The organism is Actinacidiphila glaucinigra, assembly GCF_035918135.1.
In the GTDB taxonomy this organism is placed as follows: Bacteria; Actinomycetota; Actinomycetes; order Streptomycetales; family Streptomycetaceae; genus Actinacidiphila; species Actinacidiphila glaucinigra.
The window spans coordinates 5,331,211-5,387,291 of record NZ_CP109144.1 but is presented as its reverse complement, the minus strand read 5'-3'; the positions used below and the strand labels follow the sequence as shown (position 1 = coordinate 5,387,291).

Below are 56,081 nucleotides of genomic sequence, written 5' to 3'. Positions count from 1 at the left end.
GTGCAGATGCCCGCCGGTGTCCCGGTCGCCACGGTCTCGGTGGCCGGCGCGCGCAACGCGGGCCTGCTGGCGGTGCGCATGCTCGCCGCGCACGACACGGAACTGCTGGAGCGCATGCGGCACTTCCAGGACGAGCTGAACCAGCAGGCCACCGAGAAGGGCAAGCGCCTGCGTGCCAAGGTGGAGGGGTCGGCCGGCTTCGGTTTCGGAGGGAAGAAGTAGTCCATGGACCTGCTCGCACGCGCACAGGAACTGCTCACCGCCCACCCCGTGGTGGACGGCCACAACGACCTCCCGTGGCGCTTGCGCGAGCAGGTCCGCTACGACCTCGAGCAACGTGACATCGCCACCGACCAGTCCGCCCATCTGCACACCGACATCCCCCGGCTGCGGGCGGGCGGCGTCGGGGCGCAGTTCTGGTCGGTGTACGTCCGCAGCGACCTCACCGGGGGCGACGCGGTCGTCGCCGTCCTGGAGCAGATCGACTGCGTGCTGCGCCTGGTCGGCCGTCACCCGGACGCCCTGCGCCTCGCGGTGACGGCGGACGACATGGAGGCCGCCCGCGCGGAGGGCCGCATCGCCTCCCTCATGGGCGCCGAGGGCGGCCACAGCATCGCCAACTCCCTGGGTGTGCTGCGGATGCTGTACACGCTGGGCGTGCGCTACATGACGCTCACCCACAACGACACCATCGACTGGGCGGACTCGGCCACGGACGAGGCGCGGCACGGCGGCCTGACCGCCTTCGGCGAGGAGGTCGTCCGCGAGATGAACCGCCTCGGCATGCTGGTCGACCTCTCCCACGTCTCCCCCGGCACGATGCGGGCGGCGCTGCGGGTCAGCGAGGCCCCGGTGCTGTTCTCGCACTCCTCCTCGCGCGCCGTCTGCGACCACGTCCGCAACATCCCGGACGACGTCCTGGAGCAGCTCCCCCGCAACGGGGGCGTCGCGATGGCCACCTTCGTGCCGCAGTTCATCCTGCCGGCGGCCGCCGAGTGGATCCTCGGCGCGAACGAGAACATGAAGGTCCACGGCCTGCACCCGCTCGACCAGTCCCCGGAGGCACAGGCCGTCCAGGAGGCCTACTCGGCCGAACACCCCCGGCCGCTCGCGGACATCGGCACCGTCGCGGACCACCTCGACCACATGCGCGAGGTCGCCGGCGTCGACCACCTCGGCCTCGGCGGCGACTACGACGGCGTCGTCCACCTCCCCGAGGGCCTCGGCGACGTCTCGGGCTACCCGCGGCTGTTCGCCGAACTCCTGCGCCGCGGCTGGTCCGACGACGACCTCGCGAAGCTGGCGTGGCGGAACGCGGTCCGGGTGCTGCGCGACGCCGGGTCGGTGGCCGCGGGGCTCGCGGGCAAGCGCGGACCGTCCAACGCCTTGATCGAGGAGCTGGACGGCAAAGTCTAGGAGCCGGGGCCGCCCGCCCGCCGCTCCTCGGACTCGAGAAGCCGCCAGCGGAAGGGGAAGAGCTCCCGTTCCCACCCGGGTGTCCGGGCGTGCCCGGCCACGGCGGCCGGTTCGCGCAGGAGGCAGCGGTGGCGCAGCAGTTCACGGCGCTCGGCCGGCGTCAGCGGCGGGCAGGGGTCGCCGGGGGCGTCGGGCTCGTCGATGTCGCCGCGCGCCGCCGCGTTCAGGCGCCGGGAGTCCGGGGTGCGGTAGTCGAGGCGGAAGTCCGTTCTCCACTGGGAGTTGTGGCCCCAGCCCTGCGAGAGGTCGACCGTGGGACGGTGGCGGCGCAGGTACGTCCAGTACAGCGGGGAGCGGTCGGCGATGCCGCGCCGGGCGTGCCCGGCCCCGGCGCGGACGCGCACCCCGGCGCGGCCGAAGAGCAGCCGGCCGAGCATCAGACCGGGCCACACGACCCCGGTGACCTCGATCGGCGCCCGCGGATCGGTCGTCTGCTCCACCTCGACGATCTCGTGGAGGAAGGAGTCGAAGGCGGTGCCGCCGCCGAACGGTGTCATGCCCAGCCCGGTGAACAGCTCCAGGTACTGGGACCGGGATATCCGGGCCCAGCCGGCCGCCCGGTCCGGCCGGTCGTCGGGGACGGGCTGGAAGGCCAGCAGCAGTGCGTCGCTGACCCGGCTGAGGGCGTACAACTCCTTCAGGGGGTCCCACCACCCGCCGACCGGCCCTTCGCCCTCCCACCACGGTTCGTCGCGGGACACGACGCCGAACAGCGGGCGGTAGTCGTCCCGGACCCGTTCGAGCCAGGGGACGACCACCGCCGTGTGGGCGTCCGGTCCCTCGTGGTCGCGCAGCGCCTCGAAGAGCCGTCTGGCGTCGGGCCGTCCGGCGTCGGTGTCCTCCCCGTCCATGCGCGCAGCGTAGCGGGGTCAGCGCCGCAGGCGGCTCCACGGGGTGAAGGTGAAGACCGCACCGCCGAGGAGGAGCACCGTCCCGGCGACGAGGGCGAGGGCGTGCAGGGAGGCCCGGTCGGAGGCACCGGTGTCGGCGAGGCCGCCGGAGGTGGTGGCCGTGCCGCCGGACGTGCCCGACGACCCGCCGGAACCGCCGGTGATGCCGCCCTCCTGCCCGGTGACGTCCAGGGTCAGGGAGACCCCGGGGTCCTCGGTGGGGGTGCAGGTCGTGGTGGTGCCGAGGGCCTCGACTGTCAGGACGCCCGGGGTGAGGGTGGCCCGCCCGTCGTGGGCGGGTGTGTAGGTGCCGGTGAGGTCGGGGATCTCGATGGGGTCGCCGGCCTTGATGGGGTCCTTGTTGGTGGGGCCCTCGACGGCGACCTCGCCCCGGTCCGCGCCGCCGACCTTGACCTTCATGGAGGGTTTGACGGAGTCGGCGGGTATGTCGGCCGGGCTGTCCATCACGGACGTGCCGAAGTGGACGACGAGGTCGTAGGCTCCGCCCTTCTCCTCGGCGTTGATCTGCACCGGCGAGACCGCGCTCTTGTCGCCGATCGGCGTCTTGCAGGCGTAGGAGACGTCGACCTCCTCGCCGGTGTGGGAGGTTCCGCCCGTGGCGGTGCCGCTGGGCGTGGTGGTCGGGGTCGTGGTGGGTGTGGTGCTCGGCGTGGTGGTGGGGGTCGTGGTCGGGGTGGTCGTCGGGGTGCCGGAGCCGCCGCCGTCCTCGGTCACCTTGATCGTCACGGCGACCGGGACGTCCTCGGTGGGTACGCAGGTGGTGTCCGTGGAGAAGGCGTTGATCGCGTAGCCGCCGGGGGCGAGCGTCACGTCGCCGGGTGCCGTGAGCCTGAGCGTCCCCTTCATGTCGGAGAGCTTCATCTCGCTGTTCTTGGGGATCGCCGGGTTCTCGCGCGGTCCCTCGACGGCGAGGGTGCCGCTCTGGGCGCCGGCGAGGGTGATCTCGCCGGACGGCTTGACGCTGTTCTCGGGGAGGTCGATGAGGTCCGGGTTCTTGGAGGCGGCCTGGGTGAACTTCCAGACCACCTCGATCTCGTCGCCCACCGCGGCCGTGGCGGGCGCGGTGACGTCGGCCTTGGTGGTGCCGTCGACCTTCGGCAGGCCGGACGCCGCGGGCGGGGTGCACTCGGTGGCGTAGGCGACCTCGGCGGCCGCCGCCGGGAGGGCCGCGGCGAGGACGCCCGCACCGCTGAGCATCAGGGCGAGGCCGACGGCGGTGGCGGCCCGGGATCGTCGGTTGGTCACGTGCGGTTCCTTTCGTGGTGCTGGGCGGTGCCGTCCGCCCAGGAGGTGCCCTCAGCGGTGCGGTGCTGCGGCTGGTGGTCGTGGCTGAACCACGGCAGTACGGGCGCCGGGCCGGGACGCGGCCCGGGGTGCGGTCCCGCCGGGCGGCGGGCACGCGGGCGGACCCGGTTGACGACGGCCATGCCGAGCCGGAAGAGCGCGGCGGGCACGACGACGCAGAGCAGGAGCCAGAAGAGGGTGACGCCCCAGGGGCGCGGGACGTCCCAGGGCTCGGTGGCCAGGACCTTGCCCCCGTGTTCCAGGGTCACGGTGTAGTCGCCGTGGGCGCCGGCCGCCAGCTCGACGGGCAGCTCGACTCGGGCCTTCCTGCCGGGCCGGACGGTTCCGCTCCAGGTGCGCTCCTCCCACTGGGGCCCGAAGAGCCCGTGCGAGGTGCCGACCCGGAAGACGGGGTCCTCCACCGGGCCCGAGCCCAGGTTCCCGACGGTGAGCACCAGACGCCGGCCGGGCGGGGCGCCGAACCAGGTGAGCAGGCCGCCCGAGCCGTCGAGCCGGGCGCTGAGCACGGTGAGTCGGCCGTCGCCGGTCCGCTCGGGCAGCGGGGCGGTCGGGTGGCCGGCGACGGTGAAGGGCGCGTCCACCACGGTGCGCTCGCCGGTGACAGTGGCGACGTGGACGACGCAGGGGCAGGGCTTGGGCGGCTCCGCGACCGGCATCGCGCGGCGGAAGGCGCCGCGGGCGTCGGTGGTGACGGCCCGGCCGTACGCGTTGGCGCAGGAGTTGGTGCCGCCGATCGCGTTCTGGCCGCAGATCAGCAGCGTGAGCAGGGTGTCCGGCCGCCAGCCGGTGCCTCGTACGGTGATGTCGCCGCCGACGCCGGCCTGCTCCGGACGGACGGTCACGGCCGGGCCGGGTGCCGCGGCGGCGGGGGCGGGACTCGGGAGGAGCAGCGCGAGGAGGCATAGGACCGCCGCGGGGATCCGGTGGGTGCGCCGTCGCATGGGCCTCACGCCGTCCTGCCGCCGACGGTCGCGCCGGTGGCACCGGGGTCGTCGGGTCCGCCGCCCGCGCGGGCCGCGAGGTCGGTGTCCCCGGCCCGGTACGGGTCCTCCTGCGCCGGCGGCTCCGTCTCGGCCGCCCGGCGCCGCGCGCGGATCCGCAGCAGGAGGACCAGGCCTCCGAGGAGGGCCAGGGCGAGGCCCACGGCCGCCCAGGGCACGGCGAGGAACGAGGCGCCGCCGGTCTCGTCGACGTCGCCCCGGACCGCGGTGACGCGCAGCCGCACGGTGACCCGGTCGAATTGGGGCGCGCCCGGCCAGGGCTCGGTGAGCTCGACGCGCTGGCCGGGCAGCAGTTCCAGGGGCAGGGTGCGCGCCGGGCGGTCCAGCAGGGTGCGGCCGAACAGGCCCCGCGCGGTGACGGCGAGCCGGGGGGTGATCGAGACGTTGCCCCGGTTCACGAGGGTGTAGCGGATCGTGGCGTGGCTGTCGCGGGTGCCGGGGATCAGCGGGCCGCCGTGGCCGACGCCGACGTTCTCCACGGTCAGGGCGGCGAGGCCGGGGCCGGCGACGCGCAGGTGGACGCGGGCCCCGACGGCCCTGCGGATGCCGACCCGTACGTCGCCCGAGGCGGTGCCGACGCGGGTGTCGAGGGCGACGATCGCGCCGGGGTGGTCGCCGGGCGAGGCGTCGGCGGGGACGGTGACGGTGAACGGGACGTCGGCGCGGGTGCGGGCGGGGACGGTGATGCTGCTCCGGGCCAGCCGCACCCAGGAGCCGACGTCGGTGTTCTTCTCGTCGGCACCGCGCACGGCGAAGCCGCCGTCGCGCGGGGTGTTGTAGGCGTCGGCGCCGTAGAGCCGGAAGGTCATCGGCTCGCCGGAGAGGTTGGAGACGGAGACCTTGTCCCGGAGCGTTGTGCCGGGGTCGGCCTCCAGGGTGAAGAAGGACCGTTCCTGGGCGGTGGGGCTGCGGTCCTTCGCACCGGCGGCCGGGGCCGGGAAGACCGACCAGCGGCCGTTGTCCGCGGCCAGGGCGGCGGGGGCGGACGCCGCGCCGAGGCCGAGGAGGGCGAACAGGACGCCGAGCACGGACAGGACGGTCGGGAGCGCGCCGGAAGGCCTGGCTCCGGCCCTGGCTCTGGTCATGGCGGCGCTCCCTCGCGGTCCGGGGGTGGACCGGCCGAGGCCGGCCCACCCGAGCTATCTGACTGTGCGTCAGGTAAGCGTGAGGGTCAAGACTCCGGAGTAGCTTCCCGTGGCGGAGTACGCGGGCACGTCCAGCGACAGCCCCGCGTCCACGGCGAACTCACCGCCGGTGAGGGTCGCGTCGGGCGCCGAGGCCAGCGTCGCTCCCGCGCTGCCCACGGTGCCGGCGGAGCCCGCCGCACAGGTGCTGGGGCTGCCGGACGCCGCGACGCACACGGGCTGCCAGCTGAGCCGGTCGGCGCCGATGAGCGCGCCGCCGGGCCCCTTGAAGTCGGTGACCTTGCCGGTGAGCGACCAGCCGGTGCTCCCGCCGCGGAAGTCCTTGACGGTCACGGTCCGCAGCGCGCCCGCGGAGGGGCCGCCCTCGCCGAAGTCGACGGGGGTCATCTCGACGGTGTCCCCGGCCTGGGTCATCGACAGGGTGCCCGCCTTCACCGAGGTGGTGAGCTTCTGACTGCCGGGCGGCGGCGGGGTGGTGTCGATGACGGTGTACGGCACCGGCCCGGCGGCGGTCGCCGGGTCGTAACCGCCGCCCTCGAACGCGACGATGCCGGTGGTGTCGAGGTCGCTCACGGCCAGCCTCGCGCTGAAGCCACCGGAGCCGTCGGCGGCGACGGAGGTGAACTCACCGGTGGCGGCGGCGCCCTGGACACCCGCGACGGTCACGGTGGCGCCGGCGGTGAAGCCGGCGCCCGCGACCGTGACGTCCGCCCCGATCGGCCCGGAGGTGGAACCGAGGGCGATGTGACGGCCGTTGGGCGCGGTGACGTCGATGGTCTCGGCGACGGGGGCGGGCGGGTTGAGCACGGTGCAGGGGGTGTCGGCCGAGATGCCGTAGTCGGAGTGGACGTTGTAGTCGCCCGGGGTCAGGGTGATCTGACCGGGCGCGGTGACCGTGAAAGTACCGGTGATGGTGAAGTTCGGGAACTGGGCACCGGCCGGGATGACCGGGTTGTCCTTGGGGCCGACGAGGGTGAGCTCCTGCGTCTGCGCGCCGCCGAGCTTCACCTTGACGGTCGGGGTGATCTGGTCCTCGGGGATGGGGAGGTTGAAGGAGCTGGTGTTGGCCATGGGGCCGTCCAGCACATAGGTGACGGTCACCGTGTCGCCGACCTGCGGGGTCGCGTCACTGACCGAGATGTCGGCGACGGTCGGCCCGTCGAACGGCGGGATGCCGGAGATCCCGGGCGGAATGCAGTGCACCTGGAAGGTGGAGGTCGCCGCGGCAACGGGCCCCGAGAGCAGGGTCCCGCCGCCCAGCACCAGGGCGAGCGCCCCGAGGCCGACGGCGGACCTCCGTCTCCATAAGGCGGCTTTTCGCGGAATGCCGATCATTTTGCACCTCTTGATCACTTTTCTGGCACAGAGTCCCTTTCTGTACCGACGACGGTCATTGACGTCCTGCGATCAAGAGAAGTCAATGCGAAAGCCTGACCGAATTTGACGGATCGTCAGATTCGGCGGGGCGGACGCCGGGTCAGCCACAGCACGCCGGCCGCGCCCAGGAGCAGGACGGTGCCGCCGAGGGTGCCGAGGGCGACGGCGCCGTCCTCGGGCCCGGTCTGCGGCAGGGACTCGCCGCCGGAGCCGCCGGAACCGCCCGACGCGGAGCCGCCCTTGGGCCCTGCCGCCGCGGTGACGTCGAGGGTCAGCGATGGCCCCGGGCTGTTCCCCGGGGTGCAGGTCGTCGTCGTGCCGAGGGCCTTGATGGTGAGCACCCCCGCGGTGAAGGTGACCTTGCCGCTGCCGCGCGGGACATAGGTGCCCGACAGGTCGTTGATCTTGATCGGGGTGTTGGCGGGCACGGTCTCGGCGTTCGCGGGGCCCGAGACCCTGAGCGACCCGCGGTCGGCGCCGCCGAGGGCGATCAGGGCGCTCGGGTTCATGGCGCCCTTCCCCAGGTCGACGGGACTGGAGGAGACGCCCTTCCGGAACGACATCACGATCCGGTAGCCCGACCCCGACCTGGTGGCGGTGATGTCGATGGGCGAGACGGCGCTCTTGTCGCCGATCGGCGTCTTGCAGTCGTACTTGACGTCCACGACCTTCGCGTACGCGGCCGGGGCGCCGCCGAGAACGGCCGCCGCCGCCATGACGGCGACGGCGGTCGACACCGCGGCCGCCTTGCGCTTGGGGAGTGACACCAGATGTCTCCCTTCCCCCAGAAGTTACTGACGATCCATCAGATGTGGCGCGACAGTACGCCCGTGAGGGAGAGAGGGGAAGAGATCCGGCTCAGGCGGGGGAGGCGACCTCGGCCCAGACCGTCTTGCCCGGCCGGCCGTCGGCGTGGCGCACGACCCCCCAGTCCAGGCAGAGCCGCTGCACTATGAACATCCCGTGCCCACCGGGGCGTCCGGCCCGGTGCGGGGTGCGCGGGGCGGGGCTGCCGGCGCCGCCGTCGGCGACCTCCAGGCGCAGGGCCTTGGCGTGCCGGAACAGCCGCAGCTCCTCGGGACCGCCCGCGTGCAGGCAGGCGTTGGTCACCAGTTCCGAGACCACCAGCAGGACGTCCTCGGCCGCCGCACGGCGGTCCGCGGTGTCGGCCGGCAGCCAGCCCCAGTCGTGGAGTGCGCGGCGGGTGAAGTCACGGGCGCTGGGCACCACGCCGGCCACGTCGGCAAGTGACAGCCGACGCGTCTCGCCGTCCTGACCGCGCGGCGGCACTCCCGCATCGCCCGGGTCCGGGCCGCGGTCGTCGGCCGCAGGTGGCCGGGTGGTGCTCATCAGCGCCTCCACTCACCGATGTCCGGCAGTGTCCGAAGTGATCCCGAGATCTCTCCTGCCCGGGCCGCTCGGGTGAACACCTCCGGGTGCGGACGAAACAGGGCGTGCCGTGGCGCCCCCCTTGGGGAGCCGCCACGGAGGGTCACTCCTTGAGTGCGTCGTCCAGGGTGTCGTGGACGGTGAACACGGCCTCGGCGCCGGTGATGGCGAACACCTTGGCCACGGCCGGCTTCATCCCGGCCAGATGGACCGCACCGCCCGCGGCCTCGGCCTTCAGCCGGGTGCCGAGCAGGACGTTGAGTCCGGTGGAGTCGCAGAACTCCAGCTGCGTGCAGTCCACCACGAGGGTGCCGAAGCCGTCCTCGATCAGGGTGTCGAGCGGCTCGCGCAGCAGGTCGGCGGTGTGGTGGTCCAGCTCACCGGCGGGCGCGACGACCGCCTTCGTGCCGTACCGCTGCACGGAAACGTGCAGCCGGTCACGCCCGGTCGTGTCGACCATCTCGCGGTCCATGCACACTCCTCCCGGACGACTCGGCGATCCGCTTCTCGCACCCTACGCGCTTCCTGACCTGGGTGGTAGTCGCTCCGGCGGCGTCCGGAGATCGATGTCCCCCGGGTTGCAATATCCGTGCCGAACGGGGTAGGCGTTGAGTGTGGGCTGAATTTCACGCTCCGCTTGCCCTGCCGCCGCACCCCGAGGGAGGAGAGCATGGCACCCCGTCTCGACGCGCACGACGCGTCGGCGACCACCGAGGCCGGCGTCCACGAGGAACACGGAACACCGGAGGGCCTGGAGGACCTCCCGGAGATCCCGCCCTTCGACGAAGTGGGTCCGGTCGACGCACGGGCCCTGTCCAAGACGCTCTTCCAGCGACTCGAGACGCTGGAGGAGGGCACCTATGAGTACAGCTATGTACGCAACACCCTGGTCGAGCTCAATCTCGCCCTGGTGAAGTTCGCCGCCTCCCGGTTCCGCTCCCGCAGCGAGCCGGTCGAGGACATCATCCAGGTGGGCACGATCGGGCTGATCAAGGCCATCGACCGCTTCGAGCTGAGCCGCGGGGTCGAGTTCCCCACGTTCGCGATGCCGACCATCATCGGCGAGATCAAGCGCTTCTTCCGGGACACCTCCTGGTCCGTGCGGGTGCCGAGGCGGCTGCAGGAGCTGCGGCTGGACCTGGCCAAGGCCGGTGACGAGCTCGCTCAGCAGCTGGACCGCGCGCCGACCGTCACCGAGCTGGCCGACCGGCTGCAGATCACCGAGGCCGAGGTCGTCGAGGGCATGAGCGCGAGCAACGCGTACACCGCGAGCTCGCTGGACGCCCAGCCCGAGGAGGACGACACCGAAGGGGCGCTCGCCGACCGCATCGGCTACGAGGACCACGGTCTGGAGGGGATCGAGTACGTGGAGTCCCTCAAGCCGCTGATCGCCGAGCTCCCGGCACGCGACCGGCAGATCCTCTCGTTGCGCTTCGTGGGCAACATGACGCAGTCCGAGATCGGCGTCGAGCTGGGCATCTCCCAGATGCATGTGTCGCGGCTGCTCAGCCGCACCCTCGGGCGTCTGCGGCGGGGGCTGCTCGTGGAGGAGTGACCCGCTCCCCCTCCCCTTTCCCCGGTACGGCGCGGTGGGCCCGGTGAGACTTCCCTCACCGGGCCCTCGGCGTTCTCAGGACCGGCCGGTGGCGCGGCGCCGGCGTTCGGCCGGGGCGGGCAGGCGGAGGAAGGCCATGCACTCGATGTCGGCCCCGCTGGTGATCGTCTCGGTCCCCAGCGGGGCCTCGACACCGAGGACGGCGCCTGCCGGAACGCCGGCGACGAGCTCCGCGGGATCCCGGTCGTGGGCGCGCCGGACGTCGGTCGGGTCCGCCCACGAGGTGCCGAGCGGGGTGTCCTCGTCGTACTTCATGTCGAGGTGGGCGCGGTCCGCGGGCGACAGGACCAGCCGGGTGCCCGCCCGGGCGGCCGCCGTGGCGAACGGGGCCGTGGCCGCCGCCGACAGCAGGGCGCCGGTCAGCACACCTCGACGTCTCATCACCGAACGTCCACCGCCGGGACGGCCGCACCCCGCCCGCGCCTGGCGCGGGTCAGATCGATTCGCGCACCCCGCGCCGCCATACGGCGGACACCAGCGGCACACCGGGCCGGTAGGCGAGGTGGACGTGCGACGGGGCGTCCAGCACGACCACGTCGGCCCGCGCGCCGGGCGCGAGCCGTCCGACGTCGTCCCGGCGCAGCGCCAGCGCCCCGCCGAGGGTCGCGGCCCGCACCGCCTCGTCGGGGGTCATCCGCATGTCCCGCACGGCGACGGCCACGCAGAAGGGCATGGAACTGGTGAAGGAGGAGCCGGGGTTGCAGTCCGTGGACAGCGCGACGGTGGCGCCCGCGTCGATCAGCCGCCGCGCGTCGGGGTAGACCGCGCGGGTGGAGAACTCGGCGCCGGGCAGCAGCGTCGCCACCGTGCGGCCGTTCGCGAGCGCGTCGACGTCGGCGTCGGTGAGGTGGGTGCAGTGGTCGGCGGAGGCCGCGTCCAGCTCCACGGCGAGCTGCACGCCCGGGCCGTGGCCGAGCTGGTTGGCGTGCACCCGGGGCACCAGGCCGCGGGCGGCGCCGGCGGTGAGGATCGCGCGGGCCTGGTCGCCGTCGAAGGCGCCGCGCTCGCAGAAGACGTCGACCCAACGGGCGTACGGGGCGCAGGCGTCGAGCATGGGGCCGGTCACCAGGTCGACGTAGCCGGCCGGGTCGTCGGCGTACTCGGGGGCGACGATGTGCGCGCCGAGGAAGGTGACCTCGTCGGCGTGGTCGCCCGCGATGCGCAGGGCGCGGGCCTCGTCGTGCGGGGTGAGGCCGTAGCCGGACTTGGTCTCGATGGTGGTGGTGCCCTGGCGCAGGGCCTCGGCGACGTAGCGGGCGACGTTGGCGTGCAGTTCCTCGTCGCTCGCCGCGCGGGTGGCGGCGACGGTGGTGCGGATGCCGCCCGCGGTGTACGCCTGACCGGACATGCGGGCGTTGAACTCGCGGGTGCGGTCGCCGGCGAAGACCAGGTGCGAGTGGGAGTCGACGAAGCCGGGGATGACGGCCCGTCCTGCCGCGTCGTACGACTCGTCCGCTGCGGGCGCCGCGGCGGAGGGGCCGACCCAGGCCACGTGCTCGCCGTCGATGACGACGGCCGCATCCTCCAGCAGCCCGAGCGGGCCCTCCCCGAGCGCCGGGTCGTTGGTGACCAGGCTGCCGATGTGGGTGATGACGCTGCTGCTCATGACGGGTTTCCTTCGGCGGCGGGGACGGCGGAGATCGCGGCGGCCAGGGCCGCGCCCACGTCGTGGACGAGCTGGTGCGCGCCGTCGCGGACGACGTGGCGGCCGCCGACCACCGTGTGGCGGACGTCGGCCCCGGTGGCCGCGAAGACGGCGGTCTCGGCGCCGAGCCGGGCCGGGGGGCCCGCGGTGCGCGCGCTGTCCAGCGCGATGGTGGTGAAGTCGGCGAACGCGCCCGCCTCCAGCCGCCCGGCGTCGGCCCAGCCGAGCGAGGCGTGGCCGTCGGCGGTGGCGGCGCGCAGCAGCCGGGCGGCGGTCCAGTGCCCGCGGGTGCGGGTGCGCAGCCGCTCGTCCAGCTCCATGGCCCGGGCCTCCTCGAACAGGTCGATCACGGCGTGGCTGTCGCTGCCGAGGCTGAGCGGGCTGCCCGCCTCCTGCAGCCGCTTCGCCGGGCCGATCCCGTCGGCGAGGTCCCGTTCGGTGGTGGGGCACATGCAGATCGTGGTGCCGGAGCCGCCGAGCAGCGCGATGTCCTCGTCCGTGAGGTGCGTGGCGTGCACGGCCGAGGTGCGCGGGCCGAGCACGCCGTGGTCGGCGAGGAGCCGGGTGGGGGTGACGCCGTGCGCCGCGTGGCAGGCCTCGTTCTCGGCGGGCTGCTCGGACAGGTGGACGTGCAGCGGCGCCTGGCGGTCCTCGGCCCAGCGCACGACGGTGGCCAGCTGGGCGGCGGGCACCGCGCGCACCGAGTGGACAGCCGCGCCGATCCGCGCGTGCGGCCGGTCGGCGAGGGCGGAGGCGCGTTCGGCCCACGCCTCGGCGTCGACGTCGCTGAAGCGCAGCTGGTGCGGTTCTGGGGCGGCGCCGAAGCCGGAGGAGAGGTAGGCGGTGTCGAGGAGGGTGATCCGGATGCCCGCCTCGGCGGCGGCGGCGATCAGCGCCTCGCCCATGGCGTTGGGCTCCTCGTAGGGCGCGCCGCCCGGCCGGTGGTGCACGTAGTGGAACTCGCCGACGCAGGTGATGCCCGCCAGGGCCATCTCCGCGTACGCGGCGCGGGCGAGGTCGAAGTACGTGTCGGGGGTGAGCGCGGCCGCCACCCGGTACATGGCCTCGCGCCAGGTCCAGAAGGTGCCGCTGCCCTGCTGCACGGTGCCGCGCAGGGCCCGGTGGAAGGCGTGGCTGTGTGCGTTGGCCAGGCCCGGCAGGGTGAGCCCGCGCAGCGTCACGGCCCCGACGGGCGGTGCGGCGGCCCCGGTGCGCACGGCGGCGATCCGGCCGTCGGCGGCGGTGTCGACGACCACGCCCCGTTCGACGCGGCCGCCCGTCCACGCGTACTCGGCCCAGTAGCTCTGCGGCGTCAGCGACACGCCAGGCCCTCCAGTACGTCGGCGAGTGCGGTCACCCCGGCCAGGCAGTCGTCCTCGGTGGCCGTCTCGGCCGGGGAGTGCGAGACCCCGGTGGGGTTCCGTACGAACAGCATGGCGGTCGGGACGGCCTCGGAGAGGATGCCGGCGTCGTGTCCCGCGCCGGTCGGCAGCACGGGCACGTCCCCCAGCAGCTTGACGAGCTCGTCGCGCAGGCCGTGCGCGAACTCCACGACCGGGGTGAAGGACTCCCGGGTGACCTCCACCCGGACGCCGTCGCGCTCGCCCCGCTCGACCGCGGCACGCTCGATCTCGCCGACGACCTCGGCCAGGGTGGCCTCGTCGGCGGCGCGCGAGTCCAGCCAGCCGCGCACGAGGGAGGCGATGGCGTTGACGCCGTTGGGCTCGACGCCGACCTTGCCGAAGGTGGCCAGCGCCCCGGCGAGCCGCGCCTTCTTGCGGGCCGCCAGCACGGTGTTGGCGTACGTCAGCATCGGGTCGCGGCGGTCCTCCAGGCGGGTGGTGCCCGCGTGGTTGGCCTCGCCGCGGAAGTCGAACCGCCAGCGGCCGTGCGGCCAGATGGCGGAGGCGACGCCCACGGCGTGCGGGGTGTCGGCCAGGGCGCGGCCCTGCTCCACGTGCAGTTCGACGAACGCGCCGATGCGGGCGAGGCGTTCGGGGTCGGGGCCGATCGCCTCGGGGTCGTGCCCGGCGCGTTCCATGGCCTGCGCGAGGGTGACCCCGTCGCCGTCGCGCAGCTCCCGGGCCTTCTCGGCGGACAGCTGCCCGGCGGTCAGCCGGGAGCCGACGCAGGCCAGCCCGAAGCGGGCGCCCTCCTCGTCGCCGAAGTTGACGATCGCCAGCGGCCTGACGGGGGCGGCGCCGCGGGCGCGCAGCTCGTCCAGCGCCGCGAAGGACGACACGACGCCGAGCGGGCCGTCGAAGGCGCCGCCGTCGGGCACCGAGTCCAGGTGCGAACCGGTGACGACGGCGTCCCCGGCGGTGGCATCGCCGAGCCAGGCCCACTGGTTGCCGTTGCGGTCCAGCTCGTACGCCAGACCGCGGCTCTCGGCCTGCGCCCGGAACCAGGCGCGGCAGTCGGTGTCCGCGCCGGTCCAGGCGTAGCGGCGGTAGCCCCCGGAGCCGGAGTCGCGGCCGATGGGCCGCAACTCCGTCCACATCCCGTGGAACGAGGAGGTCACGCCTCCCCGCCTTCGGCGCCCTCGCGCATCGGAACCCGCACACCGCGCTCGGCGGCGACCTCCTCGGCGCGCTCGTACCCGGCGTCGACGTGCCGGATGACACCCATGCCGGGGTCGTTGGTGAGCACGCGGCGGATCTTCTCGCCCGCCAGCTTGGTGCCGTCGGCGACGGTGACCTGGCCGGCGTGGATGGAGCGGCCGATGCCGACGCCGCCGCCGTGGTGGATGGAGACCCAGGAGGCGCCGGAGGCGACGTTGACCATGGCGTTGAGCAGCGGCCAGTCGGCGATGGCGTCCGAGCCGTCTAGCATGGCCTCGGTCTCGCGGTACGGGGAGGCCACGGAGCCCGCGTCGAGGTGGTCGCGGCCGATGACGACCGGGGCGGCCAGGGTGCCGTCGGCGACCATCTCGTTGAAGCGCTCGCCGGCCTTGTCGCGCTCGCCGTAGCCGAGCCAGCAGATGCGCGCGGGCAGGCCCTGGAAGTGGACGCGCTCACCGGCCATCTTGATCCAGCGGGCCAGCGACTCGTTCTCCGGGAAGAGCTCCAGGATCGCCTTGTCGGTCTTGGCGATGTCGGCCGGGTCGCCGGACAGCGCCGCCCAGCGGAAGGGGCCCTTGCCCTCGCAGAACAGCGGGCGGATGTAGGCCGGGACGAAGCCGGGGAAGGCGAACGCCCGCTCGTAGCCCGCGAGCTGGGCCTCGCCGCGGATGGAGTTGCCGTAGTCGAAGACCTCGGCGCCCGCGTCCATGAAGCCGACCATCGCCTCGACGTGCCTGGCCATCGCCTCGCGGGCCCGCTGGGTGAACTCGGCGGGCTTCTCAGCGGCGTACGAGGCCATGTCCTCGAAGTCGACGCCGATCGGCAGGTACGCCAGCGGGTCGTGGGCGGAGGTCTGGTCGGTGACGATGTCGATGGGCGCGTCCATGGCCAGCAGCTGCGGCACCAGCTCGGCGGCGTTGCCGAGGACGCCGATGCTCAGCGGCTTGCGCCGGTCGCGGGCCTCGGTGGCCAGCGCGAGGGCGTGCTCCAGGGAGTCGGCGCGCACGTCCAGGTAGCGGTGCTCGATGCGGCGCTCGATGGCGCGCGGGTCGACGTCGATGCAGATCGCGACGCCGCCGTTCATGGTGACGGCGAGCGGCTGGGCGCCGCCCATGCCGCCGAGTCCGGCGGTGAGGGTGATGGTGCCGGCCAGGCTGCCGCCGAACTTCTTCTCGGCGACGGCGGCGAAGGTCTCGTAGGTGCCCTGCAGGATGCCCTGGGTGCCGATGTAGATCCAGGAACCGGCGGTCATCTGGCCGTACATGGTCAGGCCCAGCGCCTCCAGGCGGCGGAACTCCTCCCAGTTGGCCCAGTCGCCCACGAGGTTGGAGTTGGCGATGAGCACGCGCGGCGCCCACTCGTGGGTCTGCATCACGCCGACCGGGCGGCCGGACTGGACGAGCATCGTCTCGTCCTGCTTGAGGCTCTGGAGGGTCCGCACCATGGCGTCGAAGGACCGCCAGTCGCGGGCGGCCTTGCCGGTGCCGCCGTAGACGACCAGCTTCTCGGGGTGCTCGGCGACCTCGGGGTCGAGGTTGTTCTGCAGCATGCGCAGTGCGGCTTCCTGCTGCCAGCCCTGCGTCGTGAGCGCGCTGCCGCGCGGTGCGCGTACGGTCCTCGGTCCGGCGCCGGTTCCGGTCATGCCCCTGCCTCCTCGCGACTGGATTGAGTCATTCACATCCTGGTCTGCTGAATAGCACTAGTCAACCGGGTCGCCGTGCCTCTCCTGGGCCTGCCGCGGGGACGTTCCCGGGTCATGTTCCCCCTCGGGCAGGTCGTACCCGCCCGGGGCCCGCCCCTCACGGGCCCGCCCCGGCCGGCCCGGGCCTGACACGATGGCCGTATGACCGAGGAACCTGCGGCACGACGGGAACGGGCACTGCGCGCGGCGGTCGAGCGGGGTCTGATCGGCCCGGACCGGCCCGTGGTCGGACTGCTCGACCTGGACGGGGTCCGGGCGGCCGCCGCCGATCTGCGGGCGGCCTTCGCCACCCCCGGGGTGGAGGTCACCCACACCTTCGCGGTCAAGGCGGCCTCGCTGGTGCCGGTGCTGCGGCTGCTGTCCGAGGAGGGCGTCGGCGCGGAGGTCGCCAGCCCCGGCGAGCTCGCCCTGGCCCGGGCGGCGGGCGTACCCCCCGGCAGGATCGTGCTGGACTCCCCCGCCAAGACCCCGGACGAACTCCGGGAGGCGCTGGCCCTCGGCATCGCGCTCAACGCCGACAACCCGCAGGAACTGGCGCGCCTGGACCGGCTGGTGCCGCCCGGCACCACCGCCGCCCCGCTGGGTCTGCGCGTCAACCCCCAGGTCGGCGCGGGCAGCATCGGGGCGATGAGCACGGCCACCGCCACGTCGAAGTTCGGCGTCGCCCTGCGCGACGAGGGCGCGGTGGACTGGGTGGTCCGCGCCTACCTCGACCGGCCCTGGCTGACCCGGCTGCACACCCACACCGGGTCGCAGGGCGTGCCCCTGGAACTGATGGCGGCCGGCGTCCGCGCGGCCTACGAGCTCGCCGAGCGGATCAACACGGCGGCGGGGCGGCGGCAGGTCACCACCCTCGACATCGGCGGCGGCCTGCCGGTCAACTTCGCCTCCGACGAGGTCCGGCCGGGCTTCCGCGCCTACGCCGACGCACTCCGCGCCGCCGTGCCCGGGCTCTTCGACGGGCGGTACGCGCTGGTGACGGAGTTCGGGCGGTCGCTGGTGGCCAAGCAGGGCACGATCCTGGCGCGGGTGGAGTACGCCAAGAGCGCCGGGGGCCGGGCGATCGCCGTGACGCACGCCGGCGCCCAGGTCGCCACGCGTACGGTCTTCGCGCCCGGCGCCTGGCCGCTGCGGGTACTGGCGCTGGACCCGAAGGGGCGGCCCAAGGACGGCGAGCCGGTCGTCCAGGACGTCGCCGGGCCGTGCTGCTTCGCGGGCGACCTCGTCGCGACGGCGCGCGAGCTGCCGCTGCTCGCCGAGGGCGACCTCGTGGCGCTGCCCGACACGGGGGCGTACTACTTCTCGACGCACTTCTCGTACAACTCGCTGCCCCGCCCCGCCGTCCACGGCTACTCCGGGCCCGGCCCGGCCTTCCGCACCCTGCGCCGCGCGCAGACCCTCGAGGACCTCGTACGGGAGAGCGGCGGCTGAACCGGCGCCGCCGTCACCCGGACGGCTCAGCCGGCCGCCGCGACGCGGCGGCGGGGTGAGCCGCCGGGACCGGCGTCGCCGGCCACCGGCCCGGTGGCCTCGTAACCGGGGACGGACCGGGCGGCGGGACCGCGTCCCGCGTGCTCGGGCCGGACCCACAGCAGCGTGTCGTGCGCCCGCTCCCAGCGCCCCAGGCGCACCGCCTTCGCCCACAGCCCCGCCCCGGCGCCCGCGAGCAGCATCCCCGCCGCCGCCGGCGCCGCGACGCCGGACGCGAGGGCCGCCGCGAACGCCCCGAGCAGCCACCACCGGCGGGCCCGGACCCAGGCGCGGGCGGTCACCCGGCGGTCCTGCAGGAAGACGCTCCGGGGCGCGCGCTCGGCCTCCTCCGCGAGGGCCGTGTACCGCCGCCGGCGCGCCAGGAAGGCCACCACGGCCGCGACCACGAAGAGCGCCGCACCGCCCAGCACCCCGATGCGGCGGCCGGTCAGTCCGGGCACGAAGACCCCGACGCCCGCGGCCACCACCCCCAGCCACCACAACCACCGCCCCGGCACCCGCACCAGGACCGCCACCCGTGCCAGCACGTACGCTCCACGCACCACCGCTGCCTCCTCCTCCACGGCTCGATCCGAGAGTGCTGGAGAGGGAGGTTACTCACGGAACATCAGAATTCCGTGAGAACGGCACCGCATGCGGGGCCCCGGAGGCAGTGATACCACTGAAACCAGGGGCCTCTGGGGCTGGAGTGGTGCGTATGAACATCGTGGTCGACCTCAATCGCTGCCAGGCGTACGCGCAGTGCGCGTTCCTCGCTCCCGAGGTCTTCGAGCTGCACGGCGAGGAGGCGCTGCTGTACGTCCCGGCCGTCCCGGAGGACCAGCAGGAGCGCGTCCACCGGGCCGCGGTGGCGTGCCCGGTGCAGGCCATCCTCGTGGGCGGGGCGGCTGGTGCCGATGTCCGGTGAGCTGCGCGACGGGCGCATCGTCGTCGTCGGCGCGTCCCTGGCCGGTCTGCGGGCCGCCGAGACACTGCGCGACGAGGGGTTCGAGGGGTCGCTGACCCTGGTGGGCGACGAGCCGCATCCGCCGTACGACCGGCCGCCGCTGTCCAAGCAGGTGCTGCTCGGCCGGGTGCCCGCGACGGGGACCGGGCTCCCCGCGCGCCGCCCGGTGGACGCGCAGTGGAAGCTGGGCGTCGCCGCCACGGGGGTCGACGGGATGGGCAAGCGGGTCTTCCTCGCGAACGGCGAGGAAGTGCCGTACGACCGCCTGCTGATCGCCACCGGCACCCGCGCGCGGCCCTGGCCGAACCCCGCCGAGGCCGCCCTGGACGGCGTGTTCGCGCTGCGGACCAGCGACGACGCGGCCGGGCTCGCCGAGCGGCTGGACGCCGGGCCCCGGCGGGTGCTGGTGATCGGCGCCGGGTTCACCGGCTCGGAGATCGCCTCCGCCTGCCGGGAGCGGGACATCCCCGTGACCGTGGTGGAGCGCGGGCCCGCGCCCCTGGTGGGCGCGCTCGGCGGGACGCTCGCCGCGGTCGCCGCGGAGATGCACCGCAGGCACGGGGTCGACCTCCGCTGCGGGGTGCAGGTCACCTCACTGGAGGGTGACGGCCGGCTGACCGGCGCCCGGCTCTCGGACGGGAGCACCGTCGAGGCGGACGTGGCGGTGGTCGCCCTCGGCGCCGTCCGCAACACCGAGTGGCTGGCCGAGTCGGGCCTGGCCGCGGGCCCGCGCGGCGTGACGTGCGACGCCGGCTGCCGCGCCTTCAACATGTACGGCATCGTCACCGACGACGTGTTCGTCGCCGGAGACGTGGCCCGCTTCCCGCACCCGCTCTTCGGCTACCAGCTGATCGCCCTGGAGCACTGGGGCAACGCGGTCGCGCAGGCCGAGGTGGCGGCGCACAACATGGTCAGCGCGGGGCCCTTCCGGCGGCCGCACCTGGCGGTGCCGACCTTCTGGTCCAGCCAGTTCGGCCACAACATCAAGTCGGTGGGCGTGCCCACCTACTCCGACCAGGTCGTCGTCGCCCAGGGCTCGCTGCGCGAGGCCCGGCTGGTCGTCGTCTACGGCTACAAGGGCCGCATCACGGCGGCGGTGTCGGTGAACCGGGCCAAGTGGCTGGAGTACTACCAGAACCTGATCGAGACGGCCGCGCCGTTCCCGCCCGAGCCCGGGGCCGCCGACCGCACCGCCCCGATGATCCCCCTGCCGTCCGACGTACCCGACCCCGCGGTGCTCTCGCACGGCCCGACGGTCGCCCTCACCGGTCATCTGCCGGACCGGCGCCTGACCCTGGTGCGTCCCGGCGGCTGAGGCCGCCGCCGACCGCACCGCGGACGGGCCGTGGCAGGACGCCGGGGCCCACGACGACGAGGAGCTCCCGCGCATGGCTGCGGACACGCTGTTCCGAAGGATCACCGACTACGCCAGCCGGCCCGATCCGTACCCGCTGTACGCCGAACTCCGCGAGAGCAAGGTGGCGCCGCAGGACGACGGCAGCTATCTCGTCGGCACGTACCACGAGATCACGGCCCTGCTCCACGACCCGCGGATCAGCTCCGACCGGCGCCACCGCAGCGACCCGGAGGAGGCCCGGCTGGCCGCGGAACTGGCGCCGTCCTTCATCGGCCTGGACGACCCCGAGCACGACCGGCTCCGCCGCACCGCGATGCGGCCCTTCGGCCCGCCGCACACCCCCGGCCGGGTGGACGCCATGCACGGCGAGCTCGTCCGCATCGCCGACGAACTCGTCGCCGGGCTCCGCGGCAGGCAGCGCGTCGACGTCGTCGACGACTTCGCCTACCCGCTCCCCGTCACCGTGATCTGCCGGCTGCTGGGCGTGCCCCAGGAGGACGAGCCGAAGTTCCGCGGCTGGTCCGACGCGATCGTCGGCGGACTGGACCTCAACCCCGACCAGGACCCCACCGAGCGCACGCAGGCCGCCACCGAGGCCCGCCGGGCGATGGGGGTCTACCTGGGCGGGCTGGCCGAGGCGCGGCGCGGCAAGCCCTCCGACGACCTGCTGTCGGCGTTCGTCAACGACCAGGACCCGGCCGGCGGGCTGACCCCGATCGAGCTGATGGTCACCTCGGTGCTGCTGCTCGTCGCCGGGCACGAGACCACCGTCAACCTGATCACCAACGGGATGCTCACCCTGCTGCGCCGGCCCGACCAGCTGGAACTGCTGCGCCGCGAACCGGCCCTGATGCCGCAGGCGGTGGAGGAACTGCTGCGGTTCGAGCCGCCCGTGCAGATGCTGCCCCAGCGCACCCCGCTGGTGGACGTCGAGATCGCGGGGGTCACCGTGCCCAAGGGGGCGCCGCTGATCCTGGTGCTCGCCTCCGGCAGCCGCGATCCGCAGCGGTTCCGCGACGCGGACCGGTTCGACCCGCAGCGCACGGACAACCAGCACCTGGGCTTCGGCAGCGGCGTCCACAGCTGCTTCGGGGCGCCGCTCGCCCGGCTGGAGGCGCAGATCGCCCTCACCGCCCTGCTGCGCACCCTGGACGGCCCCCGGCTGGTGGACGACCCGCCCCCGTACCGGCGCAGTCCGGTGCTGCGCGGTCCCCGCCATCTGCTCGTGGAGCACGACGGGGTGCGCGCCTGACCACGGGGTGCGCGCCTGACCATGGGCCGGACCCGGTCCCGGGTCACTCCACGAACAGGCCCTCCGCGGCGGCCTTGGCGTCGAACTCCTCCAGCCGCGCCTGCGCGTCCGGCAGCCCGTCGCACATCGCCTCCAGCAGCACCCGCCCGAGCAGCATCGGCGCGCACGCGGTGTCGAAGGCGAGCCCTGTGCCGACGGCCGCCGGGAGCAGGACGTCCGAGTGGGCGGCGACCGGCGCGAAGGCGCTGTCGGCGACGGTGACGACGGTGAGCCCGCACGAGCGGGCGTACTCCAGGGCCTCGACCACCTCGCGCGGGTGCCGGGGCAGCGCGAAGCACAGCAGGGCGCTCGCCCCGGCCCTCACGGCCGCGTCGACGCGGTCGGCGAGCATGCTGCCGGCCTCGTCGAGGAGGCGGACGTCGGGGTGCACCTTGGCCGCGAAGTAGCAGAAGCCCCGGGCCTGGGCGGCCGCGGCGCGCAGCCCCAGCACGGGCAGCGGCCGGGACGCGGCGAGCAGGGCGCCCGCGCGGGCGACGGGGGCCGGGTCGGCGAGCAGCGCCGCGAGGTGCCGCAGGTTCTCGATCTCGGCCTGCACCGCTTCCTGGTACTCGTTGTACGCGTCCCCGGCCGGCTGCCCCTGGGGCCCCGCGGCGGGGACGACCTCGCGCAGGTGGCGGCGGAGCGCGGGGTAGCCGTCGAAGCCGAGCGCGACGGCGAAGCGGGTCACGGAGGGCTGGCTCACCCCGGCGAGTTCCGCCACCTCGACGCTGGACAGGAAGGGCGCGTCGGCGGCCCGGCGGACGAGGCAGTGGGCGATACGGCGCTGGGTGGGCGTGAGCCGGTGCGCTTCGAACAGCTTCACCAGGCGCGCCGACGCGGTGTCCGTCCCGTCGGCTCCGGTGGCGTTCTCGGTGGCCATGACGCCCTCTCCGCTCGGCCATTCATGTGCCGATGACTCTGCATGATTCCATACAGGAGGGCAAGGCGCCCGGGCTCACGCGGGCGGCAGCAGCTTCTTCTGCGGTTTGCCCATCGCGTTGCGCGGCAGTTCGGTCAGGAAGCGGACCTTGCGGGGGCGTTTGTGCGCCGACAGGTGGCCGGCCACGAAGTCGATCAGCTCGCGTTCGCCGACCCCGTCCGCCACCACGTAGGCCACGATCTCCTGGCCGAGGTCGGCGTGCGGGGCGCCCACCACGGCCGCCTCGCGCACCGCGGGGTGGTCCAGCAGGGCGTTCTCCACCTCGCCCGCGCCGATCCGGTAGCCGCCGGACTTGATCAGGTCGGTGGACGCCCGGCCGACGATCCGGTGCATGCCGTCCGGCTCGATCGCCGCGATGTCCCCGGTGCGGAACCAGCCGTCCTCGGTGTACGAGGCCGCGGTCGCCTCCGGCCGTCCCAGGTAGCCGTCGAAGAGGGTGGGCCCGGTGAGCTGGAGCTCGCCGATCTCCGCGCCCGGCTCCGCGGCGATCCGGGTGCGGATCCCCGGCAGCGGCAGCCCGACGGAGCCGGGGCGCCGCTCCCCGGCTGCCCGGGTGCTGACTGTGATCAGGGTCTCGGTCATGCCGTAGCGCTCGACCGGCCGCTGTCCGGTCAGCGCCTCCAGGTCGCGGAAGACCGGCGCCGGCAGCGGCGCGCTGCCGGAGACCAGCAGCCGGGCGCCGCTCAGCGCCCGGGCGGACTCCGTATCCCGCGCGACCCGGCCCCAGACGGTCGGCACGCCGAAGTACAGGCTGCCGCCCGCCGCCGCGTACGCCTGCGGCGTCGGGCGGCCGGTGTGGACCAGACGGCTCCCGGTGCGCAGCGCGCCGAGCACGCCGAGCACCAGACCGTGCACGTGGAAGAGCGGCAGCCCGTGGACGAGGGTGTCCTCCGGCGTCCACTCCCAGGCCCCGGCGAGGGCGTCCAGGTCGGCGGCGACCGCGCGGCGCGGGACGAGGACGCCCTTGGGCGCCCCGGTGGTGCCGGAGGTGTACAGGACGAGGGCCGTGGTGTCCGGGTCCGGCTCGGGGCCGTCCCAGGACCGGCGCTCGGTGAGGACGGCCGGGGGCGCCTGCACGGCCCCGGAGTCGCGCAGGATGTGGTCGCGCTCGGCCGGCCCCGCGTCGGGAGGCACCGGGACGACCGGGACGCCCGCCAGGAGACCGCCGACGACCGCCGCGACCGTCTCCAGGGACGGCGTCGCGTGCACCGCGACCGCCGGGGCACCCGCGACGCGCGCCGCGAAGGCGCCCGCGGCGCCGAGCAGTTCCTCGCGCGAGCAGGTGCGTCCGTCGACGGTGACCGCGTCCGGGCGGTCGGACGGGGCGTGGTGGAGGGCGGTCAGCAGGCGCGGCACGGGTCCGGTCACGGGACGACCCTACTGGGGGCGACCCCTGAGAAGGTTCGGGGGTTTCCCCCAGTGCCCCGGGGCGGCGCGGTCCGTACGGTCGTGTCATGGACGCCCGTGACCCAGAGCTCGAGAAGGAATTCGCCGCCACCATCCAGGCGCGCAAGGACCTGGGGGAGGAGTACGAGTCGGCCCTCATCGACTCCTTCCTGGAGAAGATGGACCGGCGCATCGACTCCCAGGTCGAGCGGCAGGTGCGCCGCGAACTGGCCGAGAGCCAGACGGCGTTCGCCCGGGCCGGCCGCCGGGTCGGCCCGGAGGCGCGCGGCCGGGACGGCAGCCGTTTCGGCGCCCGCTACGGCTTCGGGGCGTTCTCCTTGATCATGGCCATCCCGCTGTCCGCCATCGCGGCCGACAAGGCCGACCTGGCGGGGCTGCTCGTCGCCTGGATCGGCATCGTCGCCGTCAACGCCGCCCATTCGCTGGGCTGGCTGTTCCACGAGCGCAGCGCCGCCCCGCGCCGCGGCAAGGACCCGGACGCCTGGGAGGACTGACCGCCCGGCGGCGGGCGCGCCGTGGTCCGCGGCGCCGGCCGCCTTCCCGCGGCCCTACGCGGTGAGCAGCGCCACGACCCGGCGGGCCGCGCTCTCGTCGCGCGCCGCGGCGAAGGGCAGCGGCCCGGCGGCCATGCGGAACGGCAGCCCGTCCGCGCCGAGCACCGTTCCGCCCGTCTCGGCGACCAGCAGGATGCCGGCGGAGTGGTCCCAGGGGTTGTCGTAGGCGTAGGTGGCCGCGTCCAGCCGCCCGAGCGCGACGTCGAGGTAGTCGCAGCCGGCGGAGCCGCTCGCCCAGGGCTTGACGCCGTGCGCCGCCCCCAGCTCGTACAGCCGCCGGTGCTGGTCGGCGGTGAGGTGCGCGGGCCGGGCGCCGGCCACCAGCAGCACCTCGTCCGCGTCCGGCGCGCCGCCGGGGGCCGCCCGCAGCGGCCGGCCGCCCGCCTGCGCGCCCTCGCCGCGCCGGGCGGTGGCGAGGATCCCTTCGACGGGCCGGTACGTCCAGGAGGCGAGCAGCTCACCGCGCGCGGCGAGGGCGACCTGGGTGACGAACGCGGAGTCGCCGCGGACGAAGTTGGAGGTGCCGTCGACCGGGTCGACGATCCAGACGGGATCCTCGCCCAGCAGCGCCCCGAGCAGCGCGGGATCGGCGTGCACGGCCTCCTCGCCGATGACGGCGGAGCCCGGCAGCAGGCGGGTGAGCGTACGGGTGAGACGTTCCTCGACACGGCGGTCGGCGACCGTGACGAGGTCCAGCGGGCCCTTCTTCTCGTCGACGTCGCCCTCGGCGAGGCGGCCGAAGCGGGCGAGCGCCTCCTCGTCGGCCACGGTGCGTATGGACTCCTCGACGGCTGCGAACGTCTGTGCGCTGATCACGGCGGCCACTCAACCAGAAGAGCGGCCCGCGCGTCGGCGCGGACCGCTCTTCCACAGATTGCGCGGGAACCGCCGCACCCCCGGTCACCCGGGGGGCGGGACGACGGCGGTCCCCGCGAGGGACGCGGGCCGGATCAGGGCCGGGCCACGCGTCCTGGGGTCACCATGGAAGTCCGGGAGCCGCTCCGGAGGTCCTTGGTGCCACATCCGTGGTGTCGGCCGGGCGACCGGTGCGCCGTCCGCCGACATCCACCAATGTGCCGGAGCCGTGTTAAGGGCGTGCTGCGGGCACGTGACGTGGGTGTACCACTTCCGCGAACCTGCGGCGGAGCCGCCCGGGGACGTCCCGGGTGCCGCTACTTGGCCTCCTCGGCGAGGAAGGCGAGCAGGTCCTGGCGGCTGACCACGCCCGTCGGCTTGCCCTCGACCAGCACGATCGCGGCGTCGGCCGAGCCCAGCACGGTCATCAGGTCGCCGACCGGCTCGCCGGAGCCCACCTGCGGCAGCGGCGCGCTCATGTGCCGCTCCAGCGGGTCGTCGAGGGTGGCGCGCTTGGTGAACAGCGCGTCGAGCAGCTCCCGCTCCACGACGGAGCCGATGACCTCGGCGGCCATGACGTCGGGGTGGCCGGCGCCCGGCTTCACGATCGGCATCTGCGAGACGCCGTACTCGCGCAGCACCTCGATGGCCTGGCCGACCGTCTCCTCGGGGTGCATGTGCACCAGGTGCGGGATGCCGCCGTCCTTGCGGTCCAGCACGTCGGAGACGCGGGCCTGGCCGGTGCCCTCCTCCAGGAAGCCGTAGTCGGCCATCCACTCGTCGTTGAAGATCTTCGACAGGTAGCCGCGGCCGGAGTCCGGCAGCAGGACGACGACGACGTCGTCCGGGCCGAGCCGCTCGGCCACGCGCAGCGCCGCGACGACGGCCATGCCGCAGGAGCCGCCGACGAGCAGGCCCTCCTCCTTGGCGAGGCGGCGGGTCATCTGGAAGGAGTCCTTGTCCGAGACCGCGACGATCTCGTCCGCGACGGTGCGGTCGTAGGCGGTGGGCCAGAAGTCCTCACCGACGCCCTCGACGAGGTACGGGCGGCCCGAGCCGCCGCTGTAGACGGAGCCCTCCGGGTCGGCGCCGACGACCTTCACCCTGCCGTCCGAGGCGTCCTTCAGGTAGCGGCCGGTGCCGGAGATGGTGCCGCCGGTGCCGACGCCCGCCACGAAGTGCGTGATCTTCCCCTCGGTCTGCTCCCACAGCTCAGGGCCGGTGGAGTGGTAGTGCGAGGCCGGGTTGTTGGGGTTGCTGTACTGGTCCGGCTTCCAGGCGTTCGGGGTCTCGCGCACCAGCCGGTCGGAGACGTTGTAGTACGAGTCCGGGTGCTCGGGGTCCACGGCGGTGGGGCAGACCACGACCTCGGCGCCGTAGGCGCGCATGACGTTGATCTTGTCCGCGGAGACCTTGTCAGGGCAGACGAAGATGCAGTGGTAGCCCTTCTGCTGGGCCACGATCGCCAGGCCGACGCCCGTGTTGCCCGAGGTGGGCTCCACGATCGTGCCGCCGGGCCTGAGTTCGCCGCTCTTCTCCGCGGCCTCGATCATCCGCAGCGCGATGCGGTCCTTGACCGAACCACCGGGGTTGAAGTACTCGACCTTGGCCAGGACGGTCGCCTGGATTCCTGCCGTCACGCTGTTGAGCCTCACCAGCGGGGTGTTGCCGACGAGGCTGATCATCGAGTCGTGGAACTGCACCATTGTCTCCGGGTTCTCCGTGATTGTGAGGCCAGGGTAAGCGGTTTTCCCGCACGGGACCGCCCCTGCCGGGACCGGGCCCCGCATGCTTCACATTGGTGTTACCTACGCCCCGGAAGGTCCGGTTGTAGAGTCACACCGTGGCGCGATCACGACACGTCGCAGTTACGACACCGGTCTTGTACAACCGGGGGGTGAGCAATGCCTGACGAGAAGCACCCGGACACCGCAGGCGCGGGCACGGGCAACGCCGACTACGCCGCCGCCCTCAGCGGTCTGGCCGTCGTGGAGTCCGGTCTCGCCTCCGTGCGGGAACGGCTCACGGCGCTCGCCGCCGTACGCCCGTCACGGCCGGCCGAGCCGGTGATGCCGGGCGGGATCGCCGAGGTGATCCACGGCGAGGCGGAGCAGCAGCACATGGTCGAACAGCTGCAGCGCGAGGCCCGCAAGGAGGTGCTGACCTTCGTGCGGCCGCCGTACGTCGCCGCGGCGGGCAACATGGTGCAGAAGGAGCGGCTGACCGCCGGGGTGGAGTATCGCTCGCTGTACGAGACGACGGCCCTGGTGTACCCCGGTGCGGCGGACATGCCGGGCTTCGTCGAGCCGGGCGAGCTGGCCCGGGCGGCGCCGAGCGTGCCGATGAAGCTGATGATCGTCGACGCCGAGCGGGCGCTGCTGCCGCTGTCCGGCGGCCGCGACCGCTCCGTGGTCTCCTCCGCCGGCCTCCTGCTGCTGCACCCCTCGGTGCTGGTGGACGCGCTGCTGGAGCTCTTCGAGGACCGCTGGCTGCGCGGCACGCCGCTGCGCATGCCCCCGCTCGGCGGCGAGCCCGAGGAGGACCCGGAGTTCCCCGGCTCCCCCGAACTGGACGAGCAGTTGCTCTCGCTGCTGATGTCCGGGCTGCCCGACAAGGCCATCGCCTCCCAGCTCGGGATATCCCTGCGCACGCTGCAGCGCAGGATCCGGTCCCTGATGGAGTCCACCGGAACCGCCAACCGCACCCAGCTCGCCTGGTTCGTCGCTCAGCAGCGGCTGACCTGAGTCCGGGCCGTGCAGCGGTTGCGGCGGGCGTCGGACGGGGCAACAAATCGTTGTACGGGTCGGGCCACGGGGGCCCGCACACCCGGCGCGGGAGGTGGACGTTGTCCAGGGCAAGGGTGGCGCGGCGGATCGCGACGGCCGCCGCGTACGGAGGAGGCGGCATCGGGCTGCTGGGCGGCGCCGCGGTCGGCCTGCTGCTGACCGAGGGCGCGCTCGCCCGCAGGGCCGTGGGCGGTTCCGACGCGGTCCCGCCCCGCGCGGACGGCGTCTACGGCGCCGCCTTCGCGCTGAGCACCGACGAGCGGCCGATCGTGCTGGCCCTCGTGGGCGACTCCACGGCGGCGGGCCAGGGTGTGCACCGGGCGAGCCAGACCCCCGGGGCGCTGCTGGCGTCAGGGGTGGCGGCGGTGGCGGAACGGCCGGTACGGCTGGTCAACGTGGCCAACCCCGGCGCACAGTCCGACGACCTGGCCCGCCAGGTCGATCTTCTGCTGGGGTCCGGCCCCGGCACCGCCCCCGGTCTGTGCGTGATCATGATCGGGGCGAACGACGTGACCCGGCGGATGCCGCTGGCCGTCTCGGTGCGGCTGCTGTCCGACGCGGTGCGGCGGCTGCGCGAGGCAGGCTGCGAGGTGATCGTCGGGACCTGCCCCGACCTGGGCACCATCGAGCCGGTCTACCAGCCGCTGCGCTGGATCGCGCGCCGGCTGAGCCGCCAGCTCGCGGCCGCGCAGACGATCGCGGTGGTCGGCATCGGCGGCCGTACCGTGTCCCTGGGCGACATGCTCGGACCCGAGTTCGAGTCACGCCCCCGCGAGATGTTCGGCCCGGACAACTACCACCCGTCGGCCGAGGGGTACGCGACCGCGGCCATGGCGATGCTGCCGACCCTCTGCTCCGCCGTCGGGCTGTGGCCCGAGGAGGACGAGCGCCCCGACGCCCGGCGCGGCGAGGGCTTCCTCCCGGTGGCCCAGGCCGCCGCGGAAGCCGCGGGCGAGGCGGGCACCGAGGTCACCCCGGCCGTCGGCACGGTCTCGGGTCCCCGCGGCCGCTGGGCCCTGCTCAAGCGGCGCCGCCGTCGCCGCCTCCCCGACGCGACCGAGCCGGCCGCCACGGCGGCGGCCGAGGCCGCCCAGAACTAGCGCCTCCGGCGGTGTGCGGGCCCTTCGGACGGCGGTACGCGCCGCGGCCGTCCGCGGGTCCGCTGCGCCTGCGGCGGGCAGTCTCCCACCCACCCACCCACCCGAACCCCGGACCACCAGCCACCGGCAGAGGCACCCATCCCGCACCGCCGCCCTCCGCAGAAGGCGCGCGGTCACGGACGCTGCAGGGTCAGCGCACGGGCGCCCTGCAGCACCGGGGCGGCGCCGGAGCGGCAGCCTGCCGCCGTGCACTGCTCCGCTGCGCCCGCGGCGGAGTCGCGGTCACGGACGCACAAGGCGCCCTGTCGGCGCCCGCCGCACCGCGGCCGCGACCCCGGGCCCGAGCGCGGTGGCGGGCGCGGGGCCCGAACCAGCCCGGAACGCGGCCACCGGCGCGACAACCCAGGCCCGCCCGCCACCCCGCGACCGCCACAGGACGGCCGCCGGAAACCGGCCCCGGGCGCCCGGGAACCCGCGGGCCGCCGGCGTCAGCCGGCCTTGCGCTGGTTGAAGCGGAGCAGGTTGCCGGAGGGGTCGCGGAAGGCGCAGTCCCGGACGCCGTAGGGCTGGTCCATGGGCTCCTGCAGCACCTCGCCGCCCGCGTCGCGGATGCGCTCGAAGGTGGCGTCCACGTCACCGGTGGCGAAGATGACCCCGCGCAGCATGCCCTTGGCCAGCAGCTCGCTCATGGCCCGCTTGTCCGCGTCGGAGGCGTTGGGGTCCGCCAGGGGCGGTTCGAGGACGATCTCCACACCGGGCTGGTCGGGCGAGCCGACCGTCACCCAGCGCATGCCCTCGAACCCCACGTCGTTGCGGACCTCCAGGCCGAGGACGTCGCGGTAGAAGGGCAGCGCCTTGTCGTGGTCGTCGACGGCGATGAAGCACTGTGACAGCGTGATGTCCATGCGGACCACGCTAGGCCGTGTCGTCGCATGCCGTCCCCCGGCCTTCGGCCGGGGGGAGTTGTCGAATCGTCCGAGTAGCCCACTACGAGAACGACTCTCCGCCTTGCGATGCACCGCACCAGGGGGCACCTCCCAGCGGTAGCCGGGAGAGCTCATGTGACGACACGGCCTAGGCCCGCGCCGCGGGCTTCGCTTCCTTGTTCCTGACCGGCCTGGTGTACCGCTTCGCGATGCACGCGGGGATCGGCGCCCCCGGCTCGTGGTCGCGGGCGCGGTAGGCGCTCGGGGTCTCCCCGACGAGTTCGGTGAAGCGTGAGCTGAAGGAGCCGAGCGAGGTGCAGCCCACCGCGAAGCAGACCTCCGTGACCGTGAGGTCGCCGCGCCGGAGCAGGGCCTTGGCGCGTTCGATCCGGCGCGTCATGAGGTAGCTGTACGGGGACTCGCCGTACGCGGCCCGGAAGCTGCGCGAGAAGTGGCCGGGAGACATCAGCGCCGCGCGGGCCAGCACGGTGACGTCGAGGGGGTCCGCGTAGTCGCGGTCCATCGCGTCGCGGGCGCGCCGCAGCCGCACCAGGTCGTCCGGATTCACGGGCCCAGCATCGCACGAGGGGCGCGTTCGCCATGAGGATGCGCCATCATGGGGCTAAGCAAGCGCTCAGAAAGAGGTCCGCGTCACAGCCCCCAGGCCGTGACGCCTTCCGCTACGTACAGGTAACTTCCCAGAGAGTCCCAGCCGTACCCGCCGCCTCGTCGAGGAGTCGCGATGCCCGAAGCCGTGATCGTCTCTGCCGCCCGTTCCCCCATCGGCCGGGCCGTCAAGGGATCCCTGAAGGACCTGCGTCCCGACGACCTGACCGCCACGATCATCCAGACGGCCCTCGCGAAGGTGCCGCAGCTGGACCCGCGCGAGATCGACGACCTGATGCTGGGCTGCGGTCTGCCCGGCGGCGAGCAGGGCCACAACCTGGGCCGGATCGTGGCCGTGCAGATGGGCATGGACCACCTCCCGGGCTGCACGGTCACGCGCTACTGCTCCTCCTCGCTGCAGACGACCCGGATGGCGCTGCACGCCATCAAGGCGGGCGAGGGCGACGTCTTCATCTCGGCGGGCGTCGAGACCGTCTCCCGCTTCGTCAACGGCAGCTCCGACGGCATGCCCGGCACCCACAACCCGCTCTTCGCCGAGGCCGAGGCCCGCACCGCCGCGCGCGCCGCGCAGGGCGGCGGCCAGTGGCACGACCCGCGCGAGGACGGGCTGGTCCCGGACGCGTACATCGCGATGGGCCAGACCGCCGAGAACCTGGCGGCCCTCAAGGGCGTCACCCGCGCCGACCAGGACGAGTTCGGCGTCCGCTCGCAGAACCTGGCCGAGGAGGCCGTCAAGAAGGGCTTCTGGGAGCGCGAGATCACCCCGGTGACGCTGCCCGACGGCTCGGTCGTCGCCAAGGACGACGGCCCGCGCGCCGGGGTCACCCTGGAGGCCGTGCAGGGCCTGAAGCCGGTCTTCCGCCCCGACGGCACCGTGACCGCCGGCAACTGCTGCCCGCTGAACGACGGCGCCGCGGCGCTGGTGATCATGAGCGACACCAAGGCACGCGAGCTCGGCATCACCCCGCTCGCCCGGGTGGTCTCCACCGGCGTCTCCGGCCTCTCCCCCGAGATCATGGGCCACGGCCCGGTCGAGGCGTCCCGCCAGGCCCTGAGGCGGGCCGGGCTGACCATCGACGACATCGACCTGGTCGAGATCAACGAGGCCTTCGCGGCGCAGGTCATCCCCTCCTACCGGGACCTGGGCGTCGACATCGACAAGCTCAACGTCAACGGCGGCGCGATCGCGGTCGGCCACCCCTTCGGCATGACGGGCGCCCGCATCACCACCACGCTCATCAACTCGCTCCAGTGGCACGACAAGCAGTTCGGCCTGGAGACCATGTGCGTCGGCGGCGGCCAGGGCATGGCGATGGTCATCGAGCGCCTGTCGTAACGGGTCCCACCAGCCCCCACCGCCACTCGGACGTCCGTTCGAGGCACAAGTCGCAATCGAACCGCCCCCGGGATGTGACCTAATCCCGGGGGCGGTCGTTTATGCAGGTCAGGGGTGTGTCACCCATACCGGCCAAGACTTTGGACCCTCCCATTTCGTGACGTTCCGCACTGCAGAGGCCATGGATTCCGGTGCAGAGTGGTGGTGTACAGGGGGCCAGGCTCGGGAAAGCACAGTCGGGAGTACGCCAGTGAGCGCCATGTTCCTCGTCCTGCTGACGGGCGCGGCAACCGCCGTGGCCGCCGGCTCCGCCGCGCTGTTCGCCACACGCGGCGTACGTCGTGACGTCGCGGCCCTGCGCGCGGACCTGGCCGAGGCCCGTGCCCAGCGAGGTGCCTCCGTGCCCGCCGCACGCACCACTCCGGACGCCGAAGCCATCCGCACGGCCGTCGCCGACGCGCTCGCAGACGAGCGGGAACGCGAACTGGCCGAGGCGCGCGCCTTCTGGGCCGCACAGGAAGCCCCCCTCGGCTACGGGACGGGTGAGGCCGGCGAGGCCCTCGTCGACCCGCAGCTCGACGCCCAGCTCTTCGGCGGCCAGGGCACCGGCCCCGTTCCCGGCGCCGCCGGCACCGACTACGAGGTACTGCCGTACGGCCCGTTCCTCCCCCGCCAGGCGGACCTCGCGGGTCTGGAACCCGGCGGCGCGGCGCCCTTCCGGCACCCCTCCGACCCCGACTTCGGCGTCCCCGCGCCGGTCGTGGCCAGCCAGGAGCAGACCGCCGAGCGCCTCTCCGAACTCGCGGACCTGCGGATGCCGCTCGCCGACGTGCGTCCCGGCCCGCTCGGCACGCTCGACGTGTACGTCTTCGCCGACGGCACCACGCTCTGCATGACCCCGGGCGACCGGGACACCGCCGACCGCCTGTGCGAGGCCCTGGACCGCGGCGAGTCCCCGGTCCTGCTGGGCGGCTCCGCCGTCGCCGGCGGCTACGCGCTGACCTTCACCTACGGCGAGGAGTCCGTCTACGTGCTCGCCGACCGGGTGGTCGCCTCGCTGTAGTCGGCCCGTCCTACAGACCGCAGCGCGCGGCCGTGTCCCCGATCCGGGACACGGCCGCGTCGCGTTCGTGCACCAGTTCCGGATGCGGTTCCAGGGCGGCGGCCAGGTCGTGGGCGGCCACCGAGATCTGGTCGCCGATCGCGAAGACCCCCTCGTCCGGCATCGTCAGGGGTTCCCGTCCGGGGAACTCGATCCGCTGTGCGCGGGCGGCCAGTTCACGGGCGAGTTCCAGGCCGGCCCGGGCCACCTCGCCGCGGAGCCGGCTCTGCGGCAGGGAGCGGTAGCGCGCCGCCAGGAGTCCTGCGGCGTCACGGAGCGTCGTACAGTCCAGCACGCCGCGAGCCTACCGGTGCGTACACACAACCGACCCCCCTGCACTGTTGCCAACGGTCGACGGCTCAGGCACGGTGGGGTGACCGGAACGCATACCGGAGGCGCCGATGTCACAGACCTTCTCGGAAGAGACCCACCGGAACCTGCTCTCCCACATCCCAAACTGCACCGGCCGCGAGATCGGCGAATGGCTTCGCGCGGTCGACGACGGGCCCGCATTCCTCCGCTTCGAAGAGAAAGTCAGCTGGCTCCGCAGCGAGCACGACCTGTCCTACGGACACGCCAAGGCCATCGTCCACGAACACGACCTGAGGCGGGCCGCGCGGAGGTTCGGCTGACGCGCCCCCCATCCGCGCATGCGAACGGGCCCCGAAAGGCACTGCCTCCGGGGCCCGTTGAATGTCCGCGGCGCGTCGGCGCACCGGACGGTACGGCTAGTCGTCGCCGCGCAGGATCGAGATCAGCCGCAGCATCTCCAGGTAGATCCAGACCAGGGAGAGCGTGAGGCCGAAGGCCGCCAGCCAGGACTCCTTGCGCGGAGCGCCGTACTGGATGCCGTCCTCGATCTGCTTGAAGTCCAGCGACAGGAAGAACGCGCCCAGCGCGACCCCGATGATGCCGACCACGACGCCCAGGGCGCCGCTGCGCAGGCCGAGGCCGTCACCCCCGCCGATCATCGCGGCGATCACGTTGACGAACGTCAGGATGACGAAGCCGATGGCGATCGCCATGCCGATGCGCGTGTAGCGGGCGGTGACCCGGATGAGGCGCGTGCGGTACGCCACCAGCATGCCGACGAAGACCGCCATCGTCCCCAGCACGGCCTGCAGCGGGATGCCCGGCCACATGAAGTTGAAGATCTTGCTCCAGACGCCGAGGAAGACGCCCTCGAAGACCGCGTAGCCGAGGATCAGCGCGGGCGAGGCCTCGCGCTTGAACGACTGGATCAGGCCGAGGACGAGCGCGACGAGCATGGCGCCGATGCCGAGCCCGTAGCTCTTCTCCGACACCGGCAGCGCGAACCACGCCACGAGCGCGCCGAGCACCACGGTGCCCAGGGTCATGGCGGTGCGCATGACGACGTCGTCCATCGTCATCCGGCCGGTCTGCGCGGGGGCGGACGGCGGGGCCTGGTACGTGGTGTCGTAGGCGTCTCCGCCCGCGTACGGGTTCGTGCCCGCGTAGGGGTTTCCGCCCGTGCCGGGGCTGCCCTGCGTCTGCGGCTGACCGCCGAAGCCCGCGTAGCCCTCCCCGCGGGAGAACCCACGCCGCGAGAAGACCGGGTTGCTGCTCCTCATCTGTCACTCCTCCATGGCCGCGCGATACGGCTTCGCACCAAGAGTAATGGTATGGCAAAGCGGGTCGCCTACGCCTCAAGGAGGATCTTTTGCAGCGCCCACCATGCCTGTCACCACGCCTTTCCCCGTCCCCGCGGCGCCACACCGCCCGGCGACGAACGGCGGGTGCCGGGGAGGGGCGGGCCCTCCCCGGCACCCGCCGGGAGTGGATCCTCGGTCAGCGACGCGTCGCCAGGATCTCGCTCAGCACGTCGTGCACGTAGGTGTTGGCGTGCTTGCCGGTGAAGCGGTCCGCGAGCGGGCCGGCCGCGGTGACGGGGACGTCCACAGCGGTGTGACCGGAGGTGGTCCAGTCGATGTAGAACGACTTGTCGCTGCCGCGGATGGCGAACGGGCCGTCCTCGGCGGAGATGCCGTCGCCGGACTCGTCCGCGGTGTCGGCCTCCTCGACGGCCAGGCCGCCGGTCTCGTGGTCACCGGTGACGACCAGCAGGGTGTCGGGGTGGGTGGCCACGTAGGCGCGCGCCACCGCGACGGACTTCTCCAGCTCCTGCATGGACTGCAGGACACGGGCGCCGTTGTTGGAGTGCGCGAACTCGTCGACGCCCTCCTCCTCGACCATGAGGAAGAAGCCCTTCTTGCTCTTGTCCAGCGTGCTCAGGGCCTTGCTGGTCATGGTGGACAGGCCGACCACCGGCTTGTACACGTCACCCTGGCCCTCGGGGTGCTGCTGGAACATCTCCTCGTTGGCGAAGAGGCCGAGGAGCTTGCCGCTCTTGGCGCGGTTCAGCTCGTCCGCGCTGGAGACGTAGGTGTAGCCGGCCTTCTTGGCCTTCTTGATCAGGTCGCCCTTGGTGCCCTTGCTCGCCTCGGAGGTGTCCTCGGCGGGCTTGTCCTGGAAGGCGCCGGGGCTGCCCGCGGGCAGCCACCAGTCCTCGCCACCGCCCAGGATGACGTCGGGCTTGCTGACCTCGATGTACTGACGCGCGATCTCGTCCTGCGCCGACCGGTTGGCGGTGCTGGAGAAGAAGGCGGCCGGGGACGCGTCGGTGACCTGCGCGGTCGTGACCAGGCCGGTGGCCTTGCCCGCGGCCTTGGCCTGCTGGCCCAGGGTCGCCAGCGGGTTGCCGTCCACGTCGACGCTGATCGCGCCGTTGTAGGTCTTCTCACCGGTCGCCCACGCGGTCGCGGCCGCGGCGGAGTCGGTGACGACGGCCTTCGGGTCGTCCGGCTCGGTGGTCAGCTGACCCGAGTAGGGGAGCTTGTCCATCGCGAGCTGACCGTTCATGCCGGCCAGGTGCAGGCGCGCGGCCTGCCGGGCGGCGGCACCCATGCCGTCGCCGTTGATGAAGATGACGTTCTTCGCAGCCGGGGCCTTGCCCTTGCTTGCGGCCTGCGGGGCCGTGGCCGACGCACCCAGCGTCGGGTTGATCACCATGGTCACCACCGCCGCAGCGGCGGCGGCCGCCACGGGCGCGGCGAACCGTCGGGCCCTGCGAACACCCTCGGACACAACGACCTCCGTTGCTCACTGCTTGCCAATGCTTGGGCGTGAACTTAGGAGCCTTAGGGGGAAGGTTGACTAAGCGCAGATGTCCAGAACGCATCGAAACCTTCAGGTGTCGGTAAAAGACTAAGCCCGTACTTGTCCGTACAGGTGGCCGTGGCGCCCGCGCCCACGGACGGCCTCACACGGCCGCATCCGGCTCGTTCGCGCAGATCACCGCCGCGGCGGGGCCCCACGATGCGCGCAGCGGAGGGGGCCCGGGGAGGGGCTCCCGCGCCTCACGTCCGGTTCACGCCCGGTTCACGCCCGGCAACGGGACGGTGAAGTCGTCCTCGACGGGCGGGTCCAGTTCGTGCGCGAGCAGGCCCGTGGCGGCGAAGCACCGCACGCGCACGGCGGCCGGGCTGACGTCCAGCCGCAGGAAGCTCTTGAAGAACGGCGGGCTGTACGTCGCCGAGCCCGGCGACAGCAGACGGGTGAGCATCCGGCGGACGGGCAGGCGCAGCCGGCGCCTGCGGTCCGGGCGGGGCGGGGCGCCCAGGACGCTCGCCACGAAGCGGGTCCGCAGGGTCACCCGCGCGCCGGTGGCCCGGGTGGCCGGGACGCCGAGGCGCCGGGCGAGGACCGCGGACGCCTCGTCGGGGGTCAGGTCGAACAGGCGGCGCAGGCGGAGGCGGCGGCCGTAGAGCCGGCTGTAGAAGGCGAGGGAGTCGCCGCGCATCGGGTAGCAGCGGAACCGGTCCTCGGTGACGCCGCCGACCTCCACACGGGGGATCGTGTGGGTGGCGTGCATGAAGGCGCCCCCGCCGCCGGAGACGACGTACTCGATCCTGCGGCCGTCCACGTCGACCGGGTAGCGCTGGTAGTTGTGGATGTCGCCGCCGACGACGGCGACGAAGGTGCACTCCGGGTCGCGGACGACCTCGTCGACCGTGCCGCCGCCCTCGATGGCGCAGGGGTGGTGCTCGCCGTCCACGTAGATCGGCGAACCGGTGACGAGGATCTTGGGGCGGGGTCCGCGGGAGACCCGGCGCAGCCACTCGCCCTGCTCCCTGTCGATGCCGCCGAGCAGCCCGGTGTCGATGCCTATGATCCGTATCGGCCCCGAGTCGATCGCCCAGTACGGGCCGGGCTGGGACGCCGCCTGTGCGGGCGCGGAACGCATCAGGCGGGCCTCGTCGAGCCGGGCGTCGTCCGGCACGTCGGGCTTCGCCCACAGCAGCGTGCGCCACCAGGCCCGGGACAGCGGACGGGGGCGCGGCGCGGGCGGCAGGGCGGGGGCGCGGCAGAAGACCCGCATGAAGCCGGTGAGTCCGTCGTACCAGTCGTGGTTCCCGGGGATGGCGTAGACGGGGGCGTCGTAGTCCCGGTAGGGCCGGAAGAACTTGGTGTCGTACTCGTTGGCGCTGCCGACCGGGTAGAGGACGTCGCTGCAGATGACGGCGTAGCGGGTGCCGGCGCCCGCCGTGAGCATCCCGGGCACGACGGCGTACTGCGGATCGTCGCCCTCGCCGGTGTCGCCGAGGAGGAGGACGGAGAACGTCTCGGGGTCGTCCCGCTCGATCACCAGGTCCGCGCCGGCCGCTCCCCGCTCGCGCTGGCCGTTCACCCAGTGCTGCCGGTCCCGGCCGGTCGGGTCGCCGAACAGCGAGGCGAGCGGGCCGTTGCGGGCCTTCCACAGGGTCACCGGGTCCAGCCACGAGAGGTTGACCACCCGGGCCGGCATCAACTCCCTGTAGGCGCCGTGCTGCTGACTCTCCCAGCCGGCGCCGGCCAGGGATTCACGCGAGGAGTCGGACACGGGCGCACTGTAGCAACCGGCCCCGGCGCCACCGGCGGCGCCCGGAACTCCCCTCAGCCCTCGGCGTCCTGCGGATACCAGCGCAGTTCCACCGTGTTGCCGTCCGGGTCCGCGACATAGGTCGACTGCGCGGCGCCGCGCGCGCCGAAGCGCCGCACATCGGCCTCCAGGACCGTGAACACCCCGGAGGCGACGACCTCTTCCCAGTCCAGCGGTTCCACGGTGAGGCAGATGTGGTCGACGTTGGACTCCCCGCGGGGCCCGGCGACCAGGTCGATGATGGTCTCCGGGGTGACCCGCACCGACGGGAACGGGGCCTTCCCCGCCCGCCATTCGTCGACGCGCACCGGTTCCAGGCCGAGCGGCCCGGTGTAGAAGGCCAGGGACCGCTCGACATCGGCGACGTTGAGGACCAGGTGGTCGAAGGCCTTCACACGCAGCACGGTCATGTTTCCTCCAGAGGTGGTGTACCGGACGCCCTCCGCGAGCCGCCCGGGGGCCCGTTCGCGGGCCGGGCGGGCTAGAACGGGGCGAAGCTGACCGCGGCGAGGGTGCCGTGTTCCACGGCGTCGCGCGGCAGGGCGAGGCCGAAGCGGCGTTCGCCCATCGCGAGGATCTCGTCCTCCCCGTCGGCGCCGGGTGCGGAGGTCCCGTCGGGGAGCAGCAGGCCCACCTCCTGCAGGGCCGGCACCAGCCGGCCCGGGTCCTCGCCGCCGAGCTGGGCGGCCTCGACACCGGGCTCGAAGTCGCCCACGACCCGGCCGTCCTCGGCGTACAGGAACCAGCTCGGCGGGGCACCGGCGTTGAGGTACACGACCGCCTCGGTCCCCCGGGAGACCGCGCGGAGGGTCCTGCGGTCCATGCCCTCGTCACTCCGGTGCTCCAGGGCGAAGGCCCATCCGCCGCAGGTGCCGAGCCGGGCCACCAGTCCCTTGCGGTCCGACCAGTCCATGGCCTCGTCGGCGGAGAGTCCTTCGCGGATCGCTCCGGCGTCGCCGCCCATCCGGCGGACCAGTTCGCCGACCTCCAGCCCGCGGGCGAAGGTCAGGCAGTAGGTGTCGAAGGCCCCGGCGATCCACCGGATCCCGTCGTCCGTCACGAGTACCCCCCGCGCGATGAGTGGCTTCGCGGTGCACCGGGCGCAGGACGCGCTCCACGCCCGCGAACGGTCAGCCGACACACTACGCACCGGGGCGCCCTGGCGGGCGCCGGTGGGAGAGGTGGTGCCCGGAACCGGATTTGAACCGGTACGCCCGCAAGGGGCAGCGAGGTTTAAGCTCGCCGTGTCTGCATTCCACCATCCGGGCATGGCGGCGCGAGAGCGCAGTACGAGCCTATCCGGCGGGGCGGGTGGAACAGGGCCCAGGATTTGTCATGTTGTCTGATTTTAAGGGTGACTGACGCACCGTCAGACATTGTCCGCTCAGAGGAAAGCACAGGCCCGGGGCGGTACGGGCGGCGGACCGGGCCGGCTGCATATGACGCGAAATCGCTTCCATCCGCGGGCGGGATCTCGGGGTGCCCGTCATACCCAAGTAGTACGCCGGGGTCCGCGCGTACCTCTCGGGACTGCCTGCAGAACCACGATGTGGACGGATCCCGGCGACGTCTCCCGTAGGGACGATGGAGGGGTCCGATCGACTCCCCCGTCCCGACAGGAGCAGCGTGCCGTGACCACCACCACCGCACACCCCACCGCCACGGCCACGGCCGCCCGTGCCGTCGATCTGAGCAAGGTCTACGGAGACGGCGAGACCCGGGTCGTCGCGCTCGACGCGGTGTCGGTCGAGTTCCGCGCCGGCGAGTTCACCGCGATCATGGGGCCCTCGGGCTCGGGCAAGTCCACGCTGATGCACTGCATGGCGGGTCTGGACACGGTCTCGTCCGGCTCCGCGCGGATCGGGGACACCGAGCTGTCCGCGCTGAAGGACAAGCAGCTCACCAAGCTCCGCCGGGACAAGATCGGCTTCGTCTTCCAGGCGTTCAACCTGCTGCCCACGCTCACCGCCGCGGAGAACATCACCCTCCCGATGGACATCGCCGGCCGCAAGGCCGACAAGCAGTGGCTGGACCGGGTCGTCGAGACCGTCGGGCTGTCCGATCGGCTGTCGCACCGGCCGTCCCAGCTGTCCGGCGGCCAGCAGCAGCGTGTCGCCGTCGCCCGTGCGCTGGCGAGCAGGCCCGAGATCATCTTCGCCGACGAGCCGACCGGCAACCTCGACTCCCGTTCCGGCGCGGAGATCCTCGGCTTCCTCCGCAACTCCGTCAAGGAGCTCGGCCAGACCGTCGTCATGGTCACCCACGACCCGGTCGCCGCCTCCTACGCGGACCGCGTGGTCTTCCTCGCCGACGGCCGGATCGTCGACGAACTGCACGGCCCGACCGCGGACACGGTGCTGGAGCGCATGAAGCGCTTCGACGCCAAGGGCCGCACCAGCTGATCCCCGCCGCCGACCACGAGCCACGACCGAGAGACAACCCCTGACATGTTCCGTACCGCCCTGCGCAACGTGCTCGCGCACAAGGCCCGGCTGATGATGACCGTGCTCGCCGTGATGCTCGGCGTCTCCTTCGTCTCCGGCACCCTGGTGTTCACCGACACCATCGGCAGTGCCCTCCGCAAGGCTTCCGCCAGGAGCTACTCCGACGTCTCGGTCGCCGTCACCTACGGGGACGTCGACCATCCGCTCCCGCAGCGGCTGGTGGACGAGATCGGCCGCCTGCCCGGCGCCGAGTCCACCACCGCGACGGTGACCGGCTTCACCGCGATCGCCGACAAGGAGGGCCGGCTGGTCGGCGACGGCTGGTCCACCCGCGGCGGCAACTACACGGGAGCGTCCCGCTATCCGATGCTGGAGGGCCGCGCCCCGCACGGCTCCTCCGAGGTCGCGCTGGACTCCAGGACCTCCGAGCGGACGGGCTACACCGTCGGCGACACCCTGCGGATGTCCATCGACGGCCCGGTGATGCGGCAGAAGGTGACCGGCGTCTTCCGCACGGACGACGGCAACGTCGCGGCGGGCGGCAGCCTGGTGCTCTTCGAGACCGCCACGGCCCAGAAGCTCTTCGGCAAGCCCGGCACCTACGAGGAGATCGACGTCAAAGCGGCCCCCGGCACCGCGCAGGCCACGCTGAAGGCCGGGATCGAGAAGCTGCTGCCGCGCTACGCCAAGGACGCCTCCGCGACCACCGGCCAGAACCTCGCGGACGAGGAGGCGCGGCGGATCGCCTCGGACCTCAGCAGCTTCAACACCGCCCTGCTCAGCTTCGCCGGCATCGCGCTCTTCGTGGGCATCTTCATCATCGCCAACACCTTCACGATGCTGGTCGCACAGCGCACCAAGGAGCTCGCACTGCTGCGGGCGGTGGGCGCCAGCCGCCGGCAGGTGACCCGGTCGGTGCTGGTGGAGGCCCTCGTCGTGGGGGTGGTGGCCGGTGCCACCGGGTTCCTGCTGGGCATCGGCATCGCGGCCGTGATGCGGGCGGTGCTCGCCTCGGCCGGCGCGCTCCTGCCCGACGGCGCCCTGGCCGTGCAGCCCGGCACGGCGGGGGCGGCGCTCGCGGTCGGTGTGGGCGTCACCGTGCTCGCCGCCTGGCTGCCGGCCCGCCGGGCCGCGAAGATCCCGCCGGTCGCGGCGATGAGCAGTGTGCACGCTCCGTCCACCGTCAAGGGCCTGCTCCTGCGCAACACGCTCGGCGCGCTGCTGTCGGCGGCCGGTGTCGTCCTGGTGGTCGCCGGCTCGGGGATGAAGGACAACGGCAACATGGTCCTGGGCGGCGGCGCCGGGCTGCTGCTCATCGGCGTCTTCGTCCTCACTCCGCTGCTGTCCCGGCCGGTGGTCGCCGCGGCCGCGCCGCTGCTGCGGCCCTTCGGGGTCACGGGCAAGCTCGCCCGGCAGAACTCGGTGCGCAACCCGCGGCGCACCGCCGCCACCGCCTCCGCGCTGATGATCGGTCTCACCCTGATCACCGCCCTGACGGTCGTGGCCATCTCGGTGAAGACGACGGTGGACGAACTGGCGGCCGCCCATCTGAAAGCCGACTACCAGATCACCATGGCCACCGGCCAGAACCTCTCCCCCAAGGTGGCCGAGAAGGTCGCCGGCACCGACGGCGTCAGCGACTCCAGCGCGGTGCGCGACGCGCACACCGAGCTGGACGGCGAGGACGCGTGGGTCACCGGCGTGGACGCGCCGCAGATCGGCCGGTTGCTCGCCCTGGACTTCGGCCAGGGCTCGCTGGCCGCGGTGCACGGCGACTCCATGGTCGTGGACTCCGACACCGCGAAGCGGCGCGGCTGGCACGCCGGGCAGAGCCTGCCGGTGCGCTACGACGACGGCACCAAGGGGCGGTTGACGATCGGCGGCGTCTTCGAGGGCGGCGACCTCATCAACGGCGTGATCATGGACAACGCCACGGTGACCCCGCACACCCCCGAGGCCGGGGACATGCGCATCCTGGTGAGGACGGCCGGTGGCGCCTCCGAGGCCCGCCAGGACGCGCTGGTGAAGGCACTCGGCGAGAACCCGGTGATCAAGATCCAGGACAAGGCGGCCATCTCCCGCGAGCTCAGCTCCACGATCGACCTGATGCTGAACATCCTCTACGGGCTGCTCGCGATGGCCGTGCTGGTGGCGGTGCTGGGCGTGATCAACACGCTGGCGATGTCGGTCTTCGAGCGCAAGCACGAGATCGGCATGCTGAGGGCGATCGGCCTGGACCGTGCAGCGGTCAAGCGGATGATCCGGCTGGAGTCCCTGGTCATCTCGCTCTTCGGCGCGGTGCTCGGCCTGGGCCTCGGGGTCTTCCTCGCTTGGGCCGTCGGCGGGCTGATCAGGCCCGACCTGCCGAGCTACGCGATGGTGCTGCCCTGGGACCGGATCGGGGTGTTCCTGGCGATCGCCGCCCTGGTGGGCGTCCTGGCCGCGCTGTGGCCGGCCCGGCGGGCGGCCCGGCTGAACGTGCTGGAGGCCATCAAGGCCGAGTAGCAGGGCGACGGGAAGCGCCCTCGGGGCGGGGGCCGGACGGTCCCCGCCCCGAGGTGCGTCAGGCCTGCCGGCCCGGGCCCAGCCAGTCGGCCCGGGTACGGGGCATCCCGGAACCGCCGTCCTTGTCCGGGCGGACGGCGAGGACCTGGTTGACGCCGATGCGGTTCTGCTCGAAGGAGAGCGCGGAGGCCGCCATGTAGAGCCGCCAGACGCGGGCGCGGCCGGCGCCGGCGAGGCGGACGGCCTCGGGCCAGCGGGCCTCCAGGTTGACGACCCACTGCCGCAGGGTCAGGGCGTAGTGCTCGCGGATCGCCTCCACGTCCCGTACCTCGAGCCCGGCCTCCTCCAGCCGGGAGACCGTGGAGCCGACCGGGGCCAGCTCGCCGTCGGGGAAGACGTACCGGTCGATGAACTCGTCGACGTGGTAGGCCTCCTCGTCCGCCCAGGGGCGGCGGCCGATCTGGTGGTTGAGCAGCCGCCCGCCGGGCCGCAGCAGCCCGTGCAGCACCCCGGCGTACTGCCGGTAGCGCTCGCGGCCCACGTGCTCGGCCATGCCGATCGAGGAGATAGCGTCGTACGGCCCGTCGTCGACCGCCCGGTAGTCCTGCACGCGGATCTCGATCCGGTCGGCAAGGCCGGCGTCGGCGACCCGCTTGCGCGCGTAGGAGGCCTGCTCGGTGGAGAGCGTGACGCCGGTGGCGCGGACGCCGTAGTGCTCGGCGGCGTGCAGCACCATGGAGCCCCAGCCGCAGCCGACGTCCAGCAGCCTTTGCCCGGGCTGCAGTTCCAGCTTGCGGCAGATGAGGTCCAGCTTGGCCCGCTGCGCGTCCTCCAGGGTCGCGTCCGGCCCCTCCCAGTAGGCGCAGGAGTAGACCATGGACGGGCCGAGCACCAGCTCGTAGAAGTCGTTGCCGACGTCGTAGTGGTGGCTGATCGCCTGCCGGTCGCGGATCGGGCTGTGCAGCACGCCGGAGCGTCTGCGGACCTCCTCCGGCGGCGGGGGCGGCGGCAGTCCGGGGCCGGCGAGGGCGAGCGCCTCGCGGGCCAGCCGGTAGGTCTCGGGATCCCGCGCGATGCCGAGCAGACGGCGCGGTGAGGTCCCGCCGTCCTCGGCGGGGCGGTCCCAGACCAGCCCGGAGAGCCGGTCCAGCGCCTCGTACAGGTCGCCGTCGACGTCGAGTTCACCGGCCACCCAGGCGCGGACCAGGCCGAGTTCGCCGGGCTTCCACAGCAGCCGGCGCAGCGCCCTGCGGTGCCGTACGACCAGGGTCGGGGCGTCGGGCGGTCCGGTCTCGCTGCCGTCCCACGCGCGAATGCGCAACGGGACGGGGACGCCGAGCGCCTGCTCGGCGAGGGCGGTCAGTCGTCCGGCCGCATCGGCCATGGCGCGTACCTCCGTGCCTCCATGAAGACGGGTCCACTGGGCTGGGAAACGGATGCGGGATACACCGACATTCCCGCACTACCGCTTCTTTACCTCTACCCATCTCATGTCCTGTGCCCCGGGGCCAGGGACACGGGCACGACGAAGGGCGCCCGCCCCACGGATGGCGGACGCCCTTCGGCCGTACTGCTACCTGATCAGGCCTTGGCCTTGGCCTTGACGGCCTCGGCGGTGACCGCCGCGGCCGGGACCGGCTTGGCGGCCTCGTAGAACTCCTCGCGGGGGTTCTCGATGGCGCCGAGCGAGACGACCTCGCGCTTGAGGAACACCGCCAGCGTCCAGTCCGCGAGGACCCGGATCTTGCGGTTGAAGGTCGGGACCGCCATGCCGTGGTAGCCACGGTGCATGTACCAGGCCAGGCGGCCCTTGAACTTCAGCTTCATCTTGCCGAAGCGGACCAGGGCGACGCCCTTGTGCAGGCCGAGGCCGGCGACGGCGCCCTTGTTGGCGTGCTTGTACGGCTTCTGCGGGAAGCCGCGCATGCCCGACACCACGTTGTCGCCGAGCACCTTGGCCTGGCGCAGCGCGTGCTGGGCGTTCGGCGGGCACCAGGCGCCGGGACCGGAGGCCAGGTCGGGGACCTGGGCGTTGTCACCGGCGGACCAGATGTAGTCCGTGCCCTGGACCTGGAGCGTCGCGGCGGTGTCCACGTGGCCGCGCGGGCCGAGCGGGAGACCGTACCTGGCGAGCGCCGGGTTGGGCTTGACGCCCGCGGTCCACACGATGGTGGAGGCGTCGACCTCCAGGCCGTTGGCGAGCACCACGTGCTTGTCGACGCAGGAGGTCATGGAGGTGCTGAGGTAGACCTCGACGCCGCGCTCGCGCAGGTGCTCCAGACCCCAGGTGCCCAGCTCGGGACCGACCTCGGGGAGGATCTTGTCGGCGGCGTCGACGAGGATGAAGCGCATGTCCTCGCGCTTGACGTTGGTGTAGTACTTGGCCGCGTCGCGGGCCATGTCCTCGACCTCGCCGATCGTCTCGGCGCCGGCGAAGCCGCCGCCGACGAAGACGAAGGTGAGCGCCTTGCGGCGGACGTCCTCGTCGGTGGTGGAGTCGGCCTTGTCGAGCTGCTCCAGCACGTGGTTGCGCAGGCCGATGGCCTCCTCGACACCCTTCATGCCGATGCCGTGCTCCGCGAGACCCGGGATCGGGAAGGTGCGGGAGACGGCGCCGAGCGCGATCACCAGGTAGTCGAAGGGCAGTTCGTAGGTCTCGCCCACCAGCGGCTCGACGACCGCGACCTTGCGGTCCTGGTCGATGGTGGTGACCCGGCCGGTGAGGACCTCCGCCTTGGGGAGCACGCGGCGCAGCGGCACCACGACGTGGCGGGGGGAGATGCTGCCGGCGGCGGCCTCCGGCAGGAAAGGCTGGTACGTCATGTACGAGCGCGGGTCGACGACGGTGACCGTCGCTTCCGCGTAACGCATCTTCTTGAGGATGCGCCGCGCCGCGTACAGGCCGACGTACCCTCCGCCTACTACGAGGATCCTGGGACGCTCCGTGGTGCTCATGCTTCGAGTATTCACCACCCCCGAGGGGGTACCTCGTGAGCCCCTTCACAAGGTTTGCGGTGCCCTCTGCTACACTGCGCCGCTTCGTGATCAGGGCCACAGCACCCGGGGGGAACCCGCGGGGCCCTGCGGGCGTTGAGCGCCCCCTCCGACCAGCGGCGATCGGCATCCGGGGGTGCCCCGCCACCTCCCCGCAACACAGCCGAAACACCGGTGTACCAAGGGCTTTGGGGGCCCCGGGGTGCCCCGGCCCCGGAAAGTTGGGCCGTCCGGCGGGAACTTTCATGTGAAGAAATTCACGAACTTTTCGGGGCGGGCGTGTCACGACCGCCCCGAAGGCCCGCTCAGATGGAAAATGCCCTGCTCAGGCGATGCTCCAAGCGATCCCGTCGAGGATGTCGTGCTCCGAGACCACGACCTCCCGGGCGCCCGTCCGCTCCATGATCCGCAGCAGGACCAGAGCCCCGGCGCCGATCACGTCGACCCGTCCCGGGTGCATCACCGGGATCGCGGCGCGCTCGGCGTGGGTGGCGGCCAGCAGGCGGGCGCTGATCTCGCGCACCGTCTCGACCGGGATGCGGGAGTGGTGGATGGCGGCCCAGTCGTACTCGGGCAGGTCCAGAGCGATCGCCGCGACCGTGGTGACGGAACCGGCCAGCCCGACGAGGGTGCGGGCCTCGCGCAGCGGGACGGTCCGCTCGGCGAGGTCGAGGGCGGCGTCGATGTCCCGCGTCATGGCGGCGATCTGACGGGCGGTGGGCGGGTCGGTGACCACGCCGTCGCGGACCAGGTGCCGCTCGGTCATCCGCACGCAGCCGACGTCGACCGAACGCGCGGCCCTGACGCGGTCGTCGCCGACGACGAACTCGGTGGAGCCGCCACCGATGTCCACGACCAGGAAGGGGCGTTCGAGGTCCGTCCGCCCGGTCAGCTCCTTGGTGGCCCCGGTGAAGGAGAACTCCGCCTCCTGGTCGCCGGTGATCACCTCGGGCTCGACGCCGAGGATGTCCACCACCCCGCGCACGAAGTCGTCGCGGTTGGCGGCGTCACGCGAGGCGGAGGTCGCCACGAAGCGGACCTCGCGCGCGCCCAGCTCCCCGATCACGCCCGCGTACTCACGGCAGGCCGCGAAGGTGCGCTCCAGGGCCTCGGGGGCGAGCCGGCCGGTACGGTCCACGTCCTGTCCGAGCCGGACGATGGTCATCCGGCGGTCCAGATCCTTGATCTCACCGGTCGCGGGGTCAGCGTCCGCGACGAGCAGGCGGATGGAATTGGTACCGCAGTCGACGGCGGCGACCCGGGTCACAGGTCCTCGCCCTCCTGCTGCGCGGCACCGCCGCAGGGGCTCACGCACGGGCCCTTGCGCCACCACTCGGGCAGCATCGCGATCGTCTCGTCGCCCAGCGGGTTCACCCCGGGGCCGGCCGCGAGGGAGTGGCCGACCAGGACGTGCAGGCACTTGACCCGGTCCGGCATGCCGCCGGCGCTGGGGAAGCCCTCCAGGACCTCGATGGCGTCCCGGCGGGCGATGTAGTCCTCGTGCGCGGCGCGGTAGGCGGCAGCCAGTTCCTCGTCCTCGGCGAGGCGGGCCGTCATCTCCTTCATTACGCCCTCGGCCTCGAGGGTGCCGATCGCCGAGGCGGCGCGCGGGCAGGTCAGGTAGTACAGCGTCGGGAACGGCGTCCCGTCCTCCAGGCGCGGCGCCGTCTCCACCACGTCGGGGTTGCCGCAGGGGCAGCGGTGCGCGATGGCCCGCAGGCCGCGCGGCGGTCGGCCGAGCTGCTCCTTGAAGGCGGCGATGTCCGCCTCGGTGGGCGGGGCGTGCTCGGTCTGCGGCGGGGGCTTTTCCATGCCTGGGCGTGTCTCTTTCGGGGCTCGCGTCAACGGTGTGCTGCGGCGGCGGCGTCCGCGTGGTCGACGCCGTCCCACAGGTTGGCGTACCAGGGGCGACGGGCGGCGCTGTCGCTGTGGCGGGAGCCGGAGCCCTCGGGGGCCGCGGCCCCGCTGGGCTCCACCACCGTATACGCCGTCTCGCCCGGCAGTACGTAGTGCAGCCGGGCCCGGGCCTGCGCCTTGACGTACTCCGGGTCCTGCCAGCGGGCCTTCTCCTCCCGCAGTTCGTCCACCCGCTTGCGTGCCTGCTCGGCCTGCTTGCGCTGGTCGGCGATCTGCGAGCGCTGCGCGACGTACTGGCGCATGGGGTAGGCCAGGGCCACGACCAGGGCGCAGACGACCAGCGCCAGCAGCGCGGCCCGGCCGGTCAGCCGGTTGCGGCCGCGGGGCAGCGAGGGCCGCGGGCGGCCGGCCGCGCGGTAGACGCGGGCCTGCGCCTGTGCCCCGAGGGCACGGATGCGCGTCGCGGTGGAGAAGCGATCCGGCACGTGCACCTCCGGTGGGGGTTCGGGTGGCCCTTGCCTGCGCACGGTGCCGCCCGCCGCGCTTGCGGCGGGCGGCACCGGACGGCCGGTCTCAGCCCTTGAAGCGGGGGAACGCGGAGCGGCCGGCGTACACCGCGGCGTCGTCGAGGATCTCCTCGATGCGCAGCAGCTGGTTGTACTTGGCGACGCGCTCGCTGCGCGCGGGGGCGCCGGTCTTGATCTGGCCGCAGTTGGTGGCGACGGCGAGGTCGGCGATGGTGACGTCCTCGGTCTCGCCGGAGCGGTGCGACATCATGCACTTGTAGCCGTTGCGCTGGGCCAGCTCGACCGCGTCGAGGGTCTCGGTCAGGGAGCCGATCTGGTTGACCTTGACCAGCAGCGCGTTGGCGGTGCCGCTGTCGATGCCGCGCTGCAGCCGCTCGGGGTTGGTGACGAACAGGTCGTCGCCGACCAGCTGGACCTTGTCACCGAGCTGCTCGGTGATCGTCTTCCAGCCGTCCCAGTCCTCCTCGTTCAGCGGGTCCTCGATGGAGACCAGCGGGTACGCCTCGACCAGCTCGGCGTAGTACGCGGTCATCTCGGCCGCCGACAGGGACTTGCCCTCGAAGGAGTACCCGCCGTCCTTGTAGAACTCGGAGGCGGCCACGTCGAGCGCGAGCGCGATGTCCTGGCCGGGCTGGTAGCCGGCCTTCTTGATGGCCTCGACGATCAGGTCGAGGGCGTCGCGGTTGCTCGGCAGGTTCGGGGCGAAGCCGCCCTCGTCGCCGAGGCCGGTGGACAGGCCGCGCTCCTTCAGGACCGCCTTGAGGGTGTGGTAGACCTCGGCGCCCCAGCGCAGGGCCTCCGAGAAGGACTCCGCGCCTACGGGTGCGATCATGAACTCCTGGATGTCCACGTTGGAGTCGGCGTGCGAGCCGCCGTTCAGGATGTTCATCATCGGGACCGGCAGCACGTGGGCGTTCGGGCCGCCCAGGTAGCGGAAGAGCGGCAGGTCGGAGGCCTCGGAGGCGGCGTGGGCCACGGCGAGCGAGACGCCGAGGATGGCGTTGGCGCCGAGCGAGGACTTGTCCGGGGTGGCGTCCAGGTCGAACATCGCCTGGTCGATCAGGCGCTGCTCGGTCGCGTCGTAGCCGACCAGCTCGGGGCCGATCTGCTCGATGACGGCCAGCACGGCCTTCTCCACACCCTTGCCCAGGTAACGGCTCTTGTCGCCGTCACGGAGCTCGAGGGCCTCGAACGCACCGGTGGAAGCACCGGAGGGGACGGCTGCACGGCCCGTGCTGCCGTCGTCGAGGCCGACCTCGACCTCGACGGTGGGGTTGCCTCGCGAGTCGAGGATTTCCCGGGCTACGACGACGTCGATGGACGGCACGTGGGTCTCCTTCTGGATGTCTCTTCGTTTCGGCATGAGCCTAACCGACCCGAAAAGCCCCGGCCGGGCACGCTCGGGGGATGGACACGCCCGTGCTCGGAACGGAGGAGAAAGTTCAGCCCGATGTCAGCCCTCGTCCGCCGGGCGGGGGTGGACACCCGGCCCGGCGGCGCGCGGGCGGCTCAGCGGCCGAGGTCCAGGTACGAACCGGGGCTGATCGCGTTCGGGTCGTCGCCGATGACGTCGCGGTTGGCGTCGTACAGGCCGCGCCAGCCGCCCGTCACGTCCTGCTCCATCGCGATCTCGCAGAGCGAGTCGCCCTCCTGCACCAGGTAGCGCTTGCCGGTGGTGCTCTTGGCGCTCGCGTCGTTGTCCCGGCCGGCGTCGGCCTTCTTGGTCCCCGCGCGCGTGTCGGTGGCGAGCGGGATGACGCCCCAGGCGGCCTCGCCCTCCACGAAGTGGGCCGGCAGGCCGGCGGGGCCGTGCCCGCGGGTCCCGGCGGAACCCGTGGTGTCCCCGGTGGCGGGGCCGTCGGTGGCGGTGCCGTCGGTGGCGGTGCCGGCCTCCGGCTTGCGGTGCTTGCCGGTGCCCTTGCCCTCGCCCTTGTCGCCGGCGGAGGGGGTCGCGGAGTCGGCGCCCTTGCTCGGGTCGGCGTCCGGGGTGGCGGTGGTGTCGTCGCCGGTGCCCGGGGTGGTGGTGCCGGTGGTGTCGTCGCCGGAGGTGGCGCCGTCGGTGTCCTCGTCGCCGGAGCCGGTGGAGTCGCCCGATCCCTGGCCGTCCTGGCCGTGGCCGCCGTGCAGCAGGTCGTCGAGGGCGTCGGTGAGCCCCGAGGAGTCGGCGCAACCCGACCAGGCGTCCGGGCCGAGCTCGGCGAGGATCTTCTCGGCCACGGATATCTGCTCGTTGCGGCTGGCGAGGTCAGGACGCTCGGCGTACTGCTCGCCGCCGTACTGCTGCCAGGTCTCCTCGGTGATCTGCAGACCGCCGAAGAACCCGTTGCCGGTGTTCGAGCTCCACAGACCGCCGCTCTCGCACATGGCGACGGCGTTCCACGTGCTGCCGGCGTCCGCGGCACTGGCGCCGCTCGCTGCGAAGAGGGGGAGCGTGAGGCCCGCCCCGGTCGCCGCTACCGCGACCATTGCGGTCGGGGCCTGACGCGGCTTGCGGTGTCGGCCGTTCCCGGACTTCAGCATGCGCCATCGCCTTTCACATTCGAATACTGCGATGGCGCCAGACCGTAGCCGCCTTGGCCCATGCATCACAAGTCGATGTCTCACGGATCACGCCAAGATCACGTTCTGACGTCACGTCAGTCACTATCCGGCGTGAACGCGACCGGCAGGGTGCGCAGACCGCGCATGATCAGTCCGCCCCGCCACCTCAACTCGGCTGGATCTGCGGCCAGTCGGAGGTCCGGCAGCCGGGTCAGCAGGGTCGCCAGAGCGGCCTGCGCCTCGAGTCTTGCGAGCGGCGCGCCGAGGCAGTAATGGATGCCGTGTCCGTAGCCGAGGTGCTGGTTGTCGCGGCGCGACAGGTCCAGGGCGTCCGGGTCGGTGAAGCGGTCCGGATCGCGGTCGGCGGCCGCCAGGACGACGAGCACCGGGTCGCCGGTGGCCACGGACTGCCCGCCGACGGTGAGCGGTTCGGTGGCGAAGCGCCAGGTCGCCAGTTCCACCGGGCCGTCGTAGCGCAGCAGTTCCTCGACGGCGGTGCCGAGCAGTTCGCGCTCGCCGCGGGCGAGGGAGTCCTGGAGCCGCCGCCGCTGCTCGGGGTGGCGCAGCAGCGTGTAGGTGCCGTTGCCGATGAGGTTGACGGTCGTCTCGAAGCCCGCGAAGAGCAGGATGAAGGCCATCGCGGCGGCCTCGTTCTCGGTGAGGTGCTCACCGTGGTCGCTCGCCCGGATCAGCCCCGAGATCAGGTCGTCGCCGAGCTCCGAGCGCTTGCGTTGGATCAGTTCCAGCAGGTAGGCGCGCATCTTCTTCACCGAACGCGCCACTCCCCCGCGCGGCCCGCCGCCGTGCCGGATCATCATGCCCGCCCAGTCGCGGAAGTCGTCCTGGTCCTCGGCGGGGACGCCCAGCAGGTCGCAGATGGCGTAGATCGGCAGCGGGAACGCGAACTCATGGATGAGATCCGCCTCGCCCTTGGCGGCGAAACCGTCGATCAGCCGGTCGGTGAGCTCCTGCACCCGCGGCGCGAACCCGGCCACCCGGCGCGGGGTGAAGGCCTTGGAGACCAGCCTCCGCAGCCGGGTGTGGTCGGGCGGATCGATGTTGAGCAGGTGCGTCATGAGGTCGGCGCTGCGCTCACCCGGAATACCCACCTTCCCCTTGGCGTGGGCGTGTTCGGAGTGGTGGACGGGGTTCTTGCTGAGCCGCGCGTCGGCCAGCGCCTGCTTGGCGTCCGCGTACCGGGTGACCAGCCAGGCCTCCACCCCGCTGGGCAGGGTCGTGCGGTGCACCGGGGAGTGCTCGCGCAGCCAGGCGTACGCGGGGTACGGATCGGTCGCGAACTGCCAGGTGAACAGTTCGGGGGCGGCCGGGATGCCGGGGTCGGGGGTCACACTGTCATGCACCCCATGACGTTAGCCGGTCGCGGCTGAGCCGGTCGGCGAGCCTGGTCGTCTCCGGGAGGCGGTAGGCGGGGGCGAGGGCGAGCACATGACGGCAGGCGGTGTCCAGGTCGACGCCGTGGCCGGTCGAGACGTAGACCGGCTTCACCCCGCTCCGGGTGCGCAGCACCCGGCCCACCGTCTCCCCCGCGTCCACCAGCGGCGCGCTCGATCCCCGGGCGTCACCGAGCGCGGCCGGGTCCCAGGTGCCGACGAACGGCGTCTTCGCCACTCCCGCGGCCGGCAGGCCGGTGACCACCCCGAGGTGGCAGGCGAGCCCGAAGCGGCGCGGGTGCGCCAGGCCCTGGCCGTCGCAGAGCAGCAGGTCGGGTGTGACGGAGAGCTTCTCCAGCGCGTCGATCAGCACGGGGAGTTCGCGGAAGGCGAAGAGCCCGGGCACGTACGGGAAACCGGCCCGGGCGGTGGCCGTGACCTGCTCGACCGGGGCCAGCGTCGCGGTGTCGAGCACGACGACGGCGGCGGCGACGGTGTCGCCCTCGGCACCGTGACCGCCGCCGTAGGCGACGTCCAGTCCGGCCACGTACCGCGGCCGCTGCGGGCCGGGGCCGTGGTGGTCCGCCAGCGGGCGGAGCCGGTCCTGCAGGGCCAGGGCCTCCGCCTCGTCGCGCGGCCACGCGTGCGGTACGTCGATGCGCATGGCCGTCAGCCTAGGGCCGCCCGCGGGCGGCGGCCGGGCCCGGGCCCGGCCGCCGCTGGGCCGCCGCTCAGTGCTCTTCCTTGCCGCTCTCCTCCTGGCCCGGCCCGGAACGGGTCGGCGCGCCCCTGGGGACCCCGCCCGACCCGCCCGCGGCGCCCGCCGGACGGCGGGTGCCCTCGGGGCTACGGGTGCCGGGACTGCGCGTGCCGGGACTCGGGGTGCCGGGACTCGGGGTGCCGCCCTCCGGGCTGCTCACGCCGTGGGAGCCCCAGTTGCCGAAGCCCTTGAGGGAGTGCGGGAGGCGCCGGACGCCGTCCTGGGGCCATTCGTCCGGCTCCCGCCATTCGGTGAGCGTGTGCCGCTCGCCGTCCTGGTGGCCGGGCCCGTGGTCGGCCGGGGTCTCCCGGCCGTACTCCTGGCGGGTGTGCCACGCCCCGCCGCGGGGCTGGGGTTTCTGCTCGGGGGGCGGTTCCTTGCCACGGGCCCACATCCCGATCGACACGGCGCCGACCAGGATCCCGACCAGGAAGATGCCCACTACCAACGGCGCGATGCCGACGATGTAGTCGTGCGGCACGGCCAGCTGGATCTGCTCCAGTGCTCGCATATGTCCCATTTACCCGCTGTGCCCCAGACTGACGCACAACAGCGGAAGGAGATGTTCCGCGGCAGGTCAGCCCGTCTTCTCGGCCTCCAGGATCGCGTCGCGGTAGCGGCGCGCGGCGGCGCGCAGCGCGGACTCCGGGTCGATGCCGGCCGCCTGGGCGGCGAGCGCGAGCGCCAGCAGGCGGTCACCGGTGTCGGCGGCGTCCTGGTCCGGCACCGCCACGGACAGGCCCGCCTGACGGGCCCGGGAGCCGAGCTTCGCGGCGAGGGCGAGCGCGGGCTGGCCGAGGGGGATGCCCTCGGTGATCGAGCCGCGCCGCTTCTCCTCCGCCTTGGTGCGCAGCCAATGCTCGCGGACGTCCTCCGCCGTCTCGGCGACGGCGTCGCCGAAGACGTGCGGGTGCCGGTGGATCAGCTTGTCCACGATGGTGGCGGCGACGTCGTCGATCGAGAACGGCTCCTCCGGGTCGTCCTGCGCGATCCGCGCGTGGAAGACGACCTGCAGCAGGACGTCGCCGAGCTCCTCGCGCAGAGCCTCCCGGTCTCCCTCCTCGGCGGCCTCGGCGAGCTCGTAGACCTCCTCGATGCCGTACTTCACCAGTTCCTCGGTGGTACGGACGCTGCTCCAGGGGCACTCGCGGCGGATCCGGTCCATCACCTGCACCAGGTCCAGCAGGCGCGCGCCCGGCAGGTCGTAGGAGCCGGGCAGCAGCTCCAGGTCCGGCATGTGGACCCGGCCGGAGCCGCCGAGCCGGGAGAGTTCGTCGGTGACGGCGCGGTCGCCCTCGCCGCCGGCCAGGTAGACCACGGTGCGCCCGCCCCCGGTGAGGTCGACCAGCTCCCGCCCGGTGGGCGCGGACGGCTCGACGGCGACCCCGGCCTCGCGCAGGTACGGCAGCTGCGGATTCCCCGGGTCGGGACAGACGACCAGATCGGCGGCGCGCAGCAGTTCCCAGGCGGGCCAGGAGAGCAGGCCGGGGGCGATCCGGTGGGTGGTGGTCAGCAGTACCAGGCGGCCCGGGAGGGCGGAGTCATCGGAGTGGTCCACCCGACGAAACTACCTCGCCGCCGAACGGCACCGGGGCCGGGCCCGCGATCGGACCCGGCCCCGGTCACGCTGCGTCCCGGGTCAGGCCCGGGCCTGGCCTAGGCTTGGGCGGAACGGCGGCTGACCTCGGACAGCCACGGGTCCTTGGTGGCGTCCAGGTCGAGCTTGTCGGAGTTCCACTTGCCGTAGCGCGGGTTGACGTCGATGCGCAGGCTCTTCGACGTGTCCCGCAGTACCTTGATCAGCGCCGTCTGGCCCTCGGGGGTCTGCACGTCGGCGCCGTAGTGGGCGGCGACCTTCTGCATCAGCAGGTCGGTGCGGATGCTCTCGTCGATGTCGGCGGGCACCATCGCGTAGGTCTGCAGCAACTGCGCCTCCAGGGCCGCCTTGCCGCCGGCCTGCTGCTCGCTGGCCACCCGGGCGGCCTGGAGCTCGCGCCGGGTGACGGAGACGCCGATGTCGTCGGCCGCCCGCTCGATCACCTCGTTCTGCACCAGCCGGTGCACGACGTTGCGCTGCAGATCGCTGCTGGCCTCGATGAGCTGGGCGGCCTGCGGGGTCTTCTCCTGCGCGGCGCGCACGGCGGCGACCTTCGCCTGGACCGCCTCCACGGTGATCTGCTCGCCGCCCACGACGGCAGCGGCACCCGCGTGCGGTGTGCCGCAGGACGTCAGCAGTGGCGCTGCGAGCAGCACGGCTGCGGCGGCGGTGACGGAGAGCGCAGTCCTGCGGCGGAGCATTTTTGCCTCCCGGCAAGGGATCGAGCGACGGTGCACGAACTGGCAGTGATGCAGTGATCGAGGATATTGAGCGAGGCGCCGGGATATCCAGCACTCTGCACAACACACTGCGCAAACGATTCGCGGCACCTCAGGTGTCGCAGGCGACACCGTCGCCGTCGCGGTCAAGCGAACGCGAATAACCGGGGTCGCCGCGGTGCAGCGGGGCGGCGCCGGCCTCGCGGGCCGCGGCGCAGTTCGCGTACGTGGCACCCGTCGAGGGGGCGGTGCCCCCCTTGCCGTCTCCGCCGCCGTCCCCGCCGCCGGCATCCGGGCCGCCGCCGGACGCCGCCGGCTTGCCGGCGTCCGGCAGGGGCTCGTCGGGGCAGGTGTCCAGCACCTTCACCATGGCGGCCCGCTCGGCCTCGGTGACCCACAGCCCGTACTTCTTCTTCACCGCGACCTGGCGGGCCACGTACGGGCAGCGGAAGGCCTTGTCCGGCGGCAGCCAGGTCGCCGCGTCACCGTCGCCCTTGCCGCGGTTGGTCGGCCCGTCGACGGCGAGGAGGTTGAGCGGGTCGTTGGCGATCTGCCGGCGCTTGTCGCGGGACCAGTAAGTGGCGCCCTTCTGCCAGGCGTCGCTGAGCGCCACGACATGGTCGATGTCGACCGTGCTGCGGCCGCGCGTGAAGTCGATCCGCCTGCCGGTGTAGGGGTCGGCGAGGGTGCCCGAGACGACCACGCAGTCCCCGCCCCGGTCGGCGCGGAAGGAGGTGCCGGTGAGGTCGCGGCGGAGTATGTCGTCCCGGGTGTCGCAGCCGTTGTGGTCGGTGTCCGCCCAGGCCGCGCCGAACTCGTCCCGCGCGTAGCCCGTCTTGGGCGCCCGGCCCTTCACCGCCAAATCGCCCACCGCCTTGAGCGCGCTGCCCTTCGGAGCCCCTTCGCTCCCGGCTCCGCTGCCCGTGCCGCTGCCGAGACCCTCGCCGGTGCAGCCGGCCAGA

General features: G+C 73.2%; 54 protein-coding genes and 1 tRNA gene (2 of these 55 only partly in view). 15 read left to right on the top strand and 40 right to left on the bottom strand.

The features are described from left to right. Together purE and OIE69_RS24260 are read left to right on the top strand one after the other, a co-directional pair. Positions 1-222: the 3' end of a 5-(carboxyamino)imidazole ribonucleotide mutase gene (gene purE / locus OIE69_RS24265; RefSeq protein ID WP_051102095.1), read on the top strand. The gene continues 282 nt to the left of window position 1, outside the view; the window shows 222 of its 504 coding nt (coding positions 283-504); its start codon lies off the left edge, out of view; its stop codon occupies positions 220-222. A 3-nt stretch (positions 223-225) separates the two neighbouring features. Beyond that, positions 226-1,416, top strand: a complete 1,191-nt coding sequence (locus OIE69_RS24260) for a dipeptidase (protein WP_326575564.1) — start codon at positions 226-228, stop codon at positions 1,414-1,416. Here OIE69_RS24260 and OIE69_RS24255 read toward each other — a convergent pair. From OIE69_RS24255 to OIE69_RS24220, 8 genes are all read right to left on the bottom strand, one after another. Next, positions 1,413-2,327 (bottom strand): hypothetical protein, encoded by a 915-nt coding sequence (locus tag OIE69_RS24255; RefSeq protein WP_326575562.1) that lies wholly within the window; start codon positions 2,325-2,327, stop codon positions 1,413-1,415. The two genes, OIE69_RS24260 and OIE69_RS24255, sit on opposite strands and share 4 nt — an antisense overlap. Positions 2,328-2,345: 18 nt before the next feature. Next, the gene (locus OIE69_RS24250) at positions 2,346-3,584 is read right to left on the bottom strand and encodes a hypothetical protein (RefSeq protein ID WP_326581397.1); all 1,239 of its coding nucleotides are present in this window, start codon (positions 3,582-3,584) and stop codon (positions 2,346-2,348) included. 44 nt (positions 3,585-3,628) lie between these two features. After that, a complete protein-coding gene (locus tag OIE69_RS24245) occupies positions 3,629-4,633 on the bottom strand; it encodes a hypothetical protein (RefSeq protein WP_326575560.1) in 1,005 nt (334 codons plus the stop codon). 5 nt (positions 4,634-4,638) lie between these two features. Further along, entirely contained in the window at positions 4,639-5,778 is a 1,140-nt protein-coding gene (locus OIE69_RS24240) for a WxL protein peptidoglycan domain-containing protein (RefSeq protein WP_326575558.1), read from the bottom strand. Between the two features lie 69 nt (positions 5,779-5,847). After that, entirely contained in the window at positions 5,848-7,173 is a 1,326-nt protein-coding gene (locus OIE69_RS24235; protein WP_326575556.1) for a WxL domain-containing protein, read from the bottom strand. A 116-nt stretch (positions 7,174-7,289) separates the two neighbouring features. Then, the gene (locus OIE69_RS24230; RefSeq protein WP_326581396.1) at positions 7,290-7,931 is read right to left on the bottom strand and encodes an LPXTG cell wall anchor domain-containing protein; all 642 of its coding nucleotides are present in this window, start codon (positions 7,929-7,931) and stop codon (positions 7,290-7,292) included. Positions 7,932-8,073: 142 nt separating this feature from the next. Further along, positions 8,074-8,565, bottom strand: a complete 492-nt coding sequence (locus OIE69_RS24225; protein ID WP_326575554.1) for an ATP-binding protein — start codon at positions 8,563-8,565, stop codon at positions 8,074-8,076. 142 nt (positions 8,566-8,707) lie between these two features. Further along, on the bottom strand, positions 8,708-9,076 hold the full coding sequence (locus OIE69_RS24220) for an STAS domain-containing protein (RefSeq protein WP_089222248.1): 369 nt from the start codon (positions 9,074-9,076) through the stop codon (positions 8,708-8,710). Positions 9,077-9,274: 198 nt separating this feature from the next. Between OIE69_RS24220 and OIE69_RS24215 the strand changes: the two genes are divergently transcribed. Further along, on the top strand, positions 9,275-10,159 hold the full coding sequence (locus OIE69_RS24215; protein ID WP_326575552.1) for an RNA polymerase sigma factor SigF: 885 nt from the start codon (positions 9,275-9,277) through the stop codon (positions 10,157-10,159). 75 nt (positions 10,160-10,234) lie between these two features. Here the strand turns inward: OIE69_RS24215 and OIE69_RS24210 are convergent, their stop codons facing one another. Genes OIE69_RS24210 through hutU form a run of 5 tightly spaced genes read right to left on the bottom strand, consistent with a single transcriptional unit; the run spans position 10,235 to position 16,067 of the window. Then, the gene (locus OIE69_RS24210; RefSeq protein ID WP_326575550.1) at positions 10,235-10,600 is read right to left on the bottom strand and encodes a family 20 glycosylhydrolase; all 366 of its coding nucleotides are present in this window, start codon (positions 10,598-10,600) and stop codon (positions 10,235-10,237) included. A 52-nt stretch (positions 10,601-10,652) separates the two neighbouring features. Then, on the bottom strand, positions 10,653-11,825 hold the full coding sequence (gene hutI, locus OIE69_RS24205; protein WP_326575548.1) for an imidazolonepropionase: 1,173 nt from the start codon (positions 11,823-11,825) through the stop codon (positions 10,653-10,655). Beyond that, a complete protein-coding gene (locus tag OIE69_RS24200; protein ID WP_326581395.1) occupies positions 11,822-13,180 on the bottom strand; it encodes a formimidoylglutamate deiminase in 1,359 nt (452 codons plus the stop codon). Before OIE69_RS24200 ends, hutI begins: the two co-directional genes overlap by 4 nt. Next, positions 13,177-14,385: an allantoate amidohydrolase gene (locus OIE69_RS24195; RefSeq protein ID WP_326575546.1), complete on the bottom strand. Its 1,209-nt coding sequence runs from the start codon at positions 14,383-14,385 to the stop codon at positions 13,177-13,179. The genes OIE69_RS24200 and OIE69_RS24195 overlap by 4 nt, the downstream gene beginning before the upstream one ends. After that, on the bottom strand, positions 14,382-16,067 hold the full coding sequence (gene hutU, locus OIE69_RS24190; protein WP_326575544.1) for a urocanate hydratase: 1,686 nt from the start codon (positions 16,065-16,067) through the stop codon (positions 14,382-14,384). The genes OIE69_RS24195 and hutU overlap by 4 nt, the downstream gene beginning before the upstream one ends. Positions 16,068-16,268: 201 nt before the next feature. On the opposite strand from hutU, the gene OIE69_RS24185 reads away from it, so the two are divergent. Further along, positions 16,269-17,558, top strand: a complete 1,290-nt coding sequence (locus OIE69_RS24185) for a type III PLP-dependent enzyme domain-containing protein (RefSeq protein ID WP_326575542.1) — start codon at positions 16,269-16,271, stop codon at positions 17,556-17,558. 26 nt (positions 17,559-17,584) lie between these two features. Here OIE69_RS24185 and OIE69_RS24180 read toward each other — a convergent pair whose 3' ends face one another. Further along, a complete protein-coding gene (locus tag OIE69_RS24180; protein ID WP_326575540.1) occupies positions 17,585-18,163 on the bottom strand; it encodes a hypothetical protein in 579 nt (192 codons plus the stop codon). A 152-nt stretch (positions 18,164-18,315) separates the two neighbouring features. Between OIE69_RS24180 and OIE69_RS24175 the strand changes: the two genes are divergently transcribed. The 3 genes from OIE69_RS24175 (at position 18,316) to OIE69_RS24165 (ending at position 21,173) form a co-directional block, all read left to right on the top strand. Further along, the gene (locus tag OIE69_RS24175; RefSeq protein ID WP_089222253.1) at positions 18,316-18,525 is read left to right on the top strand and encodes a ferredoxin; all 210 of its coding nucleotides are present in this window, start codon (positions 18,316-18,318) and stop codon (positions 18,523-18,525) included. Continuing rightward, on the top strand, positions 18,515-19,879 hold the full coding sequence (locus OIE69_RS24170; RefSeq protein WP_326575537.1) for an NAD(P)/FAD-dependent oxidoreductase: 1,365 nt from the start codon (positions 18,515-18,517) through the stop codon (positions 19,877-19,879). The genes OIE69_RS24175 and OIE69_RS24170 overlap by 11 nt, the downstream gene beginning before the upstream one ends. Positions 19,880-19,952: 73 nt before the next feature. Further along, on the top strand, positions 19,953-21,173 hold the full coding sequence (locus OIE69_RS24165; protein WP_326575535.1) for a cytochrome P450: 1,221 nt from the start codon (positions 19,953-19,955) through the stop codon (positions 21,171-21,173). A 43-nt stretch (positions 21,174-21,216) separates the two neighbouring features. Here the strand turns inward: OIE69_RS24165 and OIE69_RS24160 are convergent, their stop codons facing one another. Continuing rightward, positions 21,217-22,092, bottom strand: coding sequence for a MurR/RpiR family transcriptional regulator (locus OIE69_RS24160; RefSeq protein ID WP_326575533.1), 876 nt, complete (start codon positions 22,090-22,092; stop codon positions 21,217-21,219). Positions 22,093-22,167: 75 nt separating this feature from the next. Further along, positions 22,168-23,520: an acyl-CoA synthetase gene (locus OIE69_RS24155; protein ID WP_326575531.1), complete on the bottom strand. Its 1,353-nt coding sequence runs from the start codon at positions 23,518-23,520 to the stop codon at positions 22,168-22,170. 86 nt (positions 23,521-23,606) lie between these two features. On the opposite strand from OIE69_RS24155, the gene OIE69_RS24150 reads away from it, so the two are divergent. Further along, entirely contained in the window at positions 23,607-24,053 is a 447-nt protein-coding gene (locus OIE69_RS24150; protein ID WP_326575529.1) for a hypothetical protein, read from the top strand. A gap of 54 nt (positions 24,054-24,107) precedes the next feature. Here OIE69_RS24150 and OIE69_RS24145 read toward each other — a convergent pair whose 3' ends face one another. Next, positions 24,108-24,929 (bottom strand): inositol monophosphatase family protein, encoded by an 822-nt coding sequence (locus OIE69_RS24145; RefSeq protein WP_326575527.1) that lies wholly within the window; start codon positions 24,927-24,929, stop codon positions 24,108-24,110. A 356-nt stretch (positions 24,930-25,285) separates the two neighbouring features. Then, on the bottom strand, positions 25,286-26,671 hold the full coding sequence (locus OIE69_RS24140; RefSeq protein ID WP_326581394.1) for a cystathionine beta-synthase: 1,386 nt from the start codon (positions 26,669-26,671) through the stop codon (positions 25,286-25,288). A 201-nt stretch (positions 26,672-26,872) separates the two neighbouring features. Here OIE69_RS24140 and OIE69_RS24135 point away from each other — a divergent pair, with 201 nt between their 5' ends. Both OIE69_RS24135 and OIE69_RS24130 read left to right on the top strand, forming a co-directional pair. Further along, complete coding sequence (locus OIE69_RS24135) at positions 26,873-27,712, top strand: helix-turn-helix transcriptional regulator (protein ID WP_326575525.1); 840 nt, start codon at positions 26,873-26,875, stop codon at positions 27,710-27,712. 116 nt (positions 27,713-27,828) lie between these two features. Next, positions 27,829-28,854, top strand: a complete 1,026-nt coding sequence (locus OIE69_RS24130; RefSeq protein WP_326581392.1) for an SGNH/GDSL hydrolase family protein — start codon at positions 27,829-27,831, stop codon at positions 28,852-28,854. 488 nt (positions 28,855-29,342) lie between these two features. Here OIE69_RS24130 and OIE69_RS24125 read toward each other — a convergent pair whose 3' ends face one another. Both OIE69_RS24125 and OIE69_RS24120 read right to left on the bottom strand, forming a co-directional pair. Further along, a complete protein-coding gene (locus OIE69_RS24125) occupies positions 29,343-29,759 on the bottom strand; it encodes a VOC family protein (RefSeq protein ID WP_089222679.1) in 417 nt (138 codons plus the stop codon). A gap of 169 nt (positions 29,760-29,928) precedes the next feature. Next, positions 29,929-30,348 carry a helix-turn-helix transcriptional regulator gene (locus OIE69_RS24120; RefSeq protein WP_326575522.1) on the bottom strand — a complete coding sequence of 140 codons (420 nt, stop codon included), beginning with the start codon at positions 30,346-30,348 and terminating at the stop codon, positions 29,929-29,931. Positions 30,349-30,522: 174 nt separating this feature from the next. Here OIE69_RS24120 and OIE69_RS24115 point away from each other — a divergent pair, with 174 nt between their 5' ends. Together OIE69_RS24115 and OIE69_RS24110 are read left to right on the top strand one after the other, a co-directional pair. Continuing rightward, the gene (locus OIE69_RS24115) at positions 30,523-31,743 is read left to right on the top strand and encodes an acetyl-CoA C-acetyltransferase (RefSeq protein ID WP_326575520.1); all 1,221 of its coding nucleotides are present in this window, start codon (positions 30,523-30,525) and stop codon (positions 31,741-31,743) included. 250 nt (positions 31,744-31,993) lie between these two features. Further along, on the top strand, positions 31,994-32,806 hold the full coding sequence (locus OIE69_RS24110) for a hypothetical protein (protein WP_326575518.1): 813 nt from the start codon (positions 31,994-31,996) through the stop codon (positions 32,804-32,806). Between the two features lie 10 nt (positions 32,807-32,816). On the opposite strand, the gene OIE69_RS24105 is transcribed toward OIE69_RS24110, so the two are convergent. Then, positions 32,817-33,140, bottom strand: coding sequence for a hypothetical protein (locus tag OIE69_RS24105; RefSeq protein ID WP_326575516.1), 324 nt, complete (start codon positions 33,138-33,140; stop codon positions 32,817-32,819). Between the two features lie 106 nt (positions 33,141-33,246). Between OIE69_RS24105 and OIE69_RS24100 the strand changes: the two genes are divergently transcribed. Then, on the top strand, positions 33,247-33,477 hold the full coding sequence (locus OIE69_RS24100; RefSeq protein WP_326575514.1) for a DUF4287 domain-containing protein: 231 nt from the start codon (positions 33,247-33,249) through the stop codon (positions 33,475-33,477). 96 nt (positions 33,478-33,573) lie between these two features. Here OIE69_RS24100 and OIE69_RS24095 read toward each other — a convergent pair whose 3' ends face one another. From OIE69_RS24095 to OIE69_RS24070, 6 genes are all read right to left on the bottom strand, one after another. Next, entirely contained in the window at positions 33,574-34,437 is an 864-nt protein-coding gene (locus OIE69_RS24095) for a Bax inhibitor-1/YccA family protein (RefSeq protein WP_326575512.1), read from the bottom strand. 217 nt (positions 34,438-34,654) lie between these two features. Then, positions 34,655-35,950, bottom strand: a complete 1,296-nt coding sequence (locus tag OIE69_RS24090) for an alkaline phosphatase (protein WP_326575510.1) — start codon at positions 35,948-35,950, stop codon at positions 34,655-34,657. Between the two features lie 283 nt (positions 35,951-36,233). After that, positions 36,234-37,745 carry a metallophosphoesterase family protein gene (locus tag OIE69_RS24085; RefSeq protein WP_326575508.1) on the bottom strand — a complete coding sequence of 504 codons (1,512 nt, stop codon included), beginning with the start codon at positions 37,743-37,745 and terminating at the stop codon, positions 36,234-36,236. 53 nt (positions 37,746-37,798) lie between these two features. Beyond that, positions 37,799-38,194: a VOC family protein gene (locus OIE69_RS24080; protein ID WP_089222266.1), complete on the bottom strand. Its 396-nt coding sequence runs from the start codon at positions 38,192-38,194 to the stop codon at positions 37,799-37,801. A gap of 71 nt (positions 38,195-38,265) precedes the next feature. Then, positions 38,266-38,844: a DUF6461 domain-containing protein gene (locus OIE69_RS24075; protein ID WP_326575505.1), complete on the bottom strand. Its 579-nt coding sequence runs from the start codon at positions 38,842-38,844 to the stop codon at positions 38,266-38,268. A 122-nt stretch (positions 38,845-38,966) separates the two neighbouring features. After that, positions 38,967-39,052: transfer RNA gene (locus OIE69_RS24070), tRNA-Leu, on the bottom strand. 363 nt (positions 39,053-39,415) lie between these two features. Here OIE69_RS24070 and OIE69_RS24065 point away from each other — a divergent pair. Then, on the top strand, positions 39,416-40,186 hold the full coding sequence (locus OIE69_RS24065) for an ABC transporter ATP-binding protein (RefSeq protein WP_326575503.1): 771 nt from the start codon (positions 39,416-39,418) through the stop codon (positions 40,184-40,186). A 45-nt stretch (positions 40,187-40,231) separates the two neighbouring features. Beyond that, on the top strand, positions 40,232-42,733 hold the full coding sequence (locus tag OIE69_RS24060; RefSeq protein WP_326575501.1) for an ABC transporter permease: 2,502 nt from the start codon (positions 40,232-40,234) through the stop codon (positions 42,731-42,733). Between the two features lie 58 nt (positions 42,734-42,791). On the opposite strand, the gene OIE69_RS24055 is transcribed toward OIE69_RS24060, so the two are convergent. The 13 genes from OIE69_RS24055 to OIE69_RS23990 form a co-directional block, all read right to left on the bottom strand. Then, positions 42,792-44,117, bottom strand: coding sequence for a cyclopropane-fatty-acyl-phospholipid synthase family protein (locus tag OIE69_RS24055; RefSeq protein ID WP_326575499.1), 1,326 nt, complete (start codon positions 44,115-44,117; stop codon positions 42,792-42,794). A gap of 197 nt (positions 44,118-44,314) precedes the next feature. Next, positions 44,315-45,688 (bottom strand): NAD(P)/FAD-dependent oxidoreductase, encoded by a 1,374-nt coding sequence (locus tag OIE69_RS24050; protein ID WP_326575497.1) that lies wholly within the window; start codon positions 45,686-45,688, stop codon positions 44,315-44,317. Positions 45,689-46,052: 364 nt separating this feature from the next. Beyond that, positions 46,053-46,994, bottom strand: coding sequence for a Ppx/GppA phosphatase family protein (locus tag OIE69_RS24045; RefSeq protein WP_326575495.1), 942 nt, complete (start codon positions 46,992-46,994; stop codon positions 46,053-46,055). After that, positions 46,991-47,539: a DUF501 domain-containing protein gene (locus OIE69_RS24040; protein WP_326575493.1), complete on the bottom strand. Its 549-nt coding sequence runs from the start codon at positions 47,537-47,539 to the stop codon at positions 46,991-46,993. The genes OIE69_RS24045 and OIE69_RS24040 overlap by 4 nt, the downstream gene beginning before the upstream one ends. Positions 47,540-47,568: 29 nt before the next feature. Further along, positions 47,569-48,069, bottom strand: a complete 501-nt coding sequence (locus OIE69_RS24035) for an FtsB family cell division protein (RefSeq protein ID WP_326575491.1) — start codon at positions 48,067-48,069, stop codon at positions 47,569-47,571. 88 nt (positions 48,070-48,157) lie between these two features. Further along, positions 48,158-49,438 (bottom strand): phosphopyruvate hydratase, encoded by a 1,281-nt coding sequence (eno, locus tag OIE69_RS24030; protein WP_326581391.1) that lies wholly within the window; start codon positions 49,436-49,438, stop codon positions 48,158-48,160. A 182-nt stretch (positions 49,439-49,620) separates the two neighbouring features. Then, the gene (locus OIE69_RS24025; RefSeq protein ID WP_326575489.1) at positions 49,621-50,631 is read right to left on the bottom strand and encodes a transglycosylase family protein; all 1,011 of its coding nucleotides are present in this window, start codon (positions 50,629-50,631) and stop codon (positions 49,621-49,623) included. A 116-nt stretch (positions 50,632-50,747) separates the two neighbouring features. Beyond that, complete coding sequence (locus OIE69_RS24020) at positions 50,748-52,013, bottom strand: cytochrome P450 family protein (RefSeq protein WP_326575487.1); 1,266 nt, start codon at positions 52,011-52,013, stop codon at positions 50,748-50,750. Then, positions 52,006-52,707 (bottom strand): endonuclease V, encoded by a 702-nt coding sequence (locus tag OIE69_RS24015; RefSeq protein WP_326575485.1) that lies wholly within the window; start codon positions 52,705-52,707, stop codon positions 52,006-52,008. The genes OIE69_RS24020 and OIE69_RS24015 overlap by 8 nt, the downstream gene beginning before the upstream one ends. Before the next feature lie 67 nt (positions 52,708-52,774). Then, positions 52,775-53,314, bottom strand: a complete 540-nt coding sequence (locus OIE69_RS24010; RefSeq protein WP_326575483.1) for a DUF6479 family protein — start codon at positions 53,312-53,314, stop codon at positions 52,775-52,777. A 66-nt stretch (positions 53,315-53,380) separates the two neighbouring features. Beyond that, complete coding sequence (locus tag OIE69_RS24005) at positions 53,381-54,361, bottom strand: nucleoside triphosphate pyrophosphohydrolase (RefSeq protein ID WP_326575481.1); 981 nt, start codon at positions 54,359-54,361, stop codon at positions 53,381-53,383. A gap of 98 nt (positions 54,362-54,459) precedes the next feature. Then, positions 54,460-55,101 (bottom strand): SurA N-terminal domain-containing protein, encoded by a 642-nt coding sequence (locus OIE69_RS24000; protein WP_326575479.1) that lies wholly within the window; start codon positions 55,099-55,101, stop codon positions 54,460-54,462. A 130-nt stretch (positions 55,102-55,231) separates the two neighbouring features. Further along, positions 55,232-56,081 carry the 3' portion of a GmrSD restriction endonuclease domain-containing protein gene (locus OIE69_RS23990; protein ID WP_392567561.1) on the bottom strand. The gene runs 59 nt beyond the window's last position, so only the last 850 of its 909 coding nucleotides appear in the window; its start codon lies off the right edge, out of view; it ends in the stop codon at positions 55,232-55,234.

Excerpts from the sequence above, each read along its gene's own strand:
- OIE69_RS24135 (WP_326575525.1), top strand. The coding sequence starts at position 26,873 with ATGCCTGACGAGAAGCACCCGGACACCGCAGGCGCGGGCACGGGCAAC.
- OIE69_RS24000 (WP_326575479.1), bottom strand. The coding sequence starts at position 55,101 with ATGCTCCGCCGCAGGACTGCGCTCTCCGTCACCGCCGCCGCAGCCGTG.
- OIE69_RS24165 (WP_326575535.1), top strand. The coding sequence starts at position 19,953 with ATGGCTGCGGACACGCTGTTCCGAAGGATCACCGACTACGCCAGCCGG.
- OIE69_RS24215 (WP_326575552.1), top strand. The coding sequence starts at position 9,275 with ATGGCACCCCGTCTCGACGCGCACGACGCGTCGGCGACCACCGAGGCC.
- OIE69_RS24245 (WP_326575560.1), bottom strand. The coding sequence starts at position 4,633 with ATGCGACGGCGCACCCACCGGATCCCCGCGGCGGTCCTATGCCTCCTC.
- OIE69_RS24175 (WP_089222253.1), top strand. The coding sequence starts at position 18,316 with ATGAACATCGTGGTCGACCTCAATCGCTGCCAGGCGTACGCGCAGTGC.
- OIE69_RS24255 (WP_326575562.1), bottom strand. The coding sequence starts at position 2,327 with ATGGACGGGGAGGACACCGACGCCGGACGGCCCGACGCCAGACGGCTC.
- OIE69_RS24040 (WP_326575493.1), bottom strand. The coding sequence starts at position 47,539 with ATGGAAAAGCCCCCGCCGCAGACCGAGCACGCCCCGCCCACCGAGGCG.
- OIE69_RS24080 (WP_089222266.1), bottom strand. The coding sequence starts at position 38,194 with ATGACCGTGCTGCGTGTGAAGGCCTTCGACCACCTGGTCCTCAACGTC.
- OIE69_RS24010 (WP_326575483.1), bottom strand. The coding sequence starts at position 53,314 with ATGCGAGCACTGGAGCAGATCCAGCTGGCCGTGCCGCACGACTACATC.
- OIE69_RS24060 (WP_326575501.1), top strand. The coding sequence starts at position 40,232 with ATGTTCCGTACCGCCCTGCGCAACGTGCTCGCGCACAAGGCCCGGCTG.
- OIE69_RS24115 (WP_326575520.1), top strand. The coding sequence starts at position 30,523 with ATGCCCGAAGCCGTGATCGTCTCTGCCGCCCGTTCCCCCATCGGCCGG.
- OIE69_RS24025 (WP_326575489.1), bottom strand. The coding sequence starts at position 50,631 with ATGCTGAAGTCCGGGAACGGCCGACACCGCAAGCCGCGTCAGGCCCCG.
- OIE69_RS24260 (WP_326575564.1), top strand. The coding sequence starts at position 226 with ATGGACCTGCTCGCACGCGCACAGGAACTGCTCACCGCCCACCCCGTG.
- OIE69_RS24150 (WP_326575529.1), top strand. The coding sequence starts at position 23,607 with ATGGACGCCCGTGACCCAGAGCTCGAGAAGGAATTCGCCGCCACCATC.
- OIE69_RS24220 (WP_089222248.1), bottom strand. The coding sequence starts at position 9,076 with ATGGACCGCGAGATGGTCGACACGACCGGGCGTGACCGGCTGCACGTT.
- OIE69_RS24095 (WP_326575512.1), bottom strand. The coding sequence starts at position 34,437 with ATGAGGAGCAGCAACCCGGTCTTCTCGCGGCGTGGGTTCTCCCGCGGG.
- hutU (WP_326575544.1), bottom strand. The coding sequence starts at position 16,067 with ATGACCGGAACCGGCGCCGGACCGAGGACCGTACGCGCACCGCGCGGC.
- OIE69_RS24210 (WP_326575550.1), bottom strand. The coding sequence starts at position 10,600 with ATGAGACGTCGAGGTGTGCTGACCGGCGCCCTGCTGTCGGCGGCGGCC.
- OIE69_RS24160 (WP_326575533.1), bottom strand. The coding sequence starts at position 22,092 with ATGGCCACCGAGAACGCCACCGGAGCCGACGGGACGGACACCGCGTCG.
- OIE69_RS24240 (WP_326575558.1), bottom strand. The coding sequence starts at position 5,778 with ATGACCAGAGCCAGGGCCGGAGCCAGGCCTTCCGGCGCGCTCCCGACC.
- OIE69_RS24230 (WP_326581396.1), bottom strand. The coding sequence starts at position 7,931 with ATGGCGGCGGCGGCCGTTCTCGGCGGCGCCCCGGCCGCGTACGCGAAG.
- OIE69_RS24055 (WP_326575499.1), bottom strand. The coding sequence starts at position 44,117 with ATGGCCGATGCGGCCGGACGACTGACCGCCCTCGCCGAGCAGGCGCTC.
- OIE69_RS24100 (WP_326575514.1), top strand. The coding sequence starts at position 33,247 with ATGTCACAGACCTTCTCGGAAGAGACCCACCGGAACCTGCTCTCCCAC.
- OIE69_RS24050 (WP_326575497.1), bottom strand. The coding sequence starts at position 45,688 with ATGAGCACCACGGAGCGTCCCAGGATCCTCGTAGTAGGCGGAGGGTAC.
- OIE69_RS24015 (WP_326575485.1), bottom strand. The coding sequence starts at position 52,707 with ATGCGCATCGACGTACCGCACGCGTGGCCGCGCGACGAGGCGGAGGCC.
- OIE69_RS24235 (WP_326575556.1), bottom strand. The coding sequence starts at position 7,173 with ATGATCGGCATTCCGCGAAAAGCCGCCTTATGGAGACGGAGGTCCGCC.
- hutI (WP_326575548.1), bottom strand. The coding sequence starts at position 11,825 with ATGAGCAGCAGCGTCATCACCCACATCGGCAGCCTGGTCACCAACGAC.
- OIE69_RS24225 (WP_326575554.1), bottom strand. The coding sequence starts at position 8,565 with ATGAGCACCACCCGGCCACCTGCGGCCGACGACCGCGGCCCGGACCCG.
- OIE69_RS24125 (WP_089222679.1), bottom strand. The coding sequence starts at position 29,759 with ATGGACATCACGCTGTCACAGTGCTTCATCGCCGTCGACGACCACGAC.
- OIE69_RS24185 (WP_326575542.1), top strand. The coding sequence starts at position 16,269 with ATGACCGAGGAACCTGCGGCACGACGGGAACGGGCACTGCGCGCGGCG.
- OIE69_RS24170 (WP_326575537.1), top strand. The coding sequence starts at position 18,515 with ATGTCCGGTGAGCTGCGCGACGGGCGCATCGTCGTCGTCGGCGCGTCC.
- OIE69_RS24250 (WP_326581397.1), bottom strand. The coding sequence starts at position 3,584 with ATGCTCAGCGGTGCGGGCGTCCTCGCCGCGGCCCTCCCGGCGGCGGCC.